Annotated in this window: 56 protein-coding genes (2 of these 56 cut by a window edge); 25 read left to right on the plus strand and 31 right to left on the minus strand. The window is 69.4% G+C overall.

All coding sequences use genetic code 11. The annotated features are described in order from the left end of the window. Positions 1-880, minus strand: the 5' portion of a protein-coding gene (locus tag CHB84_RS01075; RefSeq protein WP_089299547.1) for a homogentisate 1,2-dioxygenase. It extends 305 nt beyond the left edge of the window; only the first 880 of its 1185 coding nucleotides appear in the window; the start codon lies at positions 878-880; the stop codon falls past the left edge of the window. 84 nt (positions 881-964) lie between these two features. On the opposite strand from CHB84_RS01075, the gene CHB84_RS01080 reads away from it, so the two are divergent. Continuing rightward, positions 965-1819 carry a hypothetical protein gene (locus CHB84_RS01080; protein ID WP_281251720.1) on the plus strand — a complete coding sequence of 285 codons (855 nt, stop codon included), beginning with the start codon at positions 965-967 and terminating at the stop codon, positions 1817-1819. Between the two features lie 7 nt (positions 1820-1826). Then, positions 1827-2456, plus strand: coding sequence for an IclR family transcriptional regulator (locus CHB84_RS01085; RefSeq protein ID WP_089299548.1), 630 nt, complete (start codon positions 1827-1829; stop codon positions 2454-2456). A gap of 75 nt (positions 2457-2531) precedes the next feature. Here CHB84_RS01085 and CHB84_RS01090 read toward each other — a convergent pair whose 3' ends face one another. The 3 genes from CHB84_RS01090 to CHB84_RS01100 all read right to left on the minus strand — a co-directional run bounded on the left by CHB84_RS01090 (position 2532) and on the right by CHB84_RS01100 (position 5904). Continuing rightward, the gene (locus CHB84_RS01090; protein WP_089299549.1) at positions 2532-3134 is read right to left on the minus strand and encodes a TMEM165/GDT1 family protein; all 603 of its coding nucleotides are present in this window, start codon (positions 3132-3134) and stop codon (positions 2532-2534) included. A 247-nt stretch (positions 3135-3381) separates the two neighbouring features. After that, complete coding sequence (gene lysX / locus CHB84_RS01095; RefSeq protein WP_089299550.1) at positions 3382-4878, minus strand: bifunctional lysylphosphatidylglycerol synthetase/lysine--tRNA ligase LysX; 1497 nt, start codon at positions 4876-4878, stop codon at positions 3382-3384. 243 nt (positions 4879-5121) lie between these two features. Continuing rightward, entirely contained in the window at positions 5122-5904 is a 783-nt protein-coding gene (locus tag CHB84_RS01100; protein ID WP_089299551.1) for an META domain-containing protein, read from the minus strand. Between the two features lie 91 nt (positions 5905-5995). Between CHB84_RS01100 and CHB84_RS01105 the strand changes: the two genes are divergently transcribed. Then, entirely contained in the window at positions 5996-6406 is a 411-nt protein-coding gene (locus CHB84_RS01105) for a gamma-glutamylcyclotransferase family protein (protein ID WP_089299552.1), read from the plus strand. Between the two features lie 285 nt (positions 6407-6691). Beyond that, positions 6692-8059, plus strand: coding sequence for an NCS2 family permease (locus tag CHB84_RS01110; RefSeq protein WP_281251717.1), 1368 nt, complete (start codon positions 6692-6694; stop codon positions 8057-8059). Between the two features lie 12 nt (positions 8060-8071). Here the strand turns inward: CHB84_RS01110 and CHB84_RS01115 are convergent, their stop codons facing one another. The 6 genes from CHB84_RS01115 to CHB84_RS01140 all read right to left on the minus strand — a co-directional run bounded on the left by CHB84_RS01115 (position 8072) and on the right by CHB84_RS01140 (position 19337). Then, positions 8072-9088, minus strand: coding sequence for an adenosine deaminase (locus CHB84_RS01115; RefSeq protein WP_245818479.1), 1017 nt, complete (start codon positions 9086-9088; stop codon positions 8072-8074). A gap of 115 nt (positions 9089-9203) precedes the next feature. Beyond that, a complete protein-coding gene (locus tag CHB84_RS01120; protein WP_089299553.1) occupies positions 9204-9614 on the minus strand; it encodes an acyl-CoA thioesterase in 411 nt (136 codons plus the stop codon). Between the two features lie 2 nt (positions 9615-9616). After that, positions 9617-15319 (minus strand): type I polyketide synthase, encoded by a 5703-nt coding sequence (locus CHB84_RS01125; RefSeq protein ID WP_089299554.1) that lies wholly within the window; start codon positions 15317-15319, stop codon positions 9617-9619. Next, complete coding sequence (locus tag CHB84_RS01130; RefSeq protein WP_217898434.1) at positions 15316-16362, minus strand: enediyne biosynthesis protein UnbU; 1047 nt, start codon at positions 16360-16362, stop codon at positions 15316-15318. Before CHB84_RS01130 ends, CHB84_RS01125 begins: the two co-directional genes overlap by 4 nt. Next, entirely contained in the window at positions 16359-18257 is a 1899-nt protein-coding gene (locus tag CHB84_RS01135) for an FG-GAP repeat domain-containing protein (RefSeq protein WP_089299555.1), read from the minus strand. The genes CHB84_RS01130 and CHB84_RS01135 overlap by 4 nt, the downstream gene beginning before the upstream one ends. 30 nt (positions 18258-18287) lie before the next feature. After that, positions 18288-19337, minus strand: a complete 1050-nt coding sequence (locus CHB84_RS01140; RefSeq protein ID WP_089299556.1) for a DUF1702 family protein — start codon at positions 19335-19337, stop codon at positions 18288-18290. 630 nt (positions 19338-19967) lie between these two features. On the opposite strand from CHB84_RS01140, the gene CHB84_RS22660 reads away from it, so the two are divergent. Further along, a complete protein-coding gene (locus CHB84_RS22660) occupies positions 19968-20729 on the plus strand; it encodes a hypothetical protein (RefSeq protein WP_176439728.1) in 762 nt (253 codons plus the stop codon). 19 nt (positions 20730-20748) lie between these two features. Continuing rightward, complete coding sequence (locus CHB84_RS01150; RefSeq protein WP_089299557.1) at positions 20749-21456, plus strand: hypothetical protein; 708 nt, start codon at positions 20749-20751, stop codon at positions 21454-21456. Positions 21457-21524: 68 nt separating this feature from the next. Here CHB84_RS01150 and CHB84_RS01155 read toward each other — a convergent pair whose 3' ends face one another. After that, positions 21525-22895: an ABC1 kinase family protein gene (locus CHB84_RS01155; RefSeq protein ID WP_089299558.1), complete on the minus strand. Its 1371-nt coding sequence runs from the start codon at positions 22893-22895 to the stop codon at positions 21525-21527. A 181-nt stretch (positions 22896-23076) separates the two neighbouring features. Beyond that, entirely contained in the window at positions 23077-23586 is a 510-nt protein-coding gene (locus CHB84_RS01160; RefSeq protein WP_089299559.1) for a hypothetical protein, read from the minus strand. A gap of 472 nt (positions 23587-24058) precedes the next feature. Here CHB84_RS01160 and CHB84_RS01165 point away from each other — a divergent pair, with 472 nt between their 5' ends. The 4 genes from CHB84_RS01165 to CHB84_RS01180 all read left to right on the plus strand — a co-directional run bounded on the left by CHB84_RS01165 (position 24059) and on the right by CHB84_RS01180 (position 26740). After that, positions 24059-24340: a DUF4333 domain-containing protein gene (locus CHB84_RS01165; RefSeq protein ID WP_176439729.1), complete on the plus strand. Its 282-nt coding sequence runs from the start codon at positions 24059-24061 to the stop codon at positions 24338-24340. 40 nt (positions 24341-24380) lie between these two features. Further along, complete coding sequence (locus CHB84_RS01170) at positions 24381-24662, plus strand: DUF4333 domain-containing protein (protein ID WP_176439730.1); 282 nt, start codon at positions 24381-24383, stop codon at positions 24660-24662. Positions 24663-24867: 205 nt separating this feature from the next. Next, the gene (locus CHB84_RS01175; RefSeq protein ID WP_089299562.1) at positions 24868-25497 is read left to right on the plus strand and encodes a hypothetical protein; all 630 of its coding nucleotides are present in this window, start codon (positions 24868-24870) and stop codon (positions 25495-25497) included. Positions 25498-25579: 82 nt separating this feature from the next. Further along, a complete protein-coding gene (locus CHB84_RS01180) occupies positions 25580-26740 on the plus strand; it encodes a hypothetical protein (protein WP_089299563.1) in 1161 nt (386 codons plus the stop codon). A gap of 56 nt (positions 26741-26796) precedes the next feature. Here the strand turns inward: CHB84_RS01180 and CHB84_RS01185 are convergent, their stop codons facing one another. The 3 genes from CHB84_RS01185 to CHB84_RS01195 all read right to left on the minus strand — a co-directional run bounded on the left by CHB84_RS01185 (position 26797) and on the right by CHB84_RS01195 (position 29923). After that, on the minus strand, positions 26797-27573 hold the full coding sequence (locus CHB84_RS01185) for a potassium channel family protein (protein WP_089299564.1): 777 nt from the start codon (positions 27571-27573) through the stop codon (positions 26797-26799). A gap of 229 nt (positions 27574-27802) precedes the next feature. Further along, positions 27803-28738: an NADP-dependent oxidoreductase gene (locus CHB84_RS01190; RefSeq protein WP_089299565.1), complete on the minus strand. Its 936-nt coding sequence runs from the start codon at positions 28736-28738 to the stop codon at positions 27803-27805. A gap of 141 nt (positions 28739-28879) precedes the next feature. Then, the gene (locus CHB84_RS01195) at positions 28880-29923 is read right to left on the minus strand and encodes a fatty acid desaturase family protein (RefSeq protein WP_089299566.1); all 1044 of its coding nucleotides are present in this window, start codon (positions 29921-29923) and stop codon (positions 28880-28882) included. Between the two features lies 1 nt (position 29924). Here CHB84_RS01195 and CHB84_RS22215 point away from each other — a divergent pair, with 1 nt between their 5' ends. Together CHB84_RS22215 and CHB84_RS01200 are read left to right on the plus strand one after the other, a co-directional pair. Then, entirely contained in the window at positions 29925-30128 is a 204-nt protein-coding gene (locus CHB84_RS22215; protein WP_141134542.1) for a hypothetical protein, read from the plus strand. 542 nt (positions 30129-30670) lie between these two features. Next, positions 30671-30874, plus strand: coding sequence for a cold-shock protein (locus CHB84_RS01200; RefSeq protein WP_089299567.1), 204 nt, complete (start codon positions 30671-30673; stop codon positions 30872-30874). A gap of 83 nt (positions 30875-30957) precedes the next feature. Here the strand turns inward: CHB84_RS01200 and CHB84_RS01205 are convergent, their stop codons facing one another. The 3 genes from CHB84_RS01205 to CHB84_RS01215 all read right to left on the minus strand — a co-directional run bounded on the left by CHB84_RS01205 (position 30958) and on the right by CHB84_RS01215 (position 33147). Then, positions 30958-31380, minus strand: coding sequence for a DUF6292 family protein (locus CHB84_RS01205; protein ID WP_089299568.1), 423 nt, complete (start codon positions 31378-31380; stop codon positions 30958-30960). A gap of 84 nt (positions 31381-31464) precedes the next feature. Then, complete coding sequence (locus CHB84_RS01210; RefSeq protein ID WP_089299569.1) at positions 31465-32136, minus strand: J domain-containing protein; 672 nt, start codon at positions 32134-32136, stop codon at positions 31465-31467. Between the two features lie 105 nt (positions 32137-32241). Then, positions 32242-33147 (minus strand): aminoglycoside phosphotransferase family protein, encoded by a 906-nt coding sequence (locus CHB84_RS01215; RefSeq protein ID WP_176439731.1) that lies wholly within the window; start codon positions 33145-33147, stop codon positions 32242-32244. Positions 33148-33231: 84 nt separating this feature from the next. On the opposite strand from CHB84_RS01215, the gene CHB84_RS01220 reads away from it, so the two are divergent. From CHB84_RS01220 to CHB84_RS01235, 4 genes are all read left to right on the plus strand, one after another. Beyond that, entirely contained in the window at positions 33232-34338 is a 1107-nt protein-coding gene (locus tag CHB84_RS01220) for a hypothetical protein (RefSeq protein ID WP_089299571.1), read from the plus strand. 27 nt (positions 34339-34365) lie between these two features. After that, entirely contained in the window at positions 34366-34899 is a 534-nt protein-coding gene (locus CHB84_RS01225) for an XdhC family protein (protein WP_089299572.1), read from the plus strand. A gap of 185 nt (positions 34900-35084) precedes the next feature. Next, complete coding sequence (locus CHB84_RS01230; protein WP_089299573.1) at positions 35085-35828, plus strand: hypothetical protein; 744 nt, start codon at positions 35085-35087, stop codon at positions 35826-35828. Positions 35829-35961: 133 nt separating this feature from the next. Then, complete coding sequence (locus CHB84_RS01235; RefSeq protein ID WP_089299574.1) at positions 35962-36930, plus strand: siderophore-interacting protein; 969 nt, start codon at positions 35962-35964, stop codon at positions 36928-36930. Positions 36931-36970: 40 nt separating this feature from the next. On the opposite strand, the gene CHB84_RS01240 is transcribed toward CHB84_RS01235, so the two are convergent. Beyond that, positions 36971-38026 carry a hypothetical protein gene (locus CHB84_RS01240; RefSeq protein ID WP_141134543.1) on the minus strand — a complete coding sequence of 352 codons (1056 nt, stop codon included), beginning with the start codon at positions 38024-38026 and terminating at the stop codon, positions 36971-36973. A gap of 78 nt (positions 38027-38104) precedes the next feature. On the opposite strand from CHB84_RS01240, the gene CHB84_RS01245 reads away from it, so the two are divergent. After that, on the plus strand, positions 38105-39556 hold the full coding sequence (locus CHB84_RS01245) for an alpha/beta hydrolase family protein (RefSeq protein ID WP_089299576.1): 1452 nt from the start codon (positions 38105-38107) through the stop codon (positions 39554-39556). A gap of 74 nt (positions 39557-39630) precedes the next feature. On the opposite strand, the gene CHB84_RS01250 is transcribed toward CHB84_RS01245, so the two are convergent. Then, entirely contained in the window at positions 39631-40404 is a 774-nt protein-coding gene (locus CHB84_RS01250) for a methyltransferase domain-containing protein (RefSeq protein ID WP_089299577.1), read from the minus strand. Positions 40405-40546: 142 nt separating this feature from the next. Between CHB84_RS01250 and CHB84_RS01255 the strand changes: the two genes are divergently transcribed. The 4 genes from CHB84_RS01255 (at position 40547) to CHB84_RS01270 (ending at position 42827) form a co-directional block, all read left to right on the plus strand. After that, entirely contained in the window at positions 40547-41113 is a 567-nt protein-coding gene (locus CHB84_RS01255) for an OsmC family protein (RefSeq protein ID WP_089299578.1), read from the plus strand. 99 nt (positions 41114-41212) lie between these two features. Continuing rightward, positions 41213-41800 (plus strand): sigma-70 family RNA polymerase sigma factor, encoded by a 588-nt coding sequence (locus tag CHB84_RS01260; RefSeq protein ID WP_217898435.1) that lies wholly within the window; start codon positions 41213-41215, stop codon positions 41798-41800. After that, positions 41797-42027, plus strand: coding sequence for an anti-sigma factor family protein (locus CHB84_RS01265; protein ID WP_089299579.1), 231 nt, complete (start codon positions 41797-41799; stop codon positions 42025-42027). The genes CHB84_RS01260 and CHB84_RS01265 overlap by 4 nt, the downstream gene beginning before the upstream one ends. After that, positions 42024-42827 carry a methyltransferase domain-containing protein gene (locus CHB84_RS01270; protein WP_089299580.1) on the plus strand — a complete coding sequence of 268 codons (804 nt, stop codon included), beginning with the start codon at positions 42024-42026 and terminating at the stop codon, positions 42825-42827. Before CHB84_RS01265 ends, CHB84_RS01270 begins: the two co-directional genes overlap by 4 nt. Positions 42828-42882: 55 nt before the next feature. Here CHB84_RS01270 and CHB84_RS01275 read toward each other — a convergent pair whose 3' ends face one another. From CHB84_RS01275 to CHB84_RS01295, 5 genes are all read right to left on the minus strand, one after another. Next, positions 42883-44970 (minus strand): phage holin family protein, encoded by a 2088-nt coding sequence (locus CHB84_RS01275; protein WP_089299581.1) that lies wholly within the window; start codon positions 44968-44970, stop codon positions 42883-42885. Between the two features lie 142 nt (positions 44971-45112). Next, positions 45113-45589, minus strand: a complete 477-nt coding sequence (locus CHB84_RS01280; RefSeq protein ID WP_089299582.1) for a deaminase — start codon at positions 45587-45589, stop codon at positions 45113-45115. Beyond that, positions 45582-46262 carry a RibD family protein gene (locus CHB84_RS01285; RefSeq protein WP_089299583.1) on the minus strand — a complete coding sequence of 227 codons (681 nt, stop codon included), beginning with the start codon at positions 46260-46262 and terminating at the stop codon, positions 45582-45584. Before CHB84_RS01285 ends, CHB84_RS01280 begins: the two co-directional genes overlap by 8 nt. A 50-nt stretch (positions 46263-46312) precedes the next feature. Next, complete coding sequence (gene tenA, locus CHB84_RS01290; protein WP_089299584.1) at positions 46313-46990, minus strand: thiaminase II; 678 nt, start codon at positions 46988-46990, stop codon at positions 46313-46315. Next, a complete protein-coding gene (locus CHB84_RS01295; protein WP_089299585.1) occupies positions 46987-47679 on the minus strand; it encodes a thiaminase II/PqqC family protein in 693 nt (230 codons plus the stop codon). Before CHB84_RS01295 ends, tenA begins: the two co-directional genes overlap by 4 nt. Positions 47680-47855: 176 nt before the next feature. Here CHB84_RS01295 and CHB84_RS01300 point away from each other — a divergent pair, with 176 nt between their 5' ends. Both CHB84_RS01300 and CHB84_RS01305 read left to right on the plus strand, forming a co-directional pair. After that, on the plus strand, positions 47856-49493 hold the full coding sequence (locus CHB84_RS01300; RefSeq protein WP_089299586.1) for a transposase: 1638 nt from the start codon (positions 47856-47858) through the stop codon (positions 49491-49493). 200 nt (positions 49494-49693) lie between these two features. Continuing rightward, positions 49694-50335, plus strand: coding sequence for a hypothetical protein (locus CHB84_RS01305; RefSeq protein ID WP_089299587.1), 642 nt, complete (start codon positions 49694-49696; stop codon positions 50333-50335). Positions 50336-50345: 10 nt separating this feature from the next. On the opposite strand, the gene CHB84_RS01310 is transcribed toward CHB84_RS01305, so the two are convergent. From CHB84_RS01310 to CHB84_RS01330, 6 genes are all read right to left on the minus strand, one after another. Continuing rightward, complete coding sequence (locus CHB84_RS01310; RefSeq protein WP_089299588.1) at positions 50346-50729, minus strand: hypothetical protein; 384 nt, start codon at positions 50727-50729, stop codon at positions 50346-50348. 215 nt (positions 50730-50944) lie between these two features. Beyond that, the gene (locus CHB84_RS22665) at positions 50945-51100 is read right to left on the minus strand and encodes a hypothetical protein (RefSeq protein ID WP_176439732.1); all 156 of its coding nucleotides are present in this window, start codon (positions 51098-51100) and stop codon (positions 50945-50947) included. 149 nt (positions 51101-51249) lie between these two features. Then, complete coding sequence (locus tag CHB84_RS01315; protein WP_089299589.1) at positions 51250-52083, minus strand: alpha/beta hydrolase; 834 nt, start codon at positions 52081-52083, stop codon at positions 51250-51252. 104 nt (positions 52084-52187) lie between these two features. After that, positions 52188-53120 carry a type I pantothenate kinase gene (gene coaA / locus CHB84_RS01320; protein ID WP_089299590.1) on the minus strand — a complete coding sequence of 311 codons (933 nt, stop codon included), beginning with the start codon at positions 53118-53120 and terminating at the stop codon, positions 52188-52190. 161 nt (positions 53121-53281) lie between these two features. Then, positions 53282-53956 (minus strand): hypothetical protein, encoded by a 675-nt coding sequence (locus CHB84_RS01325; protein ID WP_176439733.1) that lies wholly within the window; start codon positions 53954-53956, stop codon positions 53282-53284. 50 nt (positions 53957-54006) lie between these two features. Then, complete coding sequence (locus tag CHB84_RS01330) at positions 54007-54621, minus strand: macro domain-containing protein (protein ID WP_245818480.1); 615 nt, start codon at positions 54619-54621, stop codon at positions 54007-54009. Between the two features lie 161 nt (positions 54622-54782). Between CHB84_RS01330 and pheA the strand changes: the two genes are divergently transcribed. Together pheA and CHB84_RS01340 are read left to right on the plus strand one after the other, a co-directional pair. Then, entirely contained in the window at positions 54783-55703 is a 921-nt protein-coding gene (pheA, locus tag CHB84_RS01335; protein WP_089299592.1) for a prephenate dehydratase, read from the plus strand. Positions 55704-55871: 168 nt separating this feature from the next. Continuing rightward, positions 55872-56037, plus strand: partial view of a histidine phosphatase family protein gene (locus CHB84_RS01340; RefSeq protein ID WP_089299593.1) — the 5' end (the start) only. The gene runs 464 nt beyond the window's last position; the window shows 166 of its 630 coding nt (coding positions 1-166); its start codon is at positions 55872-55874; its stop codon lies off the right edge, out of view.

A 56037-nucleotide genomic window follows, 5' to 3' on the forward strand; every position in this document is an offset into this window, starting at 1 on the left:
CCGGGTGGTAGTCGACCTTGCGCGGGCAGAACGAGCACACGACGAAGTTCGGGCCCTCGAAGGTCTGGTGCACCGGTGGCGGTTGGTGCACGCGCCCGGTGACGGGTTCGAAGTCGTCGATGTCGAACACCCACGGGTACAGGCAGCCGTCCCAGCCGACCACGTCGAACGGGTGGTGCGTGTAGGTGTAGCGGGTGAGGCCTGCCCGGTGCCGGACAAGAACATCGGTAGGCGCTTCGCCTTCGGCGCCGTCGACGACCAGCGGCTCAACCGGTCCGCGGATGTCACGTTCGCAGTACGGCGCGTGCTCGAGGAACTGTCCCTTGGCGGAGAGGTAGCGCTTGGGCGGGGCGACGTGCCCGCGCGCCTCGACGCACAGCGCGGTGAGCGGTTCGTGCGGCACGACCCGGTAGGTCGTCGATGTGGGTAGCACGACGTAGTCGCCGTCGCCGACCTCCAGCGCTCCGTACACCGTCTCCACCGTGCCGGTGCCGCCGTGGATGTACAGCAGCTCGTCCCCTGTGGCGTTGCGGTAGAGGGGGCTGGGTGCGTCCGCCACGGTGAAGCCGATGGTGACGTCGTTGTTGCCGAACAGCCTGCGCCGCCCGGTGACGGCGTCGGTGCCGTCGGGGTACTTCAGCTCCGGAGTGCGGTAGGAGCGCGGCTTGAGCGGGTGGTTCGGGGCGATCGGCCCGCGGTCGTCGGTCACGGCGACCGCGTTGGTGATGGCCGTTGGCAGGTTGCGGTGGTAGAGCAGCGCCGAGTCCGAGGAGAAGCCTTCCACGCCCATCAGCTCCTCGGCGTAGAGGCTCCCGCGGGACGATCGGAACTGGGTGTGCCGCTTCGGCGGAACCTGCCCGACTTGGCGGTAGTACGGCATCGCTCGCTCCCGAGAGGTGTTCGATAGTCGAACCAGTTTGCGCGATTATAGTACGCTACTAGCGTGTCAGTCGTGTCAAGCGCAGTGGAACTCCCGCCGCCCAGCCCTGGTGGCATACCGCCCCTGTTCACCCGCCTGGTCGATGACTCCGCCCTCTTCCCGCCCGGTACGGCGAGCATGCCGGAGGCGTTGCGGGCATACCTCGACGCGCGTGCCGGGGACTACGCCGGACTGCTCGGCGTCTTTCTCTGCCCGGCATCCCGGTTGCCGGAGATGATCACCGAGCTGGTCAAGATCCAGCCGAGCGAGCCGCTTCCGCTTTCGCTGATCATCGACACCGGCCTCGGCGGGGTGCCGAAGGCGATCTCGATCGTGGAGTCGCGTTCCGAGCTGCTGACCCTGCGTATGGTCGAGATGCCCGCGCCGTCGGACGTCGACGAGGTGTGGCTGGAGCGGGTCTCCGAGTTCGTGCCCGAGGACGTGGTGCGCGTGGTCGAGCCGCGCCGCGGTGTCGGCTGGCTCGACGGCGTGCGCAAGGTCGTCGAGCACGGCAGCTGGCCCAAGATCCGGTGCGGTGGTCAGTCCAGCGAGAACTTCCCGGGCGTCGACGAGCTCGCGGACTTCTTCTCGGTTGTCAGCACCGTCTCCGGGGCGTCGTTCAAGGCGACCAACAGCCTGCACCGCGCTGTCCGGCACACCGACGAGACCACCGGCTTCACCCACCACGGCTTCCTGAACCTGCTTGTGGCCTCGGCGCGCTGCCTGTCCGGCAAGGACGTGCGCGAGGCGCTCGCCAGTACCGACGCCGAGGCACTGGCCTCCGACGCGGCTGCGCTGTCCGGGCCCGCGGCCAAGGCGGTGCGGCAGCTGTTCGCCTCGTACGGTTCGGCGACCTTCGACGACGCGGCACGGGAGCTGACCGAGCTGGGGCTGTTGTGAGCACGCGATGAACAGTGAAGGGTCGCTGACCCTGGACAGAGGCCTCGCGCTGCTGCAGGCGGTCGCCGACGCGGAGGGCGAGGCCTGCACGGTCTCCGAGCTCGCCACCCGCATCGACGTCAGCCGTGCCGCGGTGTACCGGCTGCTCGGTCCGCTGACCGAGCGAGGTCTCGTCTGGCGGGACGGGTCGAAAGTGCGGCTCGGGATCGGGCTGCTGCGCCTGGCGGGACGTGTCCTTCCTCAGCTGCGGGACGCCGCCGCACCCGTACTGCGGGACCTGGCCGAGGACACCGGCGCGACGGCACACCTGTCCCTCGCCGACGCCGACACCGTCCAGGCGGTCGCGGTGATCGAACCGTCGTGGACGAGCTTCCACGTGGCCTACCGGGTCGGTACACGCCATCCGGTCAGCCGCGGTGCGGCCGGTAAGGCGATCACGTTGCGGCAGGACGAGGGGGAGTGGGTCTCCACAGCCGGCGAGTTGCAGCAGGGCGCGCAGGGCGTCGCCGCACCGGTGCGGGGCGTGCCGGGCTTCCGCGCGAGCATCGGCGTGGTCTCGCTCGACACGCTGGATGCCGAGACCGTCGGACCGCGCGTGGTGGCAGCGGCCGCGCACCTCGCGCGCATCCTGAGCTGACATTCGCGGGATCCGCAGACGTCTCCCGCCGGGACCCCGTCCGGGAGTCGTCGCCGGGCAACCGGGGCACTACAACTAGCCGCCGAGCACGCTCGCCAGGGCCAGCACGGCCAAGCCCGCGTACGCCAACCCGGTGACCCGGTGCAGCAGGCGGTGGTTGATGCGCGCCTGCAGCTTGCGTCCCAGCAGCGCCGCCACAGCGGCGACGAGCACCAGGGCGGCGAACGATCCCAGGCCGACGGCCAGCGGAGCGCTGAAACGCGCTGTGAGGCCCGCTGTGGCCAACTGTGATGCGTCGCCGAGCTCGGCGAGGAACAGGACCGCGCAGGACGTCAGCGCGGCCCGGGTGAAGGCCACCGGCCGCGGTCCCTGCATGCTGGCGTCCTCCGGCGCGGCGTCCTGCCGCCGGAACCCTTCGCGCAGCAGCAGGAACGCGCCGGTACCGAATACCGCGGCCACGGCCAGCGCCACGAGCTCACTCGGCAGCAACGTCAGCGCGCTGCCGAAGGCCACTGCCAGCGCGGTATGCACCGCGAACGCCACGGACACGCCCGCAAGCACCGGTGCGGCCCTGTACCGGGTGGTGAGCACCAGTACCGCCGCCGACGTCTTGTCCGGTAGCTCGACGGCCAGTACGAGCGCGAGCGCGCTCGCGAACGCGACGAATTCGGCAGACACGAATACCCCATCCCCTTTTCTCTCCGCACCGACGCTAACGGAGAAATCGGGGAATGTCGATATTCTTGGAATTGCGAATTACGATTTTCGGCGCGCCGCACGAATACGTTTCGTCGTGGCTGAATGACGCTTTCAGCCCGCCATACGGAGTGAAAAGCGCCATTCAGCCCGCCATACGGAGTGAAAAGCGCCATTCAGCCCGCCATGCGGAGTGAAAGCGTCATTCAGCCTACGGCCGGGGAGCGGGTCAGGTGGGTTTGACCATCGGGAACAGGATCGTCTCCCGGATGCCCTTTCCGGTGAAGCCCATGAGCAGCCGGTCGATGCCGATGCCAACGCCTGCCGACGGCGGCATCCCGTACTCGAGGGCGCGCAGGAAGTCCTCGTCGAGCTGCATGGCCTCCGGGTCGCCACCGGCGGCGAGCAGGGACTGCTCGGTCAACCGGTTCCGCTGCTCCACCGGGTCGACCAGCTCCGAGTAGCCGGTGCCGAGCTCCATGCCGAAGCCGATCAGGTCCCACTTCTCGGTCAGCAGCGGGTCGTCGCGGTGCTGCCTGGTCAGCGGGCTGGTCTCCTTCGGGAAGTCGCACACGAACGTCGGCTGGTGGAGGTCGCGTTCCACCAGCTCCTCGAAGAGTTGCTCGGTGAGCTTGCCCTGCCCCCATGCGGGGTCCCACGAGACGTCCCGCGAGTCGGCGTGCTTGCGCAGCAGCTCCACGGGGCTGCGCGGGGTGATCTCCTCGCCGAGTGCCTCGGACACCGAGCCGTAGAGGCTCACCCAGGGCCACTCGCCACTGAGGTCCATCTCGCCGTGGCTGGTGGGAACCACCGTGTCACCAAACACGGCCCGGGTGGCTTCCTGGATGAGCTCCCTGGTCAGCCTCGCACCGGTCGCGTAGTCCCCGTAGGCCTGGTAGAACTCCAGCATCGTGAACTCGGGGTTGTGCGTGGAGTCCGCGCCCTCGTTGCGGAAGTTCCGGTTGATCTCGAAGACGCGCTCGATCCCGCCGACCACGAGTCGTTTCAGGAACAGCTCCGGCGCGATGCGCAGGTACAGGTCGAGGTCGTAGGCGTTGATGTGGGTGGTGAACGGCCGCGCGGCCGCGCCGCCGTGGATCTGCTGCAGCATCGGCGTCTCGACCTCCACGAACCCCCGCTGCACCAGCCCGTTCCGCAGTGCCTGCACCGCATGGGAACGGTGGGTGACCATCTGCCGTGCCTCGGGGTTGACGATCAGGTCGACATAGCGCTGCCGCACCCTGGCCTCGGGGTCGGTGAGCCCCTTGTGCTTCTCCGGCAGTGGCCGCAGGCACTTGGCGGTGAGCGTCCAGCTGTCGGCCAGCACCGACAGCTCGCCTCGCTTGGAGGTGATGACCTCGCCCTCGACCCCGACGTGGTCGCCGAGATCGATGTCGGACTTCCAGGACTCCAGCGACTCGGCACCGATCTTGTCCAGCGAGAGCATGATCTGGATGGACCCGGACGCGTCCCGGATGGTGGCGAAGCAGAGCTTCCCGCTGGTGCGGTAGAGCATGATCCGCCCGGCGACGGCGACGCGCTGCCCGGTGCCCGTGTCGGCCTCGAGGTGCTCGTGGTCCTCGCGGACCTCGGCTATCGAGGTCGTGCGGTCGTAGCCCACCGGGTAGGGGTCGACACCCGCCTGGCGCAGCCGGTCGAGCTTCTCCCGCCGGATCCGCATCTGCTCGGGCAGGTCGTCGGCGAAGTCGTCATGCGCCTCAGTCACGCGCCGAGTGTATCGACCCGGCCCAGTACCGGATCCGGGTACCGCCTGCGACCAGCCCGAGCACGGTGCGTCCACGGTCCCGGTCGCGGTGTCCGGCGTCCCGTCGGGGGCGGGCCGCGTCGGTCGCTGACCTGCCTGCCCTCCCTGGTCAGCGGGGTTCGGCCGGCTCGACCTGTGCACGGCAGGCCGGCGCTGCGTACCCCTCGCCGCGGGACCGTGCCGCGTGTGTGTCGGTGCGCCGGCCTACTCGGCCGTCAGCCGGAGTCGCCTGTCCCGTTCCCCGCCGGTCAGCGTCAACCGGTCGCCGTCGATCTCGTAGGAGGGCTCCCCGGCGAGCACATCCAGTACGGTGCGTTCGAACCGGTCGACGTGCTGGCCGCAGGACATGTTCGTCGTCGTGATCTCCTCGACGTCCAGCCGCGATCCGGTCGCGGTGTAACGGGCGTCGAGGGAGTTGCAACCGGCGTTTCCCCGCACCTCGCCGCCTGCGGCGAAGGTCAGGTGCGCCGCGGCGTCGCGCGGCACCGAGGACGCGACGTCCCCGTCGAGCACCGTGTCCACGAGCCATCGAGTCTCCTCGAGTGCGCGGTCCGGCTCGGCCTCGCCGCTGTCGGCCAGCACGATGGTTGTCTCGCCGCCTGCCAGGACCAGTGTCTCGTCGTCGAGCTCGACTGCGGGCTCGCCGGTCAGGAAACCGGACAGCCATTCGTCCTGTTCCGCCAGCTCCGGCGAACAGCCGATCTCGGTGCCGCCGAGCCCGTTCACCTGGAGCCTGCCATCCTGCAGGCGGACGTTCCCGAACAGGTGGTTGCAACCGGCGTGCGCCCTGAGCTCCCCGCCGTCGAAGGTCAACCGCACCTCGGTGCCGTCGACCAACGGGCGCGGCTCGCCTCCCTCGCTCACGGAGGTGGACACGAACGTCCGGTCCTCGGGCAGCTCGGCCGCCTGCTGGCCTGCGCCGTCCGTGCCGCAGCCTGCGAGTGCCAGCATCGCCAGGGACGTGCCGATCGTGGTCGGTCTCATCATCCCTACTACGCGCGAGCCCCCGGGCGTGGTTGCCCCGGACACGGATGTCCCGGGACGCGTCCCGATCCGGCCGGCATGGGGAGAATCGAGTATGCACGCGGTGTCGTCCCGGACAAGCCCTGCCGCACTGCCGGACCGTCTCGCCGTCTACGGCACGCTCATGCGCGGCGCCGCCGCGTGGCACTGTCTCGCGCCGCTGGTCGCGGCGCATGAGGGTGGGTGCACGCTTCCCGGCATGCTGTACGACACGGGGCGCGGCTATCCCGCCTACCGACCCGACAGTCACCGGTCCGGCTGCGGCCCCGGCGTACCTGCCCAGTGCGTGCGGCTCCGTGACCCGGAATCGGCCTGGCCGCAGCTGGATCGTTACGAGGGGCCCGACTACGAGCGCACCCGGACCACCCTGCACGGCGGCCTCGAGTGCTGGGTGTATGTCTGGATCCGACCGGTCGACGGGATGCCGCCCCTGCCGCACGGATGGCTCGGGCACACGCACAGGTAGCTGTCGCGCCGGAGCTCACGGTGTATCAGCGCCGCGCGACGGGTACCGCTGCGGGCGCAGCGCCGGGAGTTGGGGGATCCTCCAAGGTGTCCTGTCACGCGTCCGGCCGTTCTTGTGGTCTCCACCGATGGATCCACCCGGTTGACAGTGATCCAATTCACACTACGACGCGTGCGGGCGCCGACCCGTGTGACTCGTTGAACCACTGGTCACCGACTTTTCCAGTGGGATCGACCAGCTGGCAGGGTAAATGATCAGCTGGTGCCACGCGCAAGGAGGCGAACGATGGCGACGGACAGGGCGGACACGACGGAGCAGCCGGACACACCGGAGCCGGACGGGATGGAGCGGGGCCCCATAGACAGGTTCTTCCAGCTCACGAAGCTGGGCACGAACGTGCGCCGGGAGACGATCGCGGGAATGACCACGTTCCTGGCGATGGCGTACATCCTGTTCGTCAACCCCTCCGTGCTCGGCGAGACCGGGATGGACACCGACGCGGTGTTCGTCGCGACGGCACTCGCCGCCGCACTCGGCACGCTCATCATGGGGGTGTGGGCGCGTTACCCGATCGCGCTGGCACCGGGGATGGGGCTGAACGCGTTCTTCGCGTTCACGGTGGTGCTCGTGATGGGCATCGACTGGCAGGTCGCGCTCGTCGGGACGTTCGTCTCCGGCCTCCTGTTCTTCGTCCTGGCGATGACCGGGGTCCGCGAAGCGATCATCAACGCGATCCCGTTGCAGCTCAAGCTCGCGGTGGGAGCCGGGATCGGCATGTTCATCGCGTTCATCGGCCTGCAGAACGCCGAGATCGTGGTGCCGTCCGAGGCGACGTACGTGACCCTCGGCGATCTCACCCGGCCGGCGACGCTGCTGGCCGTCTTCGGCGTGGTCGTCACGGCGGCGCTGCTGCTGCGCGGGTTCAACGGCGCGGTGTTCTACGGGATGGTCCTCACCGGTGTGCTCGGGGTCGCCACCAGCCTGATCGACCCGCCTGCCGGCGCGGTGTCCGCGGTGCCCAGCCTCGCGCCGACATTCGGTGAGGCGCTTGTCAACCTGCCCGAGCTGCTGAGCTCGCAGATGATCATCGTGGTGTTCACGATGCTGTTCGTGGACTTCTTCGACACCTCGGGAACCCTGATCGCGATCGCAGGTCAGGCCGGTTTCCTGAAGGACGGCAAGCTGCCGAGGGCGAAGCGCGCGCTGGGTGCCGACTCGATCGCGACGATGGGCGGCGCGATCCTTGGTACGTCGACGACCACCTCGTACATCGAGTCCTCGGCCGGTGTGGCAGCCGGGGGACGTACCGGGCTGGCCTCGGTGGTGACCTCGCTGCTGTTCCTGCTGTCGCTGTTCTTCTCCCCGTTGCTCGCCGTGGTGACTCCGGAGGTCACAGCCCCCGCACTGATCGTCGTCGGGGTGCTCATGGCCAAGGGGCTCGGCGACATCGAGTGGCACAAGCTGGAGTTCGCGATCCCGGTGTTCGTGACCGTGATCGCGATGCCGCTGACCTTCTCGATCGCCAACGGCATCGCGATGGGGCTGCTGCTCTTCCCGCTGCTGATGGTGGTCAAGGGCCGGTGGCGCGATGTGCACCCGATCGGCTACGTGCTGTTCGTGATCATCCTCGCCTACTTCATCTGGCTGGTCTGACCGCCCGGCGGCTCACCCCGTCCAGGCGTCCACCTCGGCCAGTAGCGCGGACTTGCGCTCACTGCCGAGGAAGGATGCCCGGACGGAGTTCGCGGCGAGCTGCCGGAGCTGTTCCCGGGTGATCCCGAGATGCTCGCGGACCGCGGAGAAGTTCTCCCCGACGTACCCGCCGAAGTACGCGGGATCGTCGGAGTTGATCGTGACCATGAGCCCTTCGGCCATCAGCCGGGGCAGGGTGTGCTGGGACAGGTGGTCGAACGAGCCCAGCCGCACGTTGGACAACGGGCACACGGTGAGCGGGGTCTGCTCGCGGCGCAGCCGGTCGACAAGCCCGGGGTCGTACAGCGCCCGGATACCGTGGTCGACACGTTCCACCCGGAGCAGGTCGAGAGCCTCCCGCACGTACTCGGCAGGCCCCTCCTCGCCCGCGTGCGCGACCGCGCGCAGTCCCAGCTCGCGCGCCCGCTCGAAGACGTCGGTGAACTTCGACGGCGGGTGCCCCACCTCCGCGGAGTCCAGGCCGACACCGATGATGTGGTCCAGGAACGGCTCGGCGAGGCGCAGGGTGTCCATGGCCGACCCGGCGCTCTCGTCACGCAGGAAACACAGGATGAGCTCGGCCGTGACGCCGCTGTCGGCCACCTCGGCGATCCCCTCGGAGAGCCCTTCCACGATGGGCGCCATCTCCACGCCCCTGGCGAGGTGTGCCTGCGGGTCGAAGAAGATCTCCGCGTGCCGCACGCCCTGCCGGGCGGACTCCCGCAGGTACGCTGCGGCCAGCTCCCGGAAGTCCCGGCGCGTGCGTAGCACGGCCATGTTGGCGTAGTAGATGTCCAGGAAGGACTGCAGGTCGGTGAACTCGTACCGGGACCGGAGCTCGGCTACCGAGCTGTAGGGAAGCTCGACCTCGTTGCGGCGGGCCAGCTCGAAAACCATCTCGGGCTCCATCGTGCCCTCGATGTGTACGTGCAGTTCGGCTTTCGGGATGTCCAGCATGACCATCAGCCTGCCACCGGTAGCGGGGAGCAAGCCATGGGCACCCGTGCTCGGGCACCCGTGGTGGGGAGCCGAAGGTGACACTGGGCTCCTTCTACTTCAACGGACGCCACCTTCGGCTCGCCCTTCCGGGCTTCGACGGCACGGGTCAGGAGAAGTCCGACAGGGCGCGGGCGAGCTCGGCCGGTATCTCGGTGGGCACGACACCGTCGTCGGAGCGGCGCATGCAGGCGACCGTCTGCGTTCCCTGGGCGGTGAGCACGGATGCACGGTGGAAGTCGAAGTCCATCACGATCCGGCTCCCGCTCGCGGCTCGCAGGGCCATGGAGACCTCGACCTCGTCCAGCGCGAAACACTCCGCGTAGTAGTTCATCGAGCACGACACGGTGACCATGACGAGGTCTCCCGCGCACAGGCTGCGCAGCACGCCCGGGGCATGGTCCGCGAGAAAGCGTTCCCTGCAGTGACCCTGCCAGTGCAGGTAGTGCGCGAAGTAGACGTTGCCGACCATGTTGGTCTCGTCCAGGGTCACCACATGCCGGTACGCGTAGCGGCGCATGCTCACCTCCTGTAGGGAAGCGCGACGGAGACAACCGCGAGCGAGCCCGGCTCGCGCGCACGCACCTTCGCGGTCGCGACCTGCACGCCTCCGCCGCGAAGCACAGCGATCCCGTCCTCCGTGACCTCATCGACCCGTAACGCCGTGTCCCGCTCGGAGCCGAGCTCGTCGAGCGCCTCCCGGGCGGTCGACACCCTTGTCATCGTCAGTGCAGGTTCCTCGCCGAGCTTCTCGCACAGTGCTTCGGCGGTGCGCGGGTCACCGGTACCGGAAAGTGCGGGGCGGTTCGTGGGGAGCGTGTCCGGAAGTGCATCCCAGCCCACACCGACCGGTCCCGGAGCCAACGCGAGCAGCAGCCGCCCGGACGTATGGCTCGTGCTGGCGTGGTGCCCGTCGACGAGCAGCCCGCCTGCGGTGTCGTGCCCTGCCTGAGCTCCGGTGATGCGTTCGGCCGCGGCCGCGCCGTCCTGCCGCGTTCCGGGAACGGTCACGAGCTCGACGCCGTCGGCGATGTCGCACTCGATGAGCCTGCGGGTCAGCCACGGACCCACGAGTCGCTCGGGCAGCTCCTCCTGGTACGCCGGTGACGTGACGGCACGCAGCCGCAGACCCTGCCAGCGCGCGACCACCGCACCGTCCGGGTCGGCGAGGTCGACGTCGAACACGTAGTCCGTTGCCGTGTGCGAGCGCTCGACGGCGGTCACCCGCAGTGGCCCTTCCGGGAGACGCCGGATCGTGACCCGGTCCACGCCGACAGGGAGCGCGCGCCGGTGCGGAACGCACGCCAGCAACGCATGGAGCGTCGCGTCGTGCGCAGCGGGGTCGCCGAGCAGTAGCTCGTTGCCGTGGAACTCGGAGAACCATCGTTGCCGCTGTCCGGCACGGATCCACGCGCTGACGCGGAACGCGGAGAGCGCGTCGTAGCGCAGCAACCGGCGGAACCTCCCGCCGTGGAACAACACGCCCCCGTAGAGCTCGTGCTCCTGCCGTTCGGGGTCCTCCGGTGGTTCCGCCCGGGCGACGTGCGCGGGCGGGTCGGGGGCGTCCGAGACAGTGCCGGTGAACCGGTCGCTGCCGAACCCGTCGGAGTCGTCCCGCACGGCTGTGTCGATCCCGTGCCGCTCGGCCAGCGCGGCGACCTGGACGGCGCGCCGACCGGAGTCGCTCAGGGTGAGTGGGGAGTGGAACTCGAGATCGGTCATGGACCACGCCGGTCGGGTACCCGAGACCAGCACGGCGCTCTGTGCCATCGCTTCCATCGCGACGACCGCGGGCAGTACGGGGACTCCGTCGATGCGGTGGTCGTCCAGGTACGGGTCGTCGCCGAGGGAGAGCTCCGACTCGGTGACCGCCTCGACGCCGGGGACGTGGGCGCGCGCGTACTCCGCGAAACGCAGCGTTGGCGGGGCCGGGCCTTCCACCCGCAGGGTCGCTGTGGCGGGGAACCGCGAGGTGACCAGCACCGTGGTCGGTGCCGCCGCGTCCGCGAACAGGTCCAGCAGCACCCGCACACCCTGCTCGGGTCCGATGGGCTCGACGCCCTGCCCGCGCAGGTTGTCCAGGACCCCCAGCCGCACACCCATCCCCATACCGGACCACACCGACCATTCCACGTGGTGCGCCCGGCAACCGGGATGTGCGCGCGCCCAGTCCTCGATCTCGTTCCGCATCCAGTCGTTGGCGATGCAGTACTCGGCCTGCCCGGCGAGCCCCTGCCTGCCGATGATGGACCCGAAGCCGACGAGCAGGCGCAGGTCGTCGCCGAGGGCGTCGAGCAGTACCCGCAGTCCCTCGACCTTCGGCCGGAGCGTGCGCTCGAACGACTCCGGTGTGACATCACCGAGCGTGCGTGGCTCGTTGAGACCGGCGCCGTGCACGAGCCCGCGGATCGGCCCGTAGCCACGGGCCGTGGTCACCATCGCGGCGACCGAGGATTCGTCGGTCACGTCGCAGCTGATGTAGTGCGCGGGCACCCGCCCGCGGAGGTCACGCAGGGCGTCGGTGACCTCGGGGTCGTCCTGTGGCGACCGGCCGAGGAACACCGGCGTGCAGCCGGTGTGCTCGGCGAGCCCCGCGGCGGTGTACGCGGTGATGCCCCGCACCCCTCCGGTCACAAGGCACACGCCGTCGAGCTCCACCGTGGCCGCTTCGGCCCCGGCAACGGGCCGCGCGACCGCGGTGCGGCGCTCGAGCTGCCCGCCGTCGCACTCGCGCAGCTCCAGGTACCGCTCACCGTGAATCCCGGTGAGCTCGTCGGGCGGTATGCGGCGGTACAGGTCGGGCACGGCGAGGACGGTGACCCGGCACCGGTCCAGCTCGCTCGCGACACTACGGGCGAGTCCCGCTGCCGCGGGGTGCCCGTCGTGGACCACGAGCAGGTGCGCGGGATCGCGGCCGCCGATCTCGCCGAGCAGCTCGGCGATCTCCGTGCGGGTGGTCTCCGCGGGCAGGGCGACGGCGAATCCGTCGGCTTGCGTATCGCCGCCGCCTGCGAGCTCGTGCGACCAGTGCCCGGCAGGGGCGTGCACGTGCCAGCGAACCGCGGGGGACTCCGTGCGCTCGTGCTGCGGCGCGGTGAACGGCACCCAGGGCGAGGAGAACTGCCGGACCCACCCGCGTACGCCTGGCACGCCCGGCGCGCCTTCCTCCCCGGCCGGGTGGGTCTCCGGCAGGTCCTCGATGACCGCGGCGGCTTCGGCGAAGGTGGCGTCGCCGAGCGAGAGCGGTGCACCGGGGGGTTGCTTGCCCTGCGCGCGCGCCACCGTGGCGACCGCCTCGACGACCTGGAGCGAGGTCATGTGCAGGTCCCTGAGCAGCGAGCTCGATGGGGACACGGCGTCGGTGGGGAGCTCGAGCAGCGTCGCCAGGTGGCGGGTGAGCGCGGCGCGCGCGTCCTCGCAGGTAGGCGCGGGCTCCTCCGCCGCCACCCGTTCCGTGCCCCGCGTGTCCGGCTCGGCTCCCCGCACCTCGGCTCCCCGCACCTCGGCTGCGTCGGCCCAGCCCTCCCTGTTCTCGCACGGACTCGCGACGAACTCGGGTACGGCCTCGATATCCAGCGGGCGGTAGGGCCGGTCGGAGAACCACGGTTCGAGGTCGGCTCCCGCGCACGCCGCGAGCAATGCTGTGACGAAGGCGTGCCGCTCGTCGGCGCCGCCACAGTCCATGCTCACCGCGGGAACCGCGGTGTTCGACTCGGCCAACCCGGCGAGTGCGGTTCCGGGGCCTGCCTCGACGAGCAGGTCACAACGGTCGGCGAGGTGCGTGACCGCCTCCGCAAACCGTACGGGGCTGGTGAGCTGCGCGACGAGCCGCTCGCGGAGCTCGTCCGGCGACGCCTCGCTCGGTCGGCCGGTGATCGTGGAAACCACAGGCGCGCCCGGACGGTCCAGCGGGACATCGGCGAGCGCGTCCCGCATGGACCGTGCCACCGGGAGCATCGCCGTACTGTGAAACCCGTGCGACACGGCGAGCCTGCTCGCCGGGACACCGGCGTCGGCCGCGCGCTCGACGATGCGGTCGATGTCGGCGACCGTACCGGAGACCACCATCCGTTCCGCCGCGTTGTACGCGGAGATCACGGCGCCGGTGTCCCGGATCAGTTCCTCGACGCGATCCGCCGTGGCGGAGACGCCTGCCATGGTCGTGTCCCCCGCGCCGAGCCTGGCCATCAGCCGCCCCCGTACGCGCGCCAGCTCCAGTGCCTGTGCAGCGGTGCACGACCCCGCCCAGTGCAACGCGGTGATCTCGCCGAGGCTGTGCCCGGTGGCGGCGACGCCGGTGCACCCCAGCTCGCCGAGCCAGGCAAGGGCAGCGAGGGACTGGCGCAGGATGGCGGGCTGAGCGATCTCGGTGTCCGCCGAGACCTGCCGCTCGACCAGCTCCGCAGGCGGGTCCGGAACGTCGAGGTGGCGCGCCCACCACGGCAGCGTCCACCGGACCGGGGCAGCCTGCCCGGGAAAGAGCAGCCCCACCCGAGCGGGACCGGCCGAGCCGAGCGCGTAGCCTGCGTTCCGGTCGAAGCGGGGGCTGCCGTCCCATCCGTCGGTCGCGGCCGCGGCGGCGTCGGCCGCGGCCGCCAGCTCGTCCGGGGTGCGCGCCACCAGTGCTGCCCGCCACGGGCGGGACCCGCGGCGCTCGTGCCATGCGGTCGCGGCGATGTCGGTGACCTCGGCGGTGCTGAGGTCCCTCGCGGATCGGGCCAGCCGCGTGAGGCGGTCGGCGAGCTCTCCGAGCCCATCGGCTCCGAGGCAGACGATCTCGTGCGGCCCGGCGCGGTCCGACCAGCGCCGGGCCACGGTGGGTAGCACCCGCGGGGCGGGTCCGGTTCCTTCGAGGACGATGTGCACGTTGATGCCACCGAAACCCATCGAGGATACCCCGGCGCGGGGCGTTTCCTCGGGCCACGGCTCCGGGGCATCGAGGATGCGGAGGGGAACGTCGTTCCCGCTGCCGTCTCGAAGCAGATCCACCGGCCGTTCGCAGCCGGTGATCGGTGGCAACACCCGGTTGTGCGTGGCCATCGCCGCCTTGATCAGACCCGCGACGCCTGCGGCGGCCTTGGTGTGGCCGATGTTGGCCTTGACCGACCCTATGGCCGCCGGCGATGCCGTGCGGCCGCGAGCCGAGATCAACGCTTCCAGCTCGACCGCGTCGCCGATCGCCGTTCCGGTTCCGTGCCCCTCGATCAGCTGGGCCTGACAGGGTTGCAGCCCCGCCGAGTGGTAGGCGCGGCGCAAGGCGAGCACCTGACCGCCGTGTTCCGGGCGGGTCAGGCCTCCGGCGCCGTCCGATGAGGATGCCCAGCCGACGATGTGCGCGTAGCTTCGCAGGCCGCGCCGTTCGGCGTCCTCGGCGCGCATGAGAGCGATCACGCCGCAGCCCTCGCCGGGCAGGAACCCGGTCGGCCTGGCGTCGTAGACCCGCATGTCGGACCCGGCGAGGGCGCCGAGCCGGGAGAAGCCCACCAGCTCGAGGGGGTCGAGTGACATGTCGACACCGCCTGCGAGCACGAAGTCGCACTCCCCCGATGCGAGAGCACGCGATGCCGTCGTCACCGCGAGCAGGCTCGACGAGCAGGCGCCGTCCACGGTGTATCCGGTTCCGTTGAAGTCGAAGTAGTTGCAGATCCGGCCCGCGATGGTGTTGGCGAGGGAGCCGGCGAGCGTCTCGTCCCCCGGTTCCGGGAATGGCTGCTTGACGAGACCTTCGAGCCTGCGCAACACATCATGGGACAGGTCCGTGGACGCTCCCGCTTCCTGCAGCGCGGTCGCCGCCGCATCGGCGAGGAACGGCCAGCGCAGCCGGAGCATGCCCGCGCGGCTGAACTCGCCCGCGAGCGAGTTGCCGAGGACCACGCCCGCCGTACTCCGGTCGATACCGTCGCCACCCGCGAAACCGGCATCGGCGAGGGCGGCGGCCGCTGTCTCCAGGGCGAGCCAGTGTGTCTGGTCGGCTGCCCGGTACAGCGGACCCGGCACGCCGAACCGCGCCCGGTCGAAGGTCCAGTCGCGCAGTACGGCCGCGTGGCTCGCGTAGGTGTGGTCCGGCTCGCCGGGCTCGGCGCGGTAGGCGGCGGGTAACCGGCGTTCCGGGATGCGCCGGAATGCCCGCCGCTTACCCAGTACCGTCTGCCAGAGTTCCTCCGGCGTCGTCGCGTCGGGGTACCGGCATGCCATGCCCACGATGGCGATCCGGTTCGTGCTCACAGGCTGCCTCCCCGCGGTCCCGGCGCTATGGGGGCCGTGGCACGCGCTGTAGCAGGGGTGAGGCGATGGGTCAGGCGCTCGCGGAACCCGGCGCCCACCGGGCCCAGCTTCGCTTCGGTGACGAGGACGACTCCGCGCAGCGCGCAGGTGATCACGAGAGCGAAGAACAGGCCGAAGACCACCCCGTAGACGACCAGGATCCCGTAGATCGCGGCCGTGACCAGACCGAAGACGACCTGGTTGCGCGTCTTTACCGGAGTCGTCCCCGGATCGGTGATCATGTAGTTCGTGTACAGGATGAACGCCACACCTGTCACCGGTAGTAGCGCGGCCGCCAGCGAGTGGTCGAGGATCAACCAGCGCAGGACGGCTTGCGCGACGAACCCACCGGCCCAGGCCAGGATCAGGGGCAGCTTGCCGGTGAGCTTCGCGTTCAGCATCGTCCCCAGCATCAGGATGCCCAGCGGGACCAGCCAGTCGATCGCGCCGGTCACGTCGTTGGTGAAGTGGTAGGGCGGGGCGATCCCTACCCAGGGGAACAGCACGAGCGTGATCGCGATGCCCGCGTTGGAGGGGTTGAGCACGTGCCGGAGTTTGCCGCGCAGCCTGAGACGTACGGCGTACTTGCTGGTGTTGGCCACCACGACCGCGAAGATGTACGGCCACATCGACGAGTTGCCGTAGAGCAACATCGCGCACGCCAGGGCCGTGATGTGCGGGGGCAGCAGGAACACCATCAGCGCACCGCGCCCTCCCGCGTACTCCGGGGTCACCTCCCGCGCCCAGCTGTCCAGCCACTCGAACAGCAACGCTGTTGCGTAGCTGGCCAGGAGGGCGACGATCGGCGTGATGGGGGACTGCTCGAAGCCGAGTACCAGGTGTCCCACGATCGTGAACGCGGTGATGGAGATGGCGAAGCGGCGCAGCGCCTTCACCCGGGTGTCCACGGCGGGCTTCCGGCCCTGCTGCCCGTCCTGTCCGGAACCGGTCCCGTGCGAGACTCCGGACGCGTCGGTGCTCGGGGGTGTAGTCGTGGTGGTCATCGCATGTCCGCCGTTCCGTCGGTGCCGAGTACCACGGTGTGGTCGCCGGGGCCGACGTCCACGGAGTCCGTGTGGACGTCGTCGCCATCGCGCCAGGTGATCGTGGCCCGGCTCGATTCGCCTCCGGGCAGGGCGAGGTGTGCCTCGCTCGCGGATACCCCTGCGTGCCCGTTGGACGGGTAGAGCTGGGTTCGCTTGCGCTGCCCGTTCACTTCGTGCTCGACATGGGCGCCGATGGCGTCCCGAAGCCCGCCCGCCGATCCCGGTCGCAGGATCCGGACGAACGCCGCTTGCCCCTCGGGCTCCGTGCGGTTGCGTAGCAGCACGGAGTCCTCCCATTGGTTTGCGACGAGGACGTCGAGCGAGCCGTCGCCGTCGACGTCGCCGAACGCGAACCCGCGCGACACGTGCGGGCTGCCGAGCCCGGCCCGCTTCGCGACGTCGAAGTAGCGTCCCTGCTCACCCTGTGCCCACAGCCGGTTGTGCTCGTGACCCGACACGTCGTCCCCCTGGCGGAAGTTGGGCCAGGCTTCGGGGTGGTGCAGCAGGTCGTCGTTGCCCATCGCCAGCTCGTGCAGCTCCGGCCACCGGTTGCGCTCACCCTTGATGAAGCCCGTGGCCTGGAGGAACTCATCGGTTCCCGAGTTGTCGAAGTCGCCTGCCTTCACGTCCCAGGACCACCCGCTGCGCGCGAGGCCGAGCTGTTCCGCCCGCTGCGTGTACGGCACATCCCCGTCGAGCAACCGGGAGCCGTCCCCGTTCGGCACGAAGGCGAAGTTGCTCTCGTGCAACGCGAACGGGCTGGTGATGTTGCTGACCATGATCATGGGAAGCCGCTCGCCGGGCTGGTAGCTGTAGGTGACGCCCATGCCCTTGAACGATCCGTGCCCGAGGACCTGCGAAGAGGGTGTTGTCAGATCCCGGCTGCCCTCGACCTGGGTGAACTCCGCCGCACCCTGGCTCGAGGTGTTCACGAGCAGGCTGTCGGGGCCGAAGTCGTTGGCCGTGTACAGGTCCGGGAGGTTGTTGCCGGTCAGGTCCTGCCACCCGAACGCCAGGGTCCACGCCTCGGCGGCGTCGGCAGGCAGTGCGGTGCTCGCGTCGGTGAAATCCGGCTTCTCGTTCGCCTCCCCGGTCGGCGTGCTGAGGAACAGCCGGTTGATTCCGGCGTTGCGTGCCTTGCCCATCGAGTGCTGCATCCGCATGCGGTCGTCCTCGGAGGCCTCGGGGTCGAGGACTTTCGCCCCGTCGGGGAAGTAGTTGCCTGCGATGATGTCGAGATGGCCGCTTCCGTCCACATCGGCCACGGACAGCGCCGAGGTGTTCCATACCTCCATGGGCTCGACGACCTCGTGGGCCCGGAAGTCTTCGGCGACGGGTGTAGCGCCGGGCTCACCTTCGTTGAGGAACAGCACCGGCGAACGACCCCAGTAGTAGACGAGGAAGTCCTCGGTCCCGTCCTCGTCGAAGTCGGCGGGCACGCACCCCATGGGCGCCATGGTGGAGTCGTACGGGAGACGTTCCGGCTCCAGGGTGAAACGCTCGTAGTCCGGCCCGTCCCCGCCGGGAACTGCGAACACCGATACCGAGTCGTCGCGCGGGTCGACCAGGCAGGCGTCCGCGGGCCGACCGAGGTCGCGCAGGTCGGTCAGGGCAGCCGCTGCGCCGACCGCGGAGATCCAGGCCTCGATGTGCTCGAGTCCGGGTTGCACGTCGCGCAGCTCGCGCGCGTCCGGTGGTGTGGAGTTGACCGGGATGGTGTCGAACGCGTACTCCGGCGAGCGGCCGGCGGACTCGGCCTCACCGAGGCTCGGCCGGACCGTGAAGACACCTGCTACGACGCACATCAGCAGGGCGACCGTCAACGGCACGGCACGACGTAACGCAGGGAGCATCGGCGGTTTCCTTCAGTGGTAGACGTTCAGTCACGGTGGTGCGGTGACCATGTCGCGCAATCGGGACTTCCACTCGCTGTAGGCCGATATGCCGGGCGAGCCGGTCAACCCCGTGGCAGCGATGTCCGTCCATTCGCGCGCGTTGTCGGGGGATACGGCGAACAGGTGCCGGCAGGCCGCGGCCGTGTGCGCGGGTACGTGCCCCGCGCGGGCCCGCGCCGCTATCGCGAAGAGCGCACCCTGGCCGAAGTGCGGCCAGTACGTACCGCACGAGTGCACCAGCCGATCCAGCTGCGCGAGATCGGCGCCTCCCGCGTAGCAGCAGGCGAGCGCAATGCCCGACCACAGGTGCGGGCGCGCCTGGGGAGGTGCCTCGTTGATAACCCTCGTGACGCCGTCCACACTGGCCGACTCGACGAACCACAGCGCGCGACCGAAGCCGGCGGCCCTGGCCTGCCAACGCTGCGTCGGTTCGCGGTCCCACCGCCTGCGCAGCGCGCGGAGCCCGCCGAAGTAGACCGCGGCGAACCCGGCCCCGTCCAGGGCCAGCCAGCGCAGCAGAGGTGTGGCCGGGATCGTGTCGGGGACGGGCATGCGCGGTACCGCCCCTGCCCAGCCGTACCCGACGTGGATCAGGTGTATGTAGTCGTCCCCCGTGCCCTCGCACAGTCGCCGCATGGCGTCGCTGCCGCCTGGGGGTACGGCATCGCGCAACGCGGCGTACATCGCCGCCCCCTCGTAGGCGAAACCGCGCTCGGTCGGCTCGATACACGACAGCGCGGGATGAGGGTCCCGCCAGTGTTTCGCGGCCAGGTTGAAGCCGGTCAGGAAGTTTCTCGCGTGCGTCTCGAGCAGCACCCGCTCATCCGGGTGGTCGAGCCGGAAGCCACGGCGCTCGAAGTCGGCCAGCTTGAGCGGCAGCCGCAGTAACCGGGCCTGGCTGGGGACCGAGGCCCCGTGTACCCGTGCCGCGCCTGCTGTGCGCATCTCCACCCCGAACTCTGGAGGATCTCCGAGTGTCACGCTCGCTACCGCCGTCGACGATCGTTCGTGCACCCTGCCGGTCGCTGGAACAACCATCAATGCACTCTATGCGTGTTGCATCAGCGCTGCTGATCGAGTGGGAACTGTGCCGGAAATGTTCACCGGATCGTGCGAGGTTTCCCATGGAGGTCGGTCCTGTCGGGATCGGACACCGGGAGCGCGGCGGTCGGCAGCTCATGCGTGAATTTCCGGTGAACGATTCCGGGTTGTACTGTCGGATAGCGCGGGTGCATGTTATCCGGACGGAGTGTCCGCTGTTTCCCGGTGCCTGCTGACGAATGCCGCTACCCCGGTGGATGAGCGCACATTCGACCGCCCCGCCCGATGACGGTGTAGGCATGTGAGCAGGTCCGACCCGGTTCGCCCGGTGTGGGCAAGACCCGTTTCGGGAGCCGTGTTCGAGCCGAATAGTTCCAGATAATTCTGGCGCTCCCCCTCGGGGGGGGATTTGTTTGTGTCGAATTGGTGACAACGGTGCCCCTGATCGGGTGTCGGTGTGTGTTCTGACTGGCGATTCGACCGGAGTCGACTAATGGTGAAGTGGTCCGATCCGCGACTTCATGTCCGGTTTAGACACCAAATCCAGAGTCTATAGGCCTTGGGAGTGTCAAAGTGTCCAGAACGATTCGTCGGGGAGCAATGCTTGCCCTGGCGGCGGGTCTAGCGATGGGGACTGCTCCGGCGTATGCGGTCGGTGATCACCCTGACGTGCTGTCGGGGTCGGTGGCCACGCTCGCCAGCAGCAGTGACCGATCCGAAGCGGACGGCTCGGAGTGCGATGCCCGTCTCGCCCGTCAGGGGGAGTGCCTGATCGGCGGTGAGATGGAGCCGGTCGAGGAACCGGATTCCTCGTCCGACTGTGCGGTGAATGGCGACGATTCCGATGATGCCGGCTCACCCGAACCGTCGGACCCCGAGCCCGCGGACTGCCCCGACTCGGCCGGAGAGCCCGGGTCCGAGCCGGAGGAGGCACCCGCGCCGGAGGAGGAGCCAGCACCGGCACCCGAGGAGGAGCCAGCACCGGCACCGGAGGAGGAACCGGCTCCGGCACCTGAGGAGGAACCGGCTCCGGCACCGGAGGAGGAACCGGCTCCGGCACCCGAGGAGGAGCCAGCACCGGCTCCGGAGGAGGAACCGGCTCCGGCACCCGAGGAGGAGCCAGCACCGGCACCCGAGGAGGAGCCAGCACCGGCTCCGGAGGAGGAACCGGCTCCGGCTCCGGAGGAGGAACCGGCTCCGGCACCCGAGGAGGAGCCAGCACCGGCTCCGGAGGAGGAGCCAGCACCTGAGCCCGCACCGGAGCAGGAACCCGCGCCCGAATCGCCACCCGAGTCGGCGCCCGAGTCAGGGCCGGAATCCGACGAGGACTGCAATTGCTCGTCACCGCTGCTGTCCTCCCTGGGAATCGACCTCGGTCTGCGGATCTGAGCAAAGAAGGAGTGAACAAATGCCTGAGCTGAATGACGATACGTCAGGTACCGAAGGCTTCGATGAAGGTCGGCGCAGGTTCCTGAAACGCGCCGGGTTCACCGCTGCCGCTGCCGCCGCGGCAGCGGCGGGAGGTCAGTTCATCAACTCGGCCACCGCCGCGGCACAGGTACCTGGGCCGAGCGGCCCGAGCCTGGACGGGATGCGTGTGGTGTGCCCGTGCTTCGGTGACCTCATCAACCTGGTCACCTCGGAGGGGACGTTCCCGTTCTCCGGGGCGGGCAATGTCGGAGTGCTCGTGCAGGGCGGCCCTGACCCGAACAAGTGGGGTCTTGTCGTCGAGCAGCACGAGGTCACAGCGGAGGACACGCCGTTCGGGACGATCAGTATCAAGATGGCAGGCGACATCGAGATCAACCCGGAGAGTCTGCTTGAGTTCGACCCCGTCAACGGTGGCTTCACGCAGACGATGTTCCTGCCGATCATCGTGGAGCTGGAGCACTGCGGTGCCAACGGTGACCCCGTGACGCTGGGAACCCTTCCGGACCAGCCGGTGTGCATGAAGGGATCCCAGTCCGAGTTCCCGCCGAAGTCCGCGCCGTACCAGTCCCTCAGGGACATCGGCCTCTACGCGCTGGGTGCGGACGGCCAGCCGGTCGGCAGCAGCCCGATCGCAACCCTGCCGTCGTTCGACTGGACGGTAGGAACGGAAGCCGTCCCCTCCTGAGGCGCGCCGTCCGTAGGGCTTCACAGTGGTCCGGCCCGCACTCCCCGGGAGTGCGGGCCGGACCATCGTCATGATCCCGTACCGCGTTCCGTGGATCGGGACGCTGTCAGGGTGCGGGATATCATCGCCCGTGCGAGGAACGGTAGCGCCTCGTCCTGGAAGTCGATACGTGGCGCGAAGTCCCTGACCGCACCTTCCAGAACGAGTAGCGACAGGATCGGGAAGACGAACTGCGGGTCCGCGTACAGCCCGTAGCGACGCTGGATGTCGAACAGCTGGGTGGCGAATCGCACCAGGTCGAACTCGGCTGCCGAGACCCCTGTGTTGGCCGCGACCAGTGCGCTGATGTCGCGACGGAAACCTTCGGTATCGGTATCCGGACTCGCCGTGGCTGTGGACAGTACGACGTCGGCGCAGGCGGTGCCCTTACCGACACTCATGTAGTAGAAGAACGAGCTGAACTTGTCCTGCGCGTCCTGGCTCAACCGCACGGTGAACCCGGCGTCCACGATCACCGCGGAGCCGGGTCCCAGGTACAGGTTTCCCGGATGCAGGTCGCAGTGGACGAGGCCGTCGAGGAACAGCATCTGGTATACCGCGTGCAGGGTGTGCATAACGGCCTGCGTGCGCTCGGCCTCCGGCATGTCCGAGGGACTCAGGCGCCGGAGATCGTCGATGAACTCCATCACGAGCACTTCGTCGCCGCACAGCTCGTCTCGCACCCGGGGAATCCGCACGCTGTCGTGCTCGGCGAGGTTGGCGCGCAGCAGGGCAAGGTTGTGCCGTTCCTGCACGAAGTCGAGCTGGGCGTATACCGCGCCGGTAAGCTGGGCGACGATCTGGGCGACGGGAACCCCGCGGAACGGCGGCAGGTGCGCGAGCAGGCGTGCCGCGTGGCGCATGATCGCCATGTCGGTGCGGAGCGTGTCCTCGATCCCCGGCCTGCGCACCTTGACCGCGACGTCCGCGCCGTCCGGCAGTGTGGTCCGGTACACGCAGGCGATGCTTCCCGAGGCCACCGGCTCACCGGCCAGCGTCATCAGCTCCCGCGCGATCGGCGGGTCGAACGAGCGCGCGAGAACCGGCTCCAGCTCCTCGGCGGGTATCGGGGGTCCGCTGTCGTACAGTGTGGCCAGTGCGCGGCACCAGTGGGGCGGCAGGAGGTCGGCGCGGGTGCTGAGCATCTGCGCGACCTTGATGAATGCCGGGCCGAGCTCGGTGATCGTGCCGACCAGCCACGAACGGGAACCGGCGGTCCTGTCCCGCCGTAGCCGGGCACGGCAGGCCGGCCACAGGCCGTTCGCGGCCCGCCGCGCCAGCACGCCCACGATCTCGAGCAACCGGCGGAGGACGACGAGGGTGTCGGCTTTCGGCGGCGACGTTCCGCCCGCCGTTCCTGTGGTGCCTGCGGCTACGGCATTCTCGCCGGATTCGGCCATATGCTGCCTCGCATCGTCGCGGTCGGTGGCGGGACCAGCGGTCCCGTGAGCCTTGCCGCGACAGAATACGGTCAGGAGGCGGCGTACGCGCGGCGCGCGAGCCGGTGGTGGCCGGGCATTCACCGTGTCGGGCTACGGTCCCGGTTCCGGGCAGGCTCCGGGAATTCCGTGCCGGGTGCGCTTACTCGTCACCGTGCTGACCGGAGTCCTCGTCCGATATCCGTATGGTGCGGACGAACTGTTGGAAGTCGCCGACCACGGCGTCGAACTGGGTGGTCCGCGCGGTGAGCGTCAGCTGAAGGATGGCGCGTTTGTGCGGCTCCTCGGCGTCGGCGATGGACAGGAACACCTGGGACAGGGCGAGGTCCAGTTGGGACTCGCCGACGGTGGTGGACAGGATCAGCACCTGCGTGAGACCCGGCGCGTCCGGGGTGCCGACCTCGGTGCGGTTCTGTAGCTCGACCGACGCGGTCTGCTCGAGGTGCGCGACGGCTTCGTCAGCGATGCCGGCCAGCAGTGCGTCGTCGGTCCGTAGTTCCCCGCTGACGGTGATGTTGGCGGTGAACTCGTCCCGGGACTCCGGGTGTAGCGCGATGAACGCCACGCCGGGCGCTCCGACCTCATCTGGAGCAGCCGACTGCCACCCTTCGGGCAAGGTGAACTCGATCGGCACCGGCAATGTGGTCGCCATGATGGATACTCCAAGTCTCGTCGGTGGTGCTGGAAGAGCGCGCCTGCGGTACCCCTCCGGACGGAGCCGGCCGCGGCCCCTCCCGTGTCGGCGAACGTGCCCGGATCGATGGTGCTCTCGCCGCCCCCGGCACGGTACCGGGGCCGGGGGCGGTCCCTTCGAAGCGTTCCCGCTCGCGGCGGCGCGAGCGGTGCGGGCCGTGCCCGTTTCATGCCCCTGTGCGGGTCCGGGCGCCCGCCCTGTTTTGTTACTCTCAGTGCTGACTCGTCGCGATGGGCGCACGGAAGTTCCAATGATCCAGTGTGGTGGTGGAAACATCGACGGATTTGTTTCATTACGTGATCACTGGCGGGCTGATCCAGGGGTGCGTCACTCGGTAGTGTGTTCAGCGCTAGGCTCCCTCTAGCCTTGCCTGGGGTGCAGGGACGTCCGAATGTCGCATGACACGACCAACTCGAGGGAGTTTGTGCAGATGAGATGGGGACCGCTGGTGGCGTCCGGCCTGGCCGCGTGCACGCTCGCGAGCTGTGCCGCGACGGTGGGTCAGGGTGAGCTCGAGGAGGGCGTGGCGTCGGACTTGCAGGATTCCGGCGAGCCGGTCCAGTCCGTGTCCTGCGAGGATGGCCTGGCTCGAGACGTCGGGTCCTCGACCGATTGCGCGGTGGACTACGGCGAGCACGAGCGAGCGATAACGGTGTCGGTGACCGAGGTGGACGGCGGCGAGGTGCTCTACGATCTGGTATGGAACGACTGATCGGACCGTGATGCACCGGCTCCGCAGGGGTGGCTGCTTGGTGCTGGGAGTGCTCGCGCTGTCCGGCTGTGCCGGTACCGCCGAGGATACCGTTACCGCCGAGCACCTGGAGGTCAGCATCGTGGAGGCATTGGATCCGGTCGAGGACGGCGCGGTCCGCGGTGTCGACTGCCAGGAGGACCTCCGGGCGAGGTTCGCCGAGATGACCCGCTGCACGGCCCGGATCGGCGACGAGCGCTACGACGTGAAGGTACTGATCACCTCCGTCGAGGACGGCGAGGCCGAGTTCGACATCGACCGGGAGCCCACCCCGAAGCCCTGACCCACCCCCGGGTGGGAGCCGAATGTTGCACCCGGCTCCTTCTAAGGAACCGAGGTCACCTTCGGCTCCCGCGCGGTATTCCTGATAAGGCTGTGCAGCCCGACGAGGACGGGGTGCAGCCGGCCGACCGGCGACCCGGTACGTGAGCCACTGCAACGCCCGACCCTGAGTGTGGCATGCTGAGCCGCCACGTGGAGGTGACACGATGGATCACGACATCGAGCAGGCTTGTCACGATCTGTTACTGCGATTGGCGGGGCGCCTTCCGGATGGAATGCTCTGGCGTTACCGGGACTGGCTCGGTTCGGGTGCCGTGACCGCCATCGCCCGGATCTTGCCGAAATCCCTGCTCAAGCAGGGTATCGATGTCGACGAGACGGAGTACGAGCTGATGATGGCCTGCCTGGTGCCATACGGTGCCGACCACCATGCGGTGAGTTCGGCGCTCGGGGTGGACGGCGCTCGGCCGAGAGGGTACACCTTTTCAGGGAGTGCACCTGAAAGGATGAACAACGTCGACCCGGTGTCTGACGTGATACACGCTGCGTTGCGCGGTCGTCCGGACGTCGGCGAGGTGCGGCAGAGCTGGCGGTACGGCGGCACAGCTGAGGAGCCCGAGATGAAGCGGGTATTGCTCGTCACGGCCTTGACGGGCTTGCCGAGGCTGGGTGCGGAGCTACAGCGCGTGTTGCGGGCACTGGGAGACGAGGAGCCCGGTGTCGAGGTGATCGCACCCGAGTCCGAGGTCGGTGAGTACCACCGTGCGGCGTTGGCGAACTCGACGCTGCTGTGCGCCGGAGCGGTGGAGGCACGGCACCGGGTCGTTGCCGCGTAGCGAATGCTCGCTCCACCAGCGGGCTGGAGGGAGAAGCTGCACAGTGGAGGTCCGTGAGGGGCAACGTCGGGGCAGCACGGACATGGCGTTGCGACTGCACAACATGCTGCACTCGTTCGCGGGGCGGCTCGACGACAGCGCGCTGCGTCGCGCGCGTGAGCTGGTGGCCCGCTTCCGGCACGACGAGGCCGCGGAGCTCGTGGCCGGTGTACTGATCGCCGGTGAGCTGCCGGTGCGCGGGGCCGAACGGGACGAGCTGGCGGCCGTGCTGGAGCTGTGCGGTTCCGACAGCACGCTCGCTGATCTGGTCACCGTGGCGGATACCGCGGTCGAGGCCGCTCCTGTACACCACTTCACCGGTGACCAGCATCCCGGTCAGGGCATCGCCTACGCGCTGGACGGCGTATTGCGGGCGCTTCCCGACATCCGCGCGGTGCATGCCGTGTGGCGGACCACCCGGGCGGGTGCCGCGGCAGGCCCACTGCCGCAGCGGGTGGTGCTCGTCGAGGTCGGCCGGCACGGCAGCGCGCCTGCCACCGCTTACCGGGTGGATGATCAGCTGAGGCGGGCGGGTATCCGTGCGGTCGTCGAGGTCGGAGGGGTGGCCGCGGGGTGGACCACCTATCATCGTCAGGCCCTGGATGCTGCCGTGCCCGTGTGGCACGCCGCGCAGGCGGCGACGGGGGAGCCGTCTCAGCAGCATGCGATGCCACCACCGGAACCCGCGCACACACCCGTGACGGAATCACCAGCCGAGACATCGCCGGTGGACGAGTCTCCGGTCGAACCGCGTGAGCGTCCGCGGAAGCTCGCGGCGCGCCATGCCGCTGTCGAGCCACGGCAGGAGCGGGACCCCGCGGAGGAGGACAGCGGTATCCCCCCGAACAACCTGCTGATGTTCGACTCTGAACGCACGCAGCGTAGGGAAGCGGTGTCGGCTCGACCCACCGAACGGGTGGTGCCCCCGGAACCATCCGAACCGGTCGGGTACGGCGACGAGGAGGCCCCCGCCGAACGCACCAACGAGTTGAGTTCGGCCGATGTGCGGCAGTTGCGGGCGGCGTTGGCCGGCGAGGAGGTGGCGACGCCGGACGGCTGGCCGACGGGTATCGACCCCGATGCCGTCGACGATCCGAGGCTCAACGAGCGTGACAGGGGCCTGCTGCGGCAGCTGCACGCGGAGCTGGCCAAACGTGAAGGCCCTGCGCCCACCGACCCCGGTGGAAACCAGACAGCCGGCTAGCACGGGTGGTCACCGGTAGCCCACCATTGGCACGACCGCCGCATGCAGACGCCACATCAAGTCGACTTATCGACTTGTGAGGGTGACGTGGTATCCGGCTGTTGCCGGACGAGCAGTCCGTGGACGTCCTCCAGGCGCTGTTCCAGTGCGGCGACCTTCTCCTCAAGCTGCGCCGAGGACTCGCGGTGCGCACTGCCCTGCTCCTCGAGCGCCGAGCGGGTGTGACCGAGGAACCACGACGCCACCGTTGCGGTAACGACACCGAGCAGGGAGATCCCGACCAGCATGAGCCCGGCCGCTACGACGCGGCCCATTCCAGTCACAGGCACGACGTCGCCGTAGCCCACCGTGGTGACGGTGACCAGGCTCCACCACAGGGCGTCGCCGAGATTCTCGACCGTGCTGCCGGGCTCGCCGCGCTCCGCGTCCAGGAGCGCGAGGGCTCCGATGAACACGAGCAACGACGTCGCCAGTGCGATCGCCTGCGTCGTACGCAGCAGCGACAGCCGGCCGCTGCGGGTGATCAGTACCTGGGCGGCCGTGAACGCCCGCAGCACGCGAAGCATGCGCAAGGCGGGCACCAGCACCACGAGCACGTCGACGGGGTGCTTGGCCAGGTACACCAGGCGGTTGTCGGACAGGCCGGTGCGGATGATCAGGTCGAGCGCGAAGGCGGCCCAGATGGCCCAGTTGGCGACCTCGAACGTGGTGCGCAGTGTCTCCGGGAGGTCCGGCCAGATCACCGGGACGCCGTAGACGACGATGAAGGCAAGGGCCAGGGCGAGCAGGATCGAGGTCGTGCGGGATTCGTATCTGGTGAGCCGATCCGACATGGGCGCGCTTCCTCCTCGTGCCGTGCGCTGGCGCGCCCAACGTATCGAACTGCCGCCCTCGTCCCCCGGCACGGCCGCGTGGGGGATGCCGGGGGACGAGGGCGCGACCGGGGCGAGGCGGCAGGCGGGATGCGTGCCCGCACGCACCCGGCGGTCAGAGGCAAGCGACCCGCCCGGCGCCTGCCGTGCCGTCGCTGGTGGCTGCCCCGCGCCGGTCCTCGCCCGGTGCTCAGTCGACGGTCAGCACGACCTTGCCGCGGACGTGACCGTCCTCCACCAGCCGGTGCGCGTCGGCGGCCTGTTTGAGCGGGTAGGTTCGCTGGACCTCGACGGTGAGCTTGCCTTCGTCCATGAGCCGGCCCAACCACGCGAGTCCTGCGGAGTCCGGCCGCACGAAGACGTACTGTCCGCCCTGCTTGCCTGCGGTCTGCGCGTCCACAACGGTGCCGTGCCGCGCGGCGTCCCGGACCAGGCCGGGAGAGTCCGTAAGTGCCTGCCCGCCGATGAAGTCCAGCGCCGCGTCGACCTTGCCGTCACCGCCGACGAGTCCGGCGACCCGGTCGGCCAACCCGTCCCCGTACGTGACCGGCTCGGCGCCGAGCTGCCGCAGGAAGTCGTGGTTGGCCGGTGAGGCCGTGCCGATGACTCGGGACGCTCCGAGTGCGTGCGCGATCTGGACGGCGAGGTGTCCGACGCCACCGGCAGCGGCATGCACGAGCACGACGGCGCCGTCGCCGACCCGGACGGCACGGAGCAGCTGCAGTGCAGTGAGACCGGCAAGCGGGAGCCCGGCGGCTTCGGCGAACCCGCTCGTGGCCGGTTTGTGCGCCAGCGTGCGATCCGGGGCGGCTACCAGCTCGGCGTAGCTGCCGTTCTGCACGTGGTCCTTGCGCACGTACCCGACGACCTCGTCACCTTCCCGGTAGTCGGTCACGGCGGGGCCTGCTGCGCGAACGACCCCGGCGACGTCCCATCCCGGGATCAGCGGGAAGTGGTGCGGTAACGCGCCCTGCAGGTAGCCGCGGCGGATCTTCCAGTCCACCGGGTTCACCCCGGCGGCTCGCACCTCGACCAGCACTGCGTCCGGCCCCACCACCGGGTCCTCCACCGTCTGCGGGGACAGTACGTCTGCTTCTCCGAACTCGTTGATCACGACAGCCTTCATGCCCGGCACAACGCTGCCGATCCGGATGCCTATTCCCGCCGGTGCGCTGTGAGCCCGGGCACGAGCGCCACGAGTGACGCACCGGGCTACGTGATCAACCGTCCAGAGTGGCGCGTCCCCCCGCGTACGGGTACGTGCCGTTCAGGCGGTCGCCCGCGCGTGCTGTTCCCGGAGCGGCGCGCCCATCTCGTGCAGGTGCTCCAGGACGTGGCGGTAGGACCGCAGCAGCGTCGTCTGGCTGTAGGGGATCCCGTGCGTATCGCAGAAGCGCTGCACGATGGGCTGGGCGTGCTGCAGGTTCGGGCGCGGCATCCTCGGGAACAGGTGGTGCTCGATCTGGTAGTTGAGCCCGCCGAGTACGAAGTCGACGACCCTCCCGCCACGGATGTTGCGGGAGGTCAGCACCTGCTTGCGCAGGAAGTCGACCTTGTTCTCGCCGTTCATGGTGGGCATTCCCTTGTGGTTGGGCGCGAAGGCGCAGCCCATGTAGATGCCCCACAGTCCCTGGTGGACGACGATGAACACGACCGCGATCCCTGGGGACAGCACGAGGAATACAGCGGCAAGGTAGAGCACCGTATGGGTGAGCAGCAACGCGCCCTCGAGGCGGCGGGCCTTGACGTCGCCTCGGATCACGGCGAGGGCGCCGCCGACATGCAGGTTGATCCCTTCGAAAACGAGCATCGGGAAGAACAGCCATGCCTGGTTCCGGGCGACCCACCGGAGGAAACCGTTCTTCAGCCCGGCTTGCTTCTCGGTGAAGGCCAGTGCCGCGCTGTTGATGTCGGGATCGTGTTCCTCGTGGTTGGGATTGGCGTGATGGCGGTTGTGCGAGCTCATCCATGTCTCGTAGCTCATGCCGATCAGTCCGCCGTGGACAGTCCCGATGATGTCGTTGAAACGACGCCCCTGAAGGATCTGCTTGTGCCCCGCGTCGTGGCCGACGAACGCGAGCTGCGCGAACGTGACCGCCAGCAGCGCGGCGATGAACAGCTGCCACCAGCTGTCGCCGACGAACGCGAACGCGACCCATGCGCCTGCGAACACGAGCAGGTTCCCGATGATCTTGACTGTGTAGTACCCGTACCGGCGGCGAAGCAGTCCGGCTGCGCGGATTTCACGGGCCAGGGTCGCGAAGCCGCCACCGGTCGTGTCGCCGGTCTGGGGTGCGTGGATGGTGTTGATAATGACCTACCCTGATGTGTGCATCGGCTCCGATGTGCTCGACGGGCGCCCCGCCGGCTTCCCCTCGCGCCAGGCTCAGGGACGGTATGGAGACGAGACTCAGCGCGCGGGAACCGTACCCGGCGTGATGAACTGTGGTGAACGCAGTGCGCGCCTGCTGGCCGCGCCTGCTGGGAACCCGGTCTCTTCGCCGCTGATCAGGTGACTGAACTGTACGGGCTGGACGCGGCTCGCGTAATGCGTGTCGGCGCGGGATTGATACGTCGGCAATGAAGAACCTTACTGGTGGATGACAAAGTGCGATGCATACCGCGAGGGAGGCGTGAGCCGCCTTCAGCGGCTTGGTCGGTGGCCGTGCGGCCCCGGACGAGTTCCGCACCGGCTACGTCAGGTGCGGTAGCGAGAGGGTCGATCTACCCCGACGCCATCCACGCTACTCCCCATGTGCGGCTTCCGCTACCGGGCCCCGTCGGCAGGCCCCGTCGGCAGGCTTCCTCGGCAGCTACGGCCGGGCGGGTCCGTTCGCCGGGTCGCTGCGGACTGTGCGCGTGGCCAACTTGACGACGTGGGTGCTGGTGTGCTCCGCTGTAGGTGGTTCGATCGTTTTTGTGTTCGTGTTCATGCGCGCCCGCAAGAATGTGAGCGGGCGTAGTAGGAGTTCTCTCCGAGATTCCAAACCGCGCGCGGGACCCGAGGTAGTGAATGTCGTTACCTCGTCAGCTTTTTATATATTTTGGAGAGATTCTCATGACTCAGGGCACCGTGAAATGGTTCAACTCCGACAAGGGGTTCGGTTTCATCGCCCCCGATGACGGCGGCAGCGACGTCTTCGTGCACTACTCGGAAATTCAAGGCAGTGGCTTCCGTAGCTTGGATGACGACGCGCGCGTCGAGTTCGAGATCGGCGAGACCAGCAGGGGCCCGCAGGCTACCGGCGTGGCCGTCATCTGACGACCTCCAGCCCGGTCCGAGGGGCGCTCACCGAATGCGGTGGGCGCCCCTCGGCGTATGTGTAGCGCGTTCGCGCGCCCGGCTCATGTATCGGAATCCCGGCCGGTGATGTACCGGGAGGATCGCGCGGCGAGCTCGCGGCGATTGTCGACGGTACTGAACGTCGGTCGGGAGCCGCCCCAGTGCCGCCCCTCGACGATCGCTCGCACGAATGCGAGGACTTGCCCGGGTTCGGGGAGCGGTTCGTCGCCGAAGTAGGCGATGACTTCCGTCACGACGCCGGGCTCGGTCTCCACAGCGGCTTCCCAGCCGTGTTGCTCGCTCCACACCAGCATCAGGTCGTGATCCGGGTAGTTCGCCAGCCGCGTCGCCAGGGCCAGGTATGCCGTCGCCGTGTCGCTGACCTCGCAGGTCGTGCCCTCGACGGGGACGTCCAGCGCCTTGGCGACCGCATGCACGTAGGCGGCGAGCCCGCGACTCAGATCATCGGTGGTGTCGGCATCCATAGGTCTCACGATATGCCACGTCTCGGGCCCGGCACGGCGGCGCGTCGGACCACAGCTCTCGCCGGTGGTGAGCTCGTACTCGGCTCACGGCGCGTTCCGGGCCAGCAGCATCACCAGCAGCGCGACGAGGACCGCGGCGGTGACCGTGGCTACCCACGGCAGCACGCGCGCGGTGACCTTCCGTGTCGCAGGCATCGGTTCCGAGAGCGGGGCTTCGGTCCCCGCGACACGGTCGGTCGGCCATGCCATCCCATTGAGCATGCGGAAGTACGAACCGTTGTTCACCAGCACAGCGAGGTTGACGAACACCGCGAGGACTCCCCACCAGCCCATGGTGAGCGTCTGCGCCTGCACATCGCGGCACAGCGCGGTTCCGCACCCGCGGCACAGCACACCGGCGTAGCGTTCGGAGCGGTGGATGACCAGCAGACCGGTCAGCGAGCGGATGTCGATGCGGTTCGCCGGGATGTGGCCGCAGATCTCGCATCCGCGAGGTCGCGGCGGCTCCGCCCGGCTCGGTCCGTGTTCCGGTTCGTGGCCCGCCCTCGGCCGGGCGGGTGGTCCGAGCTGGATCGTGCGCCAGGCCTCGTTCAGCTCGGCCATGGCCCGCTGCGCCTCGCGCCGGGCCGGAGGCGCGGCATGCGCGTACCGGTCGGGGTGCACCATCTTGGCACGCCGCGTGTAGGCCTGGCGCGCCTGACGGAGCGAGGCGTGCGGGCCCACGCCGAGGATGCGGCGTGCGGTGCTGTCATCCATGATCGTCGTTTCACCCTCCGCGCAGGGTGCCGGATCCCGGTACCTTTCGAACCGGTGTAGCCGAAGCGGCGGGTGATGTCGAGCCTCAGCCGGCGCCGGGCGTGGTCATGGCGCGATGGACAGCAACGCGTCGACCTTCCCGCGCGGCTCGCCGCGCGCCGCGGCGTTCGCCGCGAGGATCCCTGCGAACGCCGCGCACCACTGCCACAGCCGGTGAGGATCCACCTGCAGAGCCGAGGACAGCTCCCGGCACCGTGCGGGCCAGTCCTGCGGGGTCGGCGGCCACAGCACCCAGTCGATCGCGTCGAACGCGCGGTCACCCACGCAGGGGCGCGGGTCGATCGCGACGGCACCGCGAGCGGCATCCCCTGGCAGGACGTTGCCGGGATGCAGGTCCCCGTGCAGCAGGGCCGGGGGCTCGCTGTCTGCGGCCAGCGCCCGTGCCAGCTTGGCGCCTCGTTCCAGGCGTCCGGTGGGAACGGCGTGCGTGCTTGCGGCATCGGACCGGTGCTGCTCGAACCCCCGGTCGACGATGCGCTCGACACGCTGGGCGAGCGGTACGACGCCGGACCCGACGATCGGGCTCCCGGTGCTGTGCAGTGCCGTGATGAGGCCGGCGATCTCGCGAAGTGGCACGGCGTCGGCTGTCTCTGCCGCCGGGCTCCCGGCCGGAATGGCCTCCAGGAGCAGGGCGCCGCTCGCGGCGTCGTACTCCCAGACCCGCGGGACCCTGCCCGATACGTGCCAGCTCCGCAGGGCGAACGCCTCGGCCTCGGCGATGCCCGTGTCGGGGGTCAGCTTGAGTATCGCCCGCTGGACACCGCCCCGGGAGCAGCGCACGACCAGCGACGTGTTCCCGCTCCCCACAGCTGCTTCCAATACCAGGTCCCAGCGCGTGGCCAGCTCGCCGAGCGTGTCGGGTAGCTGCCGCCACCACGGCAGTACCCGCTCGCCGAAGCGTGTGTACAGGCGCGAGCGTGTCCCGTCGAGCGCGTCCGAGGAGAGGTCCACGAGGCCACGATGCCACCAGGGACGTCCTGGAGCCGCGCGCGACACCGCGCGCCGCGCGGCCCGCTGGTAGGCTGCCGCCTCGCCATGACAGACGCCGTGTTACCCGCCGCCGCCTTCGTCGTGGGCGCGGCGTTGCTGGTGGCGACGGTGCTGAGCGTGCTGTGGACGCTGGTCGTGCCGCGCGCGACCCCGTCGAGGCTGGCCGAGAGCGTGATCGCCGCCGTGCGCCTGCTGTTCGTCGCCTCGGCCTGGCCCTGGCGCACGTTCCGGGCCAAGGACCGCATCCTGGCCATGCAACCGCCGGTGAGCCTGCTGGCGTTGCTCGTGGTCTGGCTGGCGCTGCTCGCGCTGGCGCACGCGCTGCTCGCTCAGCCGTGGAGCGACGTCGGGGTGCAGGCGATGCTGTCCGCCATGACCGCGTCGGTGCTGGGGCTGGACACCGCGGGTGACGGCGGGGCCGTCCGCGTCGCGTCGATGTCCGCGGTACTGGCAGGCCTGATCGTCCTCGCCCTGCTCATCGGCTACCTACCCACCCTCTACAGCGCGTTCAACCAGCGCGAGCAACTGGTCAGTCTGCTGGAGACCCGCGCGAGCAGCCCGGCTTGGGGTGTGGAGCTGCTGGCAAGGGCCGCCCGCGACGGCACGCTCGCGGACATGCCGGAGCTGTACGCGGCGTGGGAGTCCTGGGCCGCCGACGTCGGCGAGACGCACACCAGCTACCCGATCCTGGCCGCGTTCCGCTCCCCGCATCCGGATCGGTCGTGGCTGACGTCGCTGCTTGCCGTGCTGGACGCCGCCGCGCTCGAGCACGCGCTGCGCCCCGCCACCGCACCGGTATCGGCTCGGCTGACCATGCGCACCGGTTTCATGGCGTTGCGTGCCGTCGCCGATGTGCTCGGGATCGACCACGACCCGGACCCCGACCCCGACGACGACATCCGGCTTACCCGCGGGGAGTTCGACGAGGCGGTGCGGCGGCTGCGCGCCGTGGGATTCCCCGCCGAACGCACCGCCGAGGAAGCGTGGCCGCACTTCCGTGGCTGGCGGGTCAACTACGAGGAGGTCGTCCACGGTCTCGCCGCGTGGTTGCACGCACCACCCGCCCCGTGGTCGGGACCGCGCCCACGCGCGCTGACCGAGTCCGTGCTGCCGGTCCGGCCGGAGGACCGTAAGCCGCGAGGCCGTGACTGAACGCGCTCCGTTGTCCACACTGGTTGCATGACAGACGAGAGCGATACCTGCGCGGTGGCGCACGGTGAGCGGGCGGCGCAGGGCACGGACCGCGCGCTGGTGGCGGTGTTCGCCTCACCCGTCGCGGGTTACCTGCTGCGCTACGCGCGGGACGTGGGGTTCCGGGTGGCGCTTCTGGAACCGGACGCGGAACGGGCAGGCGAGATGGACGGTGCCGCGCTTCCGGTCACGTCCGCGGCCACCGGCCTGGATGCGAACACCGACGTGGTGGTGACCGACCACCACCGTGGTGAGCTCGGCACGGTCCTGCGTGACGTGCTCGCGGAGCCTGTGCGCTGGGTCGGCGTGTTGGGCAACCCCCGGCACGAGGGGCCGCACGTCGCCGCGCTGCGCGAGCTCGGCGTGCCGCAGGCCGAGATCGACCGGGTACACCGGCCGATCGGGTTGAACATCGGTTCCCGTACCCCGCCGGAGATCGCCGTGGCCACGGTCGCCGGGTTGCTTGCCGACCGCAACGGCACGGACGCGGGATTTCTCGGACGCAGGGAGGCTCACGCGTAGCTCGGCGTGTGGACCCCGTCCTTGTCCCCGGAAGCCGCTGGTGACCTGTGGACGGTGGCTGCCAACGGCCCTCAGGGTCGGGAGGCTCGTCGCGCGGGCGTGTGAACAATTCCATCGGGTCGCAGCGTCCGGGTGTGACGCAGGTCGCAGCGTATGCCGGCGGAGTAGGCGACGCTGGACGGGCTATGACCGTACCCGGCCTGCGTCCGATCGCTCCGTCCCTGACGCCGTTCCCCGACTCCGACTACCCCGAGCACCCGTACCCGGGTGCCCGTCCCGACTGCTCGTTCGTGCATCTGGACCGGACCGGGTACCCGCTGCGCCCCGACAGCACCGCGCCGTCCGGTTGGCGAGTGGGCACGGGAGCCGTCGGGGCGCCCTGCCTGAACATGTGGTTGGCCGAGCGCGGCTGCGATCCGCTTGACGCGCGCTACCCCGTGCTGGCTTACGGGTCGAACGTGTGTCCCGAGAAGATCACCTGGTTGCGTTCACGGCTCGGGCTGACCGGCCCGGCCGTTGTGCTGCGCGCGGAGTGCAGCGGTGTGGCTGCGGCGTGGTCGGCGGGTCACCGTCCCCGGGACGGGCAGCGACCGGCCGTGCTCACGGCCGCGCCGGGCGTGACCGAGCAGCACGCCGTCTGGTTCGCCACGCCCGAGCAGCGCCGCGTGCTGGATCTGTGCGAAGGGCGCGGTAGCCGCTACCGTCTGGTACGCCTGCACGACGACGCGGCGCGTATCCGCCTGGATGACGGCACCGAACCGGGGCCGGTGCTCGCCTACACGGCCGCGACAGCGGAGATGACCCCGTTGCTCGTGGACGGTAGACCGGTGCGCTGCACCGAGCTGGACCAGCACGGGGCGGTGAACCTGGGCGGATCGCCCGCGGAAGCGGACGGGCTCTCCTGCACGGAGATCACGGGCGAGCCGTAGTGACCGCCGGGCTGTCCCCGACAGTGTGACCGATCCCGCGCGCGGAAAGCGTTCGCTGCCTTACTGTTAGCGTAGGCTGGCCTTATCTGATAGAAGTTAGGTTAGGCTCACCTTGCTGAATGGGAACGAGGTAGTGACACACGCGATCGAACAGCAACGCACCCGGCAGGTGCCGCGCTACCGGCTCTACCCGGTGGAGGTGGCGGCCAGGGCGTCCGTCGGCCCCAGCTTCGTGCGCGTGACGCTGGCCGGGGACAGCCTGCGGAGCTTCGGCGCGACCGGTGCCGATCAGCGGGTGAAACTGGTACTTCCGCGGTCCGGTTGCGCGCTTCCGGAGGTCCCCGAGGGCGTGGACTGGTACGCGGCGTGGCGGGAGCTCGCCGAGGACCGTCGCCCCGTACTGCGGACCTATACGGTGCGGGCCTTCCGCCCGGAGCGCGGCGAGCTGGATATCGACTTCGTGTTGCACGGCTCCGGCAGGCGGCACGGCGGTCCGGCCTCGGCCTGGGCGGCAGGCGCGGGGGTCGGCGAACGGGTAGGCATCCTGGGGCCGGACCGGCCTGGGGCCGGACGTATGTGGGGACGCGAGTGGGACCCACCGGGGTGTGCGTGCCGGTTCATGCTCGCAGGCGACGAGACGGCGGTCCCTGCGATCGGTGCGATCGTCGAAGGTCTACCGGCCGACGCGCGCGGCATCGTGTGCGTCGAGGTCCCGACCGAGCGTGATCGCCAGCCCTGGCACGCGCCTGCCGGGGTCCAGCTGCGGTGGCTGGCTCGCAGGCGTGCGGGTGGTCCCGTCCCCCGCGGTTCGCTGCTCGCGCCCGAGGTGGCACGGGCGCTGGGGGAGATGCGCGGGGCGGCGGGGTGTCCTGGCATGTGCGAGCCCGTCCCGACGCGGGGCGAGGCAGCGGTGCTGTGGGACGTCCCGGAGCACGGCGACTCCGAGGTGCGGGGCGAGGAGTTCTACGGCTGGTTCGCGGGGGAGGCCGGGCTGGTGAAGCGGCTGCGCAGGCTCGTACTCGCCGAGCACGGCGTGCCGAGGAAGTCGGTGGCGTTCATGGGGTACTGGAAGGACGAGCGCCCGAGCGGGCAACCCGCTTGACGGGCACGGACATCCGGAGCGCTACCGGCGCGCGCCTGCCTCACTCGACCCGCGAACGCAGCAGGCAGCAGCTCTCGTACCTCGTGGCGGAGCCGCACCAGCAGTCGTCCTCGCGCTCCGGTGGCCATCTCGTGCCGCCACCCTGGTCCGCGAGTAGTTCTCCGTACTCGTCGACCAGCTCCAGGTCGTCGTCGCCCGCATCGCGCTCGGCGACGAACGCGAGCACGTCCGCGGCCGACCCCGCGACGAGATGGAGGTGCCGCACGCCCTGCTCCGCATAGGCAGCCAGGGCGCGTTCGGTCCACATCCGGTGATCGTCCCAGCTGGGTCCCGTCACGGTCGCCAGCTCCGGCCACTCCTTGGTGAGCTGGTCGAACTCCTGCCGCGGCCAGTAGACGAGGGTGAACTCGTCACCGTCCAGGGAGTCCAGCCCGTACAGCTCCGGCTCGTCCACGTCGCCGGTGTCCTCGGCGTCCTCGGATTCGTCGGCGAGCTCCTCTGCCACCTCGTCGAGCTCGTCGGGTTCCAGGTCGAGCTCGCGCCGCAAATCGTGGCGCTGCCTGGCGAGCGCGACGAGCACCGCCGGGTCCGCGGATGCCTCGCCATCCTCCGCGTCCGTGCGGTCGCCGTCCTGGAATCGTGCGAGCACGACCCTCATGGCCTCGGTCAGCCACTGCTCGGCCAGCTCCGCGCGGTCGCAGGCCTCGAGGGTGTCGCGCAGGTAGTCGACCGCTGACGGGTCGGTGGCCAGCAGCGGCCGCAGCGCATCGAGCTCGGACATACCCTCGACCTCGCGGCCGAGCTGAACCAGGATCTCGGCACGCAACGCGCGGGGGTATCCCTGCTGCTCGGCGGGCTGCTGGGCGCCTGCCAGCGCGCGCTCGGTCAGCTCGAGCGCGGTGTCCAGGTCGCCCTGCCACTGGCTGATCTCCGCCGCGAGCTCCAGCGCGTAGCCCTCGCTCGCGGGGTCGGCGAGCCTGCCCTGCTCGATGATGTCCAGCAGCTCCGCCAGGATCGGTTGCGGGTCGTCGGCCCGGAGTGCCTCGGCACCCATCGCGTCGAGTTCGTCCTCGCTGACGAGGTTCGTGGAAGGCATGCCGAGCATTATCGCGCGTGCTGACGAATGTTCGGATGGCGGCTTCCCCGGAGGAGCGTCCTGTCTCATGATGGCCGGATGCGGAGATCGTTGAGCGCCGTCTCGCTGGTTCCTGCCGCCGTCGCCGGTCTCGTGCTGACGGCACCGGCGGCCGCCGATGACTACAGCGACCCCGCCTACGCCGAGTTCGACGCGGACAACGTGGCTCGATCCAGCGTGCGGGGGACGCAACGGGCACAGCTGACCGACCCGGAGTACCACGCCGCGCTGGCGCCGCTCGCGGCGCGGACATGGCTGGAGAACCTGGGAGGGCAGGTCGAGGGCCTGCGACACGGGCGCGTCTACACCGGGCTCGGGCGGCTTGTCCCCGGTGGGGCGGTGGGCGACCCGCAGGACTATCACGACGTGCGGCCGGTCGACGTCAGCTTCGTGTCCCGGACCGGGGCCGAGCTGCACGGGCACCTGTTCTGGGACGGCGAGCAGGGACCACATCCCGGCGTGGTGATCACGCCCGGTTCCATCCAGGGTATGCAGCAGAGTTACTGGTGGGCGGCGCGCACGCTCGCGCGCAACGGCTACCTGGTACTCACCTGGGACGCGCAGGGGCAGGGCGACAGCGAGGGGTTCGGGCACGACCCCGGATCCCCCGTACCGGCTCCGGACGGCGTCCCGTCGCAGCAAGAGGCGAACTTCGACGAGGGAACGATCGACGCGTTGCGCTTCCTGCTGTCCGAGGAGGACGACCCCTACGTGCCGGGTGGCTGGGAGGACGACGATGCGGACGCGGTCCGCGCCAAGGGCCAGGGCACGCTCCACTGGTCGAACCCGCTCGCGGAGGTCCTCGACGCGACCGAGGTGGGGTTGGCCGGGCACTCGCTCGGTGCCCGAGCGGTGTCGAAGGTGCAGGAGTGCTCCGGCTCCGGTCAACGGTGGCGCAGCGCCGAGCTGTGTGGCGGGCGGCCGTACCCGATCCGTGCGGTGGTGGCGTGGGACGCGCTGGCCGCGAACGTCACGCCGGTCGTGCCTGCGATGAACCAGCAGGCGGACGGGTACTTCCTCACCCCGCAGCCTGCGCCACGAGCCCCGGACCCCACCGGGCATCTCGACGCGTTCGACCGGTGGCGCCAGGCGGGGGTGGACGTCTACGACATCACCGTTCGGGGTGGCACCCACGTGGAGTGGAACGAGATCCCCTACATCCTGCCCACCACCACCTACGGCACCCGGCAGGTCGGCTACTACACGCTCGCCTGGTTCGAGCGCCACTTACGCCCCGAACCCGAACGTCGCGAGCTGGGGACCGAAGCGCTGCTGGACGGGCCGGTACCGGACGGCCACACCGGCGGCGCGGACGAGTACCCGTGGCGCGCGAACTTCTTCTCCGCGCGGTACCCGGGAGCGTTCGACTTCACGGGGCCGGACGGGAACCGGCACGCGGCCGAGGACCTGCGCGCCTACGCGGGACTCTCCCCGGTGGGGGACTGGGCGGGCGCCAACGCCGACCGGCCCGACGAGCGACCGCCGGGCTGACCTTCCCAGGCACCGGAAGGTCCGTCCGGGCAGGAGCCGGGGCCGGTCGCGGTGGGGTCGCGCCCCTGCTGCCGTCATTCGCCGGGTTTGACGGCAACCAGGGATATGCTCTTGACCCCGAAGGTCTCCGTGGCATTGCGGGCGCTGTCGGTCAGGAACCGGTACGGCTTCCGGCGCTGTACCTCGACGCGCAGGCCCGCGCTCTCGATCGCGTTCCGGTAGGTGTCCTGCTGTGCCGCGCCGCCGATGCAGGAGGCCCACAGGTCCGCGTTACCCACGATCGCCTCGGTCAGCTGCTGTTCGCTGACGATGTCGGCGATGGCCAGCTTCCCGCCCGGCCGCAGCACCCGGGCGCTCTCGGCGAACACGGCCGCCTTGTCCGGGCACAGGTTGATGACGCCGTTGGAGATGATCCGGTCCACGGACGCGTCCTTGGCCGGGAGCCGTTCGATGCGCTCGTGCCGGAACTGTACGTGGTCGATGCCCGCGGCCGTGGCTAGCCGGCGTGCCTTGGTCAGCTGTTGCGGGGTGAAGTCCACGCCGAGCACCATGCCGTCCGTTCCGGTGAGCTCCGCGGCGAGAAAGGAGTCCATTCCGGATCCACTTCCGAGGTCGATCACCCGCTGTCCCGGCCGGATGTCGGCGAGATCGAGGAAGTGGCCGACCCCGGCGAAGGAGTCGATCGACTCGGCCGGGATCCGGTCGAGCAACGCGGGTTCGTAACCGAGGTGCTCGGCGAGCCGGCGACCTGTCTCGAAGTGGTACGTACCGTGCGGCTCCTCCGCCACCAGCCGGTACATCTCCTTGACCTTCGTTTCGAGCTCGTGCGTGTTGACTGTCGACGTCATCGTGACTCCTCGGGCCGGATGCGGTGGTTGTCGATGGTGCTGACGCCGCCTGTGTGTGCCGTATTGCATCGGCGCATCGCAATACGGCGGCCGTGCAGGGCGTCCAACCCGTATCGCTACTCGCCTGAAGGGACCCAAGGACATGACCGAGACAGTGACGACGCGCAATGGCATCAACGTCGACCAGTTGCTGGAGACCATCTCAGCCGTGCAGGCCGATCCGACCGTCGCCGGGTTCACGTTCCGCGCATCCAGCCAGTGGCAGGGCGGCACGTACAACACCGGTGCGATTGGACGGTTCACGCATGCCGGGAACGAGGACGGGTCCCGGGCGGAACCCTTCCACCTCACCGGCGACGAGCCCCCGGTGCTGCTCGGTGAGAACAGGGGACCGAACGCGGTGGAGCTGCTGCTGCAAGCGCTCGGCTTCTGCTACGCCGTCGGCTACGTAGCCAACGCGGCCGCGCGGGGCATCGAGATCGACTCGATGGAGTACGAGGTGGAAGGGGATATCGACCTCCGGTCGTTCCTCGGGCTCGAGGGGAGGCGGGCAGGGTTCACCGAGATCCGTGCCACGGCCAGGGTCTCCAGCCCCAACGCGACACGGGACCAGCTGACCGAGCTGTGCCAGTACGTGCAGGACACCTCGCCGGTGCGGGACTGCCTTGCCAATGCGGTGCCGGTGACCACGACACTCGCGGTGGACTGAACCGGCATAGAAATGAGGAACCGGACGAATCGTTATAATGATCTCCGGATCCGGGTGCAATAATTGGCGACTCCTACCCGTCTCAAGGATGTGACTCAGGTGGGCGTGGCGCATACGGAGGCCGAGCAGGCGGAACGGTTCCGCCTGCTCGCCCGCGAGCAGCTACCTCGCCTGTACGGCATCGCACGCAAGCTCGTCGGTCGTGAGGCCGAGGATGCCGTGCAGGACTGCTTGCTCAAGGCGTTCCAGAAGCTGGGGCAGCTCAACGACGAGTCGGCGGCGCCCGCATGGCTGGCCAGCATCCTGGTGAACTGCTGTCGCGATCGCGGGCGGAACAAGGGCAGGCGCCCGGAGGAGCTCAACTTCGAGGACGTCGAGGAGTTCTCGCTGTACCGCAAGATCGCCTACGAGGATCCGTTCCCGTACTCGGACTCGCTGCACCTGGACTTCCTCGAGGAGTTCACGGCCGAGGACGTGCGGTCGGTACTGATGCGTCTGGCAGAGCTGTATCGCGTCCCGCTCGTCCTCGTCTACATGGAAGGCTTCCTCGTCCGGGAGGTGGCCGAGATTCTCGAAGCTCCCGTCGGCACGGTCCTGGCCCGCCTGCATCGCGGACGCAAGCTTTTCGAGAAGCAGATGTGGTCCTACGCCGCGGACCACGGCCTGCTGAGGGAGGCAGCGCGATGATCAGTTGCTCGGAAGCTGTCAGGCAGCTCTGGGAGTACCTCGACGGCCTGGTCGGGGAGCTCGAGCACGCATCGATCGAAGCTCATCTGGCGCGCTGCCGCCGTTGCTGCGGTGAGCTCGAGTTCGCCAAGGAACTGCGCGGCACGCTCGAGCGCGCGAGTGAGGTGGATGTCCCGGACGCCGTGCTGCGGCGGCTGACGCAGACCTTGGAGGACCTGGAGCCATGACACGCGACCTGATGAACACCGCGGAGGTGAAGGAGCTCGTCCGCGACGCGTACCGGAACGTACCGCCGACCACGGAGGCGGTGGCGCGCAAGCTGTACAGCGAGGACGAGCTCGCCCGGATACCCCGGAGCGCCGTGCAGCGCGCTCTCGGCGTGGCCAACCACATGCGCCACGCCGGTATCCGGCCCGGTGAGACCGTGCTCGACCTGGGCAGCGGGGGTGGCATCGACACCGTACTCGCCGCGCAGCACACCGGCCCGACCGGCGATGTCATCGCGCTGGACTTCCTGCCCGAGATGCTGGAACGCACGGCCACGGCGGCGGCCGAGGCGGGCCTGCGCAACGTGCGCACCCTGGACGGTGAGCTGGAAGCGATCCCGCTGCCCGAGGACAGCGTCGACGTGATCATCTCCAACGGTGTGGTGAACCTGGCGGCGCGTAAGGCGCGGGTGATGGCCGAGTGCGCGCGGGTGCTGCGTCCGGGCGGGCGGCTGTGCGTCTCCGATCTCACGGTGGCCCAGGACGAGCTTCCGGCGGAGGTCCTCACCCAGCCTGCCGCGTGGGCCGGGTGCGTCGCGGGCTCGCTCGAGGAGGGCGACTTCGTGACCAAGCTCGAGCGGGCGGGGTTCTCCGGCATCGAGGTGCTCAGCAGGGAACCGATGAGCATCGACGACTGCGCGCTGTACCCGCTGTTCTCCGACGAGGTGATCCGCCTGATGCGCGAGCTGATCCCCGCCGAGCGGCATTCCGCGGTCGCCACCTCGATCGTGCTCGCCGCAGGCATGCCCGCGGACCGTTGACCGGTCCACCCCACCCACCCCGGAGGTGGGAGCCCAATGTGACACTCGGCTCCTTCTACAGCTCCAAGGTCACATTGGGCTCCTTCACCGGGTGCGGGTGACCCAGCTCGGACAGCCACCGGCGGAACAGGCGGTGCAGCGCCTCGGAGCCGACCAGCTCGCCGTGTTCACCGAACTCCTTGGGGTACAGCAGGAAACCGTGGTTCTGCTGCCCGCCGAGACCGCCGTGCGATCCCACGTGCGGTTCGAACGGCGATGCGTTGTCGGTCTCCGGATCGTAGCGACTGTTGATCATGATGTCGGCGCAGTGCGGGAAGGTGTCCATGCGCCGCACCAGCTCGGCCGCGTGTGGCCCGTAGTCGGCCAGCGGGTCCGCACCGATGACGACGCCGCTGGCCAGGCGATGGACACCGTCCCTGCCGAGCACGACGGGGCCGAGCTCCGAGCTGTGTACCAGCAGGAACCCGATGCCCGGATGATCGACGAGGGTGGGAAGCAGCCGGGGGTAGTGCCGCTCGACGGTCTCCAGGTCCACACGCCCCTCGTGCCCGGTGAAGGACACGAGGGCAAGGTGCCCGGACGCGAGCGTCAGCACATCGTACGAGCTGCTCCCCGCACCTTCCGCGTCTATTGTGGACTCCAGCCGGTCGACCCTGGAGCGCAGGCGGCGCGCGACGAAGCCGTCATGGGTGGCGGCCTCGGCGACAGCGGCGCCGACCTGCCACCCCTCGGCGCTCATCCGCGAGTCCTGCTCCCGGACACGTCCGCCGTCCTCGCTGTCGCACAACCGCGCGACCAAGGCGGCGATCGGCTCGCCGAATCGACCGGCGAATGCCCAGCCCTGGGTCTGTCCGTGATCGGACAGCAGCACGATGCGGTAGTCCCGTGGCGCGAGCTCGGCCGCGCGCCAGAGCCTGCCGATCTGCTGGTCGATCGCGCGCAACGTGGCCAGGGTGTCGAAACGCTCGATCCCGGAATGGTGCGCGACCTCGTCGTAGCCGACGAAGTCGGCGTACACGACGGACCTTCCGGCGAGGATGTCCTCCAGAACCGCGAAGGCGACCACATCGCGCGAGAGCACGGTGATGCTGGCGCGCTTGAACGGGTACAACCCGCCCCTGTCCACCCGGGGTCGCACGTTCGCCCTGCGCTGCCCTGCCGCGGCCATGACCTCGCGGCAGACCTCGGCGGCGGCGGAAGCCACGGTACGTACCGCGTTGAGGGGATTGGCGAAGTAGGTGTAGTACCCGGCCCCGATCCGGTCGGTGCCCGCGCGGCGCAGCCCTTTCGGCAGCAGCAGCGCCACCGAGCTCATGGTGAGGCTGGCACGGGAGGCGTCACCGGTGAACATGTTCCCGCGGCTGGCGCCGTCCACGGCCAGCAGGCCGCGCCCGTCGGAGTTGCGGCGCTCGATCTCGGTGGCGGCGCGGGGGCTCGAGCAGGTCATCACCCTGCCGCTGTCCTTCTCGTACCAGCGGTAACCGGGGATGTCGTGACTGGACCCGTGCAGGATGCCGCACATGCTCGCGCCGGTCTGCGCGCTCCAGTCGGTGTGCCACGAGGTCAACGTGTGGCTGCCCTCGTCCAACCACTGCGCGAGGGTGGGCATGTTGCCGTCCCGGATGGCTCGCCGCGCCACCTGGTAGCTCAGCCCGTCGACCTGCAGGAACAGCATGCCGGGCGGCGCGTCGCTGCCGACTGGACGGGACCGCTTGCTGCGCCATGCCGCGCGGCGGAAGAAGATCTCGTCCTCGTCGATGGCGAGCAGGCTGCTGACCGCCCCTCCCACCGCGGATATGGCGATGACCACGATCAGCGCGGTGTGCAGGTCGTCGATGTGCACACCGGGCACGGCGTAGAAGGCGACCAGTGTCGCCGCGCCGAGCAGCAGGAAGCCGGCCAGCCCGAGGGTATGGAACACCACAGGAAGGGCCACCCGCATCACGACGGGCCACACCCCGGCCACGAGCACGCCGAGCAGCAGCGCGCTCACCGTCGGCTGCCACCACTGGTCCATCGCGAAGCCAGGCAGCAGTGCCTGCAGCACGTACAGTGCGCCGGTGACCGCCAGCCAGACCAGCAGCGCGCGGGTCAGCGAACGCCCGCCGCGGATGAGCCTGCCCCGTGTCCCGCGGGTGTTCATCCGGTACCTCCCGCCTCTCGGGTAGCCGGTCGCGATGCCTGCTTTCCGGGTTGGCGCCTCCGGGCGCGGCGAGCTCCGGCCGCACGGCGAGGCCTGCGGTGCGCGTGATCCGGGCCGTGCCACGGAACCTCGCGCGCCCGCCTCATTCCTCGACGCCGGGAAGGTAGGAGTTCATCCTCCGTACCAGGTGTGCCAGCTCGGGCACCTCGATCACCTCGCGTCCGGCCGCGGCCAGCAGCTCGGCACCCTCGCAGTCGACGAACACGTTCGGCTCCCGCCAGGCGAACACGACGCGGGGGATCCCGGCGTCGAGTATGAGCCGTGTGCAGCTGGTCGGGCGCGAGGCACGGGTGCTGCAGGGCTCGAGCGAGCTGTAGATGGTCGCCCCGCCCAGCCGGGCGCCGGTTGCGGGGAGCTTGGCCAGCGCTGACTCCTCCGCGTGGTTGTGCGCGTCCCCTTCGCGGGAGTGGCCGGTGGCGAGTACCTCGCCTCCGGCGTCCGCGATGATGCAGCCCACCGAGAACGTCGTTCCGGGTGGGCAGCGCTGCGCCAGCTCGATGGCCCGGCGTAGCAGCGCGAGGTCGGCCTCGGTAGCGGTACGCGCGGTGTGCTCAGTCATCGTCTCGCCCGATCACATAACGCAGGAGCACGACATCTCCCATTGTCCTCGTCTCGGCCAGCCGTAGCAGGCCCGCGGTTGCGGGGCCCGGGTGCGGCAGGCGCGGCGCCTCGGGATCGCCGAGGAACACCGGCGCGTACACCAGGTGCAGCTCGTCGGCGGCTCCGGCGTCGAGGAACTGGGTGAGTATCCGTGTGCCGCCCTCCACGAGTAGCCGCTCGATCCCGCGCGCGGACAGATCCGCGAGGACCAGGGACAGGTCGACGGGCTCGCCTGCCTCGACAACGGTGGCCAGCCCGTCCAGCGTGTCACGCAGGCGGTCGGCCGCCGGTCCCGCGGCGGTGTAGACGAGCTTGTCGCAGGTGCCGGTGGTGAAGAACCGGGCTGTGGGGTCGAGGTCGCCACGGCTGGTGACGGCCACCTTGGTGGGGTTCTCCTTGCGTCCCGCCTCCAGCCGCGACTGCCTGCGCTGCGGGGAGCGCACAAGGAGCCGCGGGTCGTCGCTGCGAACCGTGTGCGCGCCCACCAGGATGGCGTCAGCCTCCGCGCGGACTCCGTCGACCCGGTCGAGGTCCTCCTCATTGGACAGAACGAGGCGCGTGTCGCCTGCGTCGTCGATGTAGCCGTCCAGCGAGGAGGCGACCGAGAGCACGACGTACGGGCGGGGGCTCATGAGGGGTGGATCCTCCTTCCGGGGCGGCCACGAGCCCGAGCCTACGCCCCTCAGCCGTCCGGGCCCGGCCACTGTTCGCGTGACCAGGCCATTTCCCAGAAGGCCAGCTCGTACCGGCTGCTGCTGAGGAAGACGTCCCGGACGCGGTTACGACCGGACTCCGGCAGCTCCGCGCCGATGCGGTCGGTCAGTGTACGCAGCCAGTCCACCAGCTCGGTGAACTCGGAGGACGCGTACATCTCGATCCAGCGAGCGTAGTCGCCGTCGTCGGGAGCACCACGCTCGGCGAGGCCCCTGCCGATCTCGCTGAACCCCCACATGCACGGCAGCAGAGCGGCCAGCAGGTCGGCGAAGTCGCCGATGGTGGCGGTCCGCAGCATGAAGTCGGTGTACCCGCGCGTGGTGGGGGCCATCCGCTCGCGTTCCAGCTTGGCCGGGTCGATACCGATGTCGGTGCAGTACGAGCGGTGCAGCGACATCTCCTGGTGCAGCGTCTCGTGTACGAGGTTGCAGAACTGGCCCATCGTCTCCAGGTCAGGTGCCCGGGCGGTGGCCAGCGCGAGCAGGCGCGAGAACTCGATGAGGAAGAGGTAGTCCTGGCGGATCCAGAAGCGGAACCGCTCCTTGTCCAGGGTCCCGTCGCCGATGCCCCGCACGAAGGGGTGGTTGTGCTGGGCCTGCCAGATCTCGTCGGCGCTCGCGCGCAGCTCCTCGCTCAGCCCTGTCATGGGCCGTCTCCCTTCGGTCGCTCGTTGCAGGCGTCCCAGAACATCTGCTCGTAGGCCTGCAGCAGGCGGGCTGCCCTGCGTGCGCGCAGCGGGGAGTCACCGCAGGAGAGGCCCTCATCGACCACGGCGAGCGCCTGTGACTCGAAGTCGGGCGGCGGGGTGGCGAAGAACTCGAAGAACCCGACGACGTCGTCGGGTGCGCTGTAGGACGCGCGCAGCGCGGCCGCGACCTGAGCGCAGTTCGCGCCCCACGCGGCGAGGTTGGTGAGGAACGCGAGAGCGACTTCGGCACGGCTCCCGTTCAGCGCCAGCCACGAGACGTACGACGGGTATGCCTGCGCCTCGGGACGCGGCTCGTGCATGCGGAAGTCACCGCTGGTCATCCCGAGCCAGTCCGCGAACGTCCCGAGCTTGCCGAGCGCCGTGCCTTCCCCTTCCGCCATGGTCAGGAAGAACTCGCCGGCGAGCCCGCTGGAGAACCGGGTGGCCAGCTGCGCGAAGCTCCTGCGATCGCTGGAGACGATCACATGCTGCTCCCCGGCGAGGGCCCGGAGCTGGTGCTGGGTGATCTCCCCGGCCCGCAAGCGATCGAGGAACGGGTGCTCGCGGATGGCGGCGTCGGACTCGGCGAGCTCGCGCCGCGCCTCATCGAACAGCTCACGGGCAGTGGTACCAGACGGTTCGCTCATCGCTGCTCCATTCCTTCCGGTGCCTGTGTTCTGTCTACGCGACACAACGCGCCCTTCGCGACCCACCCACCCGGTCAGGGTGGGAGCCGAATGTCACGTTCGGCTCCTTCTCGGGCTGTTGCGTAATTGCGGCGTGTCCGGCTGACGGGGTTTGATCGTTTTGTCAGGCTTGGGGTATGGCGAAGCGGTATCGGCCGGTGGAGCGGGATCAGGGATTCCTGCTGCCGCCGGACATGCGGGATTGGCTTCCCGCTGACCATCCGGTGTGGCTGTTGGTCACGGTGGTGTCGCAGCATTTGGATACCTCGGCGGTGCACCGGCACCGCAAGGTGGGCGGGGCGGGCCGGGCCGCGTATGACCCGGACATGCTGTTGACGCTGTTGATTTGGGCGTGGGCGCGGGGTGAGCGGTCGTCGCGGCGGATCGAGCGACTGTGTCAGGAGGACGTGTCGTTTCGGGTGATCTGTGCTGGCGACGCGCCCGATCATGTGACGCTGTCGCGGTTTCGCGCGGCGCTGGGCGCGGTGACGGCGGAGCTGTTCGCGCAGGTCCTGCGGCTGTGCGCGCGGCTGGGGATGGGCCGGCTGGATACCATCGCGTTGGACGGGGTGAAGATCGCGGCGAACGCGTCGGCCACGGCGAGCCGCGACGTCGACGGGCTGCGTCGGCTGGCGGAGCGGATCGTGGACGAGCACGCCACGACCGACGAGGCCGAGGACGCGCTGTGCGGGCCGTGCCGCGGGGACGAGGTGCCCGCCGAGGCGGCTCACCCCCGCACACGCCCGGAGCGGATCCGCGCGGCACTGAGCGAGCTGCAGGCCGAGGAGGCCGCCGTGGAGGAGGCCCGCCGGCAACGCGAGGAGCGGGTGGCCGCCGATCCTCGGGTCGATGCCGACGCTGACGGTCCCACCCCGACCGGGCGGGTTCCTGAGCAGATCGAGGTGGCCGCCGCGGAGCGGGAGTTGGCCCGCGCGGTCACCGACCAGCAGGCCAAGATCGAGTCGTATCCGCAGCGGGCGGCCGAGGCCGAGGCGGCCGGTCGCCCGACCCCGTTGAAGCCGCCGACGCCGGTGGAGCAGCACTACCGGGTCCGCAAGGGCCGAGCCCGGTTGGCCAAGGCGCTGCAGCGGCAGGGGCGCCGAGCCGAACAGCAGCAGGCCGGCACCGGGCCCGCCGCGCGCAAGCCGAAGCGCAACATCACCGACCCGGACTCGCGGCTGCTACCGGTGCGCGGCGGTGGCTGGGTTCAGGGCTACAACTGTCAGGCCGTCACCAGCGCCGACGGGCTGATCGTGGCCACCTCGGTGACCAACAACCCCGCCGATGTCGTCCAGTTCGAACCGATGATGCGGGCGGCCGAAGCCGCCGCCACGGTGATCAGCCACGCACGCCGCGAGCCCGGCACCGTCAATCGTGACCAAGCCGACGGCGGAATCGGGGTGCTGCTGGCCGACGCCGGCTACTTCTCCGAACACAACCTCACCACCGAGGGACCGGACCGGCTCATCGCGCTGGGCACGGCCCGCGACACCGAACGCGCCGCCCGCACCGGCCCGACACACGGGCCACCGCCGGACGAGGCCACCCCGCAACAGACGATGCAGCACCAGCTACGCACCCAAAAAGGCATCGCCACCTACCGCAAGCGCAGCCACATCGCCGAAACCCCCTTCGGGCACGCCAAGCACAACCTCCGATTCCGGCAATTCAGCCAACGAGGCATCACCGCCGTCAGCGGTGAATGGACCTTCCACGCAACCGTCCACAACATCAGCAAGATCTTCCGCCAAGGCCACACCCTGCCCGCCAGCTAAAGCCCAGACCCGCCCCCAGCAACCACAGACCAGGCCACCAACCAAACCAGCCACCCACCCACCAACCGATTACGCAACAGCCCGTTCTATGGAACCAATGTCACCTTCGGCTCCCTCACCGATTCACCGCAACGGCGGTAAGGACGGGCTCGGACCCCCGACCGTGACCTCCCGGTGAGCCGGGCCGATAGCCTCGAGGTGTGAATGCAGTCCCTCCCGGCGACGCGCCGACCCCGGCTCCGCAGGTCCTGCGACCGAGGCGGTACTGGTACATCGTCGCCGCAGGTCTTCTCGTCATAGGGCTCGTCGCCGGCGGCACGCTCGGTTGGCGTGCCAACGCTGCCTACCCGTCGGTCGAGGGAGAGGTCGCCTCCGGCGAGACGGAGCAGGTGGAATTCGACCGAGCGGGCATGACGATCTACACCGATCGAGCGTTCCTGGACGGTGGCTGCGAGGTCGAGGACCCGGACGGGCAGGAAGTCCCGCTGGATCCTGTCGCCAGTACCGAGACGGTGACGTTCAACGACACGGAGTGGCAGGTCGTCCTGCGCAGCAGCGCGAGCGTCCCGGCGGGGGAGTATTCGGTCTCGTGCACCTCGGACAGCGATGCGGTGTTCGGTGTCGGACCGGACGCCTCGGTGTTCACCGCCGAGGCTCTGGTGTTCGGGGCCGTCAGCTCGGCGGGCCTCGGCGCGTTCCTGGCGGGGATGACCACGTTGCTGGTGTATCTCCGGAGACGGGCCGCTCGCAGGGCTTCGGAGAGGAACGCCGCGGACGGGTCCGGTGACGAACCGGACGACGACGCCGGGCTGGGGCAGCACGGACCGTCACCCGGCCCCTGAGACGGGATCGCTACGACTCCCGCCGGTACAGCTCGTCGAGTTCGCGGTGGGCCGCGACGAAGTGGCCGAGTTCGGCATGGCGATGCCGGACGATGGCCACGATCTTGATCACGGACAGGCCGCAGACGAGGAACACGATCACCGTTACGCCGAGCAGCAGCTCGAAGTCGTCGCCGTCCACGGGTCGCTCACCGACCACACCGACGAGGTGATGCGCGACGAGGAGGACGGTGACCGCGCCGGACAGCACGGCGAGCGCTACCTGCCGGGAGAGTAGCTTCGCCCACTGCCGCTTGCGTTCGAGCTTGGCAGCTCGTTTCACCACCGTGGCGCTGCCCCGTAGCTCGTGCGGGGGCGTGCCCCCCTGGACGGGGACCGAGTCGTTGTCCGGCACTGTCGGTGCTCCTGCGCCCGCGGGTGTCGTGGAGTTCCGGTCCTAGCCGCGTTGATCGTCATGTCGTGAGTCCCGAAGCCCTGCCGCGGCGACGGCGCTCGCGGTCCCGTCCGCCGGGCCATGGCCGTCGCGGCTCCTGGTTCCATCCTCGTGCGTGGACACGCAGCGAGGAGACTACCGCGTCGAACTCAGGGGTGTGGCGGGATCAGTGCGGATCAGCCCGAGGGGGTGGTGGAGTTCTTCCGGCGCCGGATGCCCTTGCGTGGCTTACGCAAGGCATCGAAGTCGATGGCGACCGCGCCGACCGCCATAGCTATCAGGATGGCGATACCGAGTAAAGCCCCCACCCACGTCGCGACAGTGGTGAACATTCATGTGCTCCCTGCGCTTGGGGTATGCCAGTCCCAGGTTGACCGCGACGCGTTCGCGGTGCCATAGGCCAACCGGTTGGAACTGTCGCGCTTGCGCCACCCGAACGGAGCAATGACACGGAGGCAATTTGACCAAACCGCACATTCCGCTACGAGATCGCGCCTTGCGCGAGTTCACGCACAGTCTGGACGACCGCGGTGCCTTGGAGCAACACGAGGTCGTTGTGGTCGGCGCCGTGGACGACGACCGGTTCGGTACCGGCCGCCTCGGCGACCGCGCGGCTTTGCTCGGGCGGGATGATCGAGTCGGCATCCCCGTACACCACGCGCACAGGTATACCCGACAGCGCACGAACGTTGTCCTGGACCGGGTAGCGATCCTTGAGCAGCGTTCGCACTGGCAGGAACGGGTAGTGGTGCGCGGCCGTCTCGGCCAGCTCGCTGAACGGGGAACGCAGCACCATCCCCGCCGGTGGGTGTTCGGTGGCCAGCTCGCTGACCACACCGCAGCCCAGGCTCTCACCGAAATACAGCAGCCGGTCCGGGCGCACCCGCGCCTGCTCGACCAGGTACTCGCGGGCCGCTCGCACGTCCCGCGCAAGGCCGTCCTCACTCGGCTTGCCTTCGTTGGCCGCGTAACCGCGGTAGTCCATCAGCAACACCGACATACCGTGCCGGGTCAGCTGCTCGGCGAGCGGGACCCGCATCGAGCGGTTACCGCCGTTGCCGGGAGCGACCAGGACGGCGGGAGCTTGGGGATCGTGGTTCGGCTTGCCGTCCGCCGGGAAGAACCACGCCGACAGGTCCAACCCGTCTGCGGTGCGCAGCGTGACATCCTGCCCGCCGGGGAGCTCGTCGGACGCGGCAGGCAGGGGACCGGGAGTGGGGAGGTAGATGAGGTTGCGTTGAAACACGTAACCAGCTCCCACAGCGAGGCCGACCACGGTCGCACCCACGATGGCAACAGTGAACACTGTCCGCATCCTGCCTCACTCGGTCAACGCTGAACGACGCTTTCACTCCACACAGCGGGCTGAACGACGCTTTCACTCCACCATAGGGACTGAAAGCGTCATTCAGCCCAACCTTAGAGCTTGCGGAGGCGGACGCGGTTGATCGAGTGGTCCGAGTCCTTGCGTAGTACGAGGGTGGCGCGCGGGCGGGTGGGCAGGATGTTGTCCACCAGGTTCGGCTCGTTGATCGTCGACCACAGGTGCTGCGCCTCGGATCGGGCGTCCTCGTCGCTGAGCCCGGCCAGGTGGTGGAAGTGCGACTCGGGGTCGGCGAAGGCGGTATCGCGTAGCGTGAGGAACCGCTCGATGTACCAGCGCCGGATGTCCTCGGTGTGCGCGTCCACATAGATGGAGAAGTCGAACAGGTCCGACACCGCCAGCCTCGGATGCGGCTGCAGGACGTTCAGCCCTTCCAGGATCAGGATGTCCGGCTGGCGTACCACGTGCTCCTCGCCCTCGACGCGGTCGTAGAGCTTGTGCGAGTAGACCGGGGCACTGACCTCGTTCGCGCCTGACTTCACGTCGGTGATGAAACGCAGCAGCGCGCGGCGGTCGTAGCTTTCCGGAAAGCCCTTCCGGTGCATGATCCCGCGGCGGATCAGCTCTTCCCTCGGGTAGAGGAAGCCGTCGGTGGTCACCAGGTCCACGCTCGGATGGTCCGGCCACCGCGCGAGCAGCGTGCGCAGGATCCGCGCCGTCGTCGACTTGCCCACCGCCACGCTGCCGGCGATACCGATGACGAACGGCACCTTGGTGCCGCGCGTGTACTCGCCGAGGAATGTCGTGGTCACCTCGTAGAGTTGCTGGCGCGCGGCGACCTGGAGATTGATCAGCCGGGACAGCGGAAGGTACACGTCGGCGACCTCGGCGAGGTCGATCTGCTCGCCGAGACCGCGGAGCCGCACGAGCTCCTCTGCGGTCAGCGGTAGTGGCGTCGACCTGCGTAGCTCCCGCCACTGCTCACGCGCGAGCTCGACATACGGGGTGAGTTCCCGGACCTTCGCCATCGCTTGACTCCTCAGGTCCAAGGTGCAGGACGGGCAATAGCCACGAAACAAGATGTAAACAGTAAGCGGCGCCGTATGGGCATGCCCTGTGACTTAATCCACCGACATTTCTAGTGTCCGCCGGCTGCGCCTGCGCCGCCAGCCGGGCCGGGCGTCGCCGATCACTGCTCCTCCCCGCTTTCGTCCTGGTCGGAGTTGCCACCGAGCGGGCCCGGCAGGTCGCTGCCCCGGTAGCGCAGCACGATCAGGGTGCCCACTGCCAGGATCGCAGCGGCCAGCACCGTAAGCACGGTGGTGGCTACCACACCGAACCGGTCGAGGATCCACTCGGCGATCTGCCTGCTTCCCGAGGTGGGGTCGGTGAGCACGATGGCGACGAAGGCCGCGGCAAGCACGGTGACGGCCGTGAAGACGATCCTGCGTGGCCACGTGGTCAACTGGGCCTTCTCGTGCAGCACTCGACCCGCACGCAGGATCCGGCCGACGCGCAGGATGCGTAGCGCGCCGATGGCCAGGATCATCCGCAGGATCTGCACGGGGCCGATCATGAAGATGACGGCGGGAACGGTCAGCACCGTGATACCCACGGTCCACTTGTGGCTACGTATCCAGTCGAAGATGTCCCCGCTGAGCAGCATCAGAACCAGCGACTCGCCGACAAGCACGCACATCGACGCCCAGTTGAGAACGGTGCCGACCGTGGCGGTGACTCCGTCACCCATAGCCAGGAACACGGCCGGGACCGACACCATGGCCGCGAGGACCACGGGCAGCGCGAGCTGCCGTTCGACCCGTTCTGCCCGGGTGTTGCGTGCCGCTTGTCCTGACGTCGTCATCGACAGCATCCTAAGCGGGCCGGATACGGTGTGCCCGCAGTGTAGGTGTGTCAGGTGGAGCGCTGCCCGAAGCAGTCACTCCAGGCCGCGGAGACGTGCCGGGCGCAGTTGAGCGGCTCCACCCCGCCGACGCCGGTTCCGAGCCCCGGCATGGCGATGACGTCGATGGCCTCGCGCGCCGGGACGTCGAGCTCGACGTCGCCGGTGCGCCAGAACTCGAACACGGCACGTGCTGCCAGGTACGGGTGGACCGTGTCCGTGGGCAGCTGCTCGCCGGGCTCGCGCACGGTTGGTGCGCAGATCAGCCACTTGGGCATCGGTTCGCCGGTCTGCGCGGCGACAGCCTGGCCGACCGGGAGCTCACCGCCGTGATAGCTGAGGATGGCGTTGCGTACGTGTTGCTCGACGCCGGGAAACGCGCGAGCGTAGACACTGTCGATGCCGCCCCGCATCCATCCGTAGGAGTTCGCGGGACTGACCACCGCGTCGGCATGCACGTCGAGTACGGAACCGTGGTGCACCCGGACGCGGTCGCCTGCTGACTCGGCTACCGTGTGCCATGCCTCCGTGAGAGCGTCATCCACCGAACACAGCACCACTTCCGGCGTGTGCTGCGTCGTCGGCGCCGTCGAGCCACTGCGGGCTGTACCCGATTCGGTGGTCACGTCCTTAGTGTGACAAAGAAGCCGGAGCAGGTTAACCGACGCGCCCATCCGGCATCTGAGTGAAATCGGCAACAGGGTGCAGCCCGGTGTGCACTGGGGGTGTTCGTGCGTGACGTGCACCACGTGTGCCGCGAACAGGGGCGATTGCGTACTCTGCTGTCGTGTACAGGATTGCATACTTCGGTCCGGAGGGGACCTTCACCGAGCAGGCGGCGCGTTCGCTGGCCGGCAGCGACACCCACGCCGAACTCGTGCCGTACGAGACGATCGCGCAGGCCATGGCGGCCGTCCGGGATGGTGGGACGTCCGCGGCGTGCGTTCCTGTGGAGAACTCTGTCGAGGGTCCGGTAACGGCGACGCTGGACGAGCTGGCGGAGGACGAGCCCCTGGTTGCCACGGCCGAAGCCCTTCTGCCCATCCATTTCACCGTCCTCGCAGGCCGCGGTGTACGGCGGGAGGACATCGGTACCGTCGCCAGTCATCCCCATGCTTTGGCGCAGGTACGGCACTGGCTGGACGTGAACCTGCCTTCCGCCCGGCACGTCGCGACGTCGTCGACCGCCGCTGCCGCGCTGGCGGTGCAGCAGGGCGAGTACGACGCCGCGGTGGCCGCCCCGGTTGCCGCGGAACGCTACGGCCTACCCGGTATCGCCACCGAGGTCGCGGATGTTGAGGACGCCCGCACTCGCTTCCTGCTGCTCACCCGGCCCGGTACGCTGCCGGAACCGACCGGTTGCGACCGCACGTCGGTCGTGGCGGCGGCAGCGAACCGGACGGGAGCGCTGTCCGAGCTGCTGACCGAGCTTGCCTTCCGTGGCATCAACCTGACCAGGCTGGACGCGCGGCCGATCAAGGGTGGCTTCGGCGAGTACCGGTTCTTCATCGACTTCGAGGGCCACGTCGCCGAACCGCGCATCGGAGACGCCCTCGCGGCCTTGCGCAGGCGATGTGCGGTGCGCTTCTTGGGGTCGCACCCCCGTGCGGACGGGGTACGCGCGAGCATCCAGCCGTCCGCGGGTAACGAGGACTTCGTCAGCGCGGCGGACTGGGTGGAGTCGGTCCGGCGCGGCGACACGGCCTGAGCCGGCTGCCGTTCGTGCAGGCGACCGAGCGACGCGTTCACGTAGTGAAACGGTGCGGGGCCCGGTAGCGACGTTACGGCAGAGTGGAACCAGTGGCGTACCCACGTGGCCGGTACGCGGCTGGACGCTCGATCCTGGGGTCGTTCTGACAGAGATTGGACCGTTGACGTGAAGTTGAAACTCGTTCGGCACGCGGAGAGTACCGCCAATGTGCGGAAGGCGATCAATACCAGGCTGCCCGGGCCGCCGCTGAGTGACGTGGGCAGGCAGCAGGCCGACGAGCTCGCCGCCCGGCTGCGCTCCGAGCCTGTTGTGGCCGTGTACAGCTCGCTGG

The organism is Haloechinothrix alba, assembly GCF_900188115.1.
GTDB lineage: Bacteria > Actinomycetota > Actinomycetes > Mycobacteriales > Pseudonocardiaceae > Haloechinothrix > Haloechinothrix alba.

Bases quoted from the DNA above. Each gene is read 5' to 3' on its own strand.
- CHB84_RS01275 (WP_089299581.1), bottom strand. From the start codon at position 44,970: ATGAACACCCGCGGGACACGGGGCAGGCTCATCCGCGGCGGGCGTTCG.
- CHB84_RS01140 (WP_089299556.1), bottom strand. From the start codon at position 19,337: ATGGTTGTTCCAGCGACCGGCAGGGTGCACGAACGATCGTCGACGGCG.
- CHB84_RS01265 (WP_089299579.1), top strand. From the start codon at position 41,797: ATGATCAGTTGCTCGGAAGCTGTCAGGCAGCTCTGGGAGTACCTCGAC.
- CHB84_RS01200 (WP_089299567.1), top strand. From the start codon at position 30,671: ATGACTCAGGGCACCGTGAAATGGTTCAACTCCGACAAGGGGTTCGGT.
- tenA (WP_089299584.1), bottom strand. From the start codon at position 46,990: ATGACAGGGCTGAGCGAGGAGCTGCGCGCGAGCGCCGACGAGATCTGG.
- CHB84_RS01120 (WP_089299553.1), bottom strand. From the start codon at position 9,614: ATGCGCCGCTACGCGTACCGGCATGTGGTGACCCTGGACGAGACCAAC.
- CHB84_RS01250 (WP_089299577.1), bottom strand. From the start codon at position 40,404: ATGACGTCGACAGTCAACACGCACGAGCTCGAAACGAAGGTCAAGGAG.
- CHB84_RS01230 (WP_089299573.1), top strand. From the start codon at position 35,085: ATGACCGTACCCGGCCTGCGTCCGATCGCTCCGTCCCTGACGCCGTTC.
- CHB84_RS01245 (WP_089299576.1), top strand. From the start codon at position 38,105: ATGCGGAGATCGTTGAGCGCCGTCTCGCTGGTTCCTGCCGCCGTCGCC.
- CHB84_RS01205 (WP_089299568.1), bottom strand. From the start codon at position 31,380: ATGGATGCCGACACCACCGATGATCTGAGTCGCGGGCTCGCCGCCTAC.
- CHB84_RS01160 (WP_089299559.1), bottom strand. From the start codon at position 23,586: ATGGCGACCACATTGCCGGTGCCGATCGAGTTCACCTTGCCCGAAGGG.
- CHB84_RS01220 (WP_089299571.1), top strand. From the start codon at position 33,232: ATGACAGACGCCGTGTTACCCGCCGCCGCCTTCGTCGTGGGCGCGGCG.
- CHB84_RS01180 (WP_089299563.1), top strand. From the start codon at position 25,580: ATGGCGTTGCGACTGCACAACATGCTGCACTCGTTCGCGGGGCGGCTC.
- CHB84_RS01280 (WP_089299582.1), bottom strand. From the start codon at position 45,589: ATGACTGAGCACACCGCGCGTACCGCTACCGAGGCCGACCTCGCGCTG.
- CHB84_RS01085 (WP_089299548.1), top strand. From the start codon at position 1,827: ATGAACAGTGAAGGGTCGCTGACCCTGGACAGAGGCCTCGCGCTGCTG.
- CHB84_RS01155 (WP_089299558.1), bottom strand. From the start codon at position 22,895: ATGGCCGAATCCGGCGAGAATGCCGTAGCCGCAGGCACCACAGGAACG.
- CHB84_RS01325 (WP_176439733.1), bottom strand. From the start codon at position 53,956: ATGACGACGTCAGGACAAGCGGCACGCAACACCCGGGCAGAACGGGTC.
- CHB84_RS01110 (WP_281251717.1), top strand. From the start codon at position 6,692: ATGGCGACGGACAGGGCGGACACGACGGAGCAGCCGGACACACCGGAG.
- CHB84_RS01270 (WP_089299580.1), top strand. From the start codon at position 42,024: ATGACACGCGACCTGATGAACACCGCGGAGGTGAAGGAGCTCGTCCGC.
- CHB84_RS01210 (WP_089299569.1), bottom strand. From the start codon at position 32,136: ATGGATGACAGCACCGCACGCCGCATCCTCGGCGTGGGCCCGCACGCC.
- CHB84_RS22660 (WP_176439728.1), top strand. From the start codon at position 19,968: ATGGGGACTGCTCCGGCGTATGCGGTCGGTGATCACCCTGACGTGCTG.
- CHB84_RS01295 (WP_089299585.1), bottom strand. From the start codon at position 47,679: ATGAGCGAACCGTCTGGTACCACTGCCCGTGAGCTGTTCGATGAGGCG.
- coaA (WP_089299590.1), bottom strand. From the start codon at position 53,120: ATGGCGAAGGTCCGGGAACTCACCCCGTATGTCGAGCTCGCGCGTGAG.
- CHB84_RS01130 (WP_217898434.1), bottom strand. From the start codon at position 16,362: ATGACCACCACGACTACACCCCCGAGCACCGACGCGTCCGGAGTCTCG.
- CHB84_RS22665 (WP_176439732.1), bottom strand. From the start codon at position 51,100: ATGTTCACCACTGTCGCGACGTGGGTGGGGGCTTTACTCGGTATCGCC.
- CHB84_RS01100 (WP_089299551.1), bottom strand. From the start codon at position 5,904: ATGATGAGACCGACCACGATCGGCACGTCCCTGGCGATGCTGGCACTC.
- CHB84_RS01240 (WP_141134543.1), bottom strand. From the start codon at position 38,026: ATGCCTTCCACGAACCTCGTCAGCGAGGACGAACTCGACGCGATGGGT.
- CHB84_RS01135 (WP_089299555.1), bottom strand. From the start codon at position 18,257: ATGCTCCCTGCGTTACGTCGTGCCGTGCCGTTGACGGTCGCCCTGCTG.
- CHB84_RS01105 (WP_089299552.1), top strand. From the start codon at position 5,996: ATGCACGCGGTGTCGTCCCGGACAAGCCCTGCCGCACTGCCGGACCGT.
- CHB84_RS01300 (WP_089299586.1), top strand. From the start codon at position 47,856: ATGGCGAAGCGGTATCGGCCGGTGGAGCGGGATCAGGGATTCCTGCTG.
- CHB84_RS01185 (WP_089299564.1), bottom strand. From the start codon at position 27,573: ATGTCGGATCGGCTCACCAGATACGAATCCCGCACGACCTCGATCCTG.
- CHB84_RS01315 (WP_089299589.1), bottom strand. From the start codon at position 52,083: ATGCGGACAGTGTTCACTGTTGCCATCGTGGGTGCGACCGTGGTCGGC.
- CHB84_RS22215 (WP_141134542.1), top strand. From the start codon at position 29,925: ATGACCTACCCTGATGTGTGCATCGGCTCCGATGTGCTCGACGGGCGC.
- CHB84_RS01165 (WP_176439729.1), top strand. From the start codon at position 24,059: ATGAGATGGGGACCGCTGGTGGCGTCCGGCCTGGCCGCGTGCACGCTC.
- CHB84_RS01175 (WP_089299562.1), top strand. From the start codon at position 24,868: ATGGATCACGACATCGAGCAGGCTTGTCACGATCTGTTACTGCGATTG.
- CHB84_RS01190 (WP_089299565.1), bottom strand. From the start codon at position 28,738: ATGAAGGCTGTCGTGATCAACGAGTTCGGAGAAGCAGACGTACTGTCC.
- CHB84_RS01255 (WP_089299578.1), top strand. From the start codon at position 40,547: ATGACCGAGACAGTGACGACGCGCAATGGCATCAACGTCGACCAGTTG.
- CHB84_RS01150 (WP_089299557.1), top strand. From the start codon at position 20,749: ATGCCTGAGCTGAATGACGATACGTCAGGTACCGAAGGCTTCGATGAA.
- CHB84_RS01285 (WP_089299583.1), bottom strand. From the start codon at position 46,262: ATGAGCCCCCGCCCGTACGTCGTGCTCTCGGTCGCCTCCTCGCTGGAC.
- CHB84_RS01225 (WP_089299572.1), top strand. From the start codon at position 34,366: ATGACAGACGAGAGCGATACCTGCGCGGTGGCGCACGGTGAGCGGGCG.